This window comes from Microvirga solisilvae (assembly GCF_022808595.1).
Lineage (GTDB): Bacteria > Pseudomonadota > Alphaproteobacteria > Rhizobiales > Beijerinckiaceae > Microvirga > Microvirga solisilvae.
The window spans coordinates 452,612-510,282 of the sequence record NZ_JAKUCN010000003.1 but is presented as its reverse complement, the minus strand read 5'-3'; the positions used below and the strand labels follow the sequence as shown (position 1 = coordinate 510,282).

The following is a 57,671-nucleotide window of genomic DNA, read 5'->3' as shown; positions in this document are numbered from 1 at the left end:
ATTTCATTATCACGATCGATGTAGCCAGGCTTGTGAGCTGTCATCGACGATGGGGTTTTGACGTCCACGTCCAGAACGCCTTTGCGGATCTCCTCCTTGAAGTAGGGCTGGAGCTTCTCCCAGACAGCTTTCGTCCGCTCGCTGGGCGCCGCAAGAAACGCTTCATCGCCCTCGTAGGGGGTAACGCTCCGCTGAATGAAATCGCGGACGTCGACAGCGTGCTGCCAACGTCCTGGTGCGAAGCCAAGCCATTCGTTGACGGCGCCTGCAGCATGAGAGCCCGAGGTAGGGCCTGCTTGCTCGTGCTCTTGCTCCGACTTGAGGGATCCCCCAGATCTTTGAGCCGTTTTGACGTCGTCTGGCATGGTACGTCCTCCCATGATCCCTACGGTATTTCACTCGGCAGAAACTTCTATCCTCGTGCGAAGCCTACAGGCTCAGCAAAGAACCAGGTTCTGGGCGAGACCGGCCTCGCTCGTTTCCTTGTATTTCGGATTCATGTCGCGAGCGGTGTCCGCCAGCGTCTTGATGGTCGTGTCGAGATCCACACGATGCCGGCTTGCGATTTCGTTGGTGGCAATCATGGCGGCCGTCCAAGCCTTCACCGCTCCGAAGGCGCAGCGTTCGATGCAGGGAACCTGCACATAGCCCGCAACCGGATCGCAGGTCATGCCCAAATGATGCTCCAAAGCGGACTCAGCGGCATTTTCGATCACGTGCGGCGGGCTGTTCATAACCTGCGTGATCAGCGCCGCTGCCATCGCGGAGGCAACGCCAATTTCGGCTTGGCATCCACCTTCTGCCGCTGCAAGGGTCGCGTTGTGCTTGCACAGATAACCGACGGCAGCGCCGGCCAGCAGACCTTGCCGGATCTTATCCATCGGCACCGCCCGGCCGCTCTGCGTCAGAGCGTAAACGATGGCCGGCATCACTCCTGCCGATCCACCTGTCGGTGCGGTGATGACCAGATGCCCACGGGCATTCTCCTCGGAAGCGGCGAGTGCGCAGGCTGACACCATTCCGATCGCTCGGTCACTCATATAGGTGTCGTTCATCGCCCGCTCCCAGACCGTGGCAGCTTTGGAATGAAGCTTGATCGGTCCAGGCAGAACATCATCCTTGTAGGAAAGCCCGGTCTTCACGGTTGCGATCATCGCATTGGCGATCTTGTCCAGGAAGGCATTGATTTGTTCTTCGTTCTTACCGGACACGGCCATCTCGTTCGCCATGACCACATCGGCAATCGAGAGATTGTTGTTCTCCGCGTGCTGCCTCAATTCCTTCATGGTCGCATAGGGATATTTCGGAGCGCCCTTCTTCGGAGGCTCGTAGCCCTTCCACTCGATGAAGCCACCGCCTACGGAATAATATTCCTGCTCATAGAGAACGTTGTCGCCGGCCATGAGCTTGCAGGTCATCGTATTCGGGTGCGGGAAATCGCCTTTCGGCGCGTCGTAGACGATATCTGCAAGCGACAGGTTGAATGTCTTGCTGCCGAGTTTGACCGGATAGGTCTGCTGCGGCTTGGCAATCATCTCATCGAGGAACATTGGATCTACCGTTGCAGGCTCCTTGCCCACCAGACCTGCGAGCGATGCTCGCTCGGTCCCATGCCCCTTGCCGGTGGCGCTCAGGCTGCCGAACAGATGAACCTTGAGACCGGTAGCCTTGGCAAGCTGATCCGCAGGCAGCTTCGTACAACGCTGATAGAAGTCGTACGTGATGCGCATCGGCCCGATCGTGTGCGAGCTCGAGGGACCCGGACCGACCTTGTAGAACTCGTCTGCGACCGTCATGACCGGCCCCCTCGACGTCTTGACGACATCGAGATCGGGGGAAAGCGCGGAACTCATTTTCAAGCCGGCATCATCTCCCGCTGCGGCCTTCGCAGCCTTCTGCGCAGAAGCTTCTGTGGCAGCTTGCTGTGCGCGAGCTTCAGGGCTCCAGGTCGTACCAGTCATAACAGCTGCCGCGCCAATAGCAGCATGCCGGATGAGGAACGCGCGGCGATCAATACCTGTGGGGATGTCCACGGATTCTTCTGGCGTTGAGGGAAAGAGATTGTCGTCTTTGCTGGATTGAGTCATGAGCGCGTCCTCCTGATCGAAAAGCAACGACGCCATAGAGCGTAGCCTTGCTTCTGCTCTCATTACTGGCGGAAGGATTTGTCCTTCCTTTCCCTCAATCCTAAGCAGAGCAGAACGATGTGCTTGATCGAAACGGACAATCTCTTGACAGTTTGAGCTTTACCGATCCGGATGAACGGATCAGCTCGGTTCACGTCCGCTGTCAGTACCAAACGGACAATGGAGTTTACGCTCATGAAGTGAGGAGTGCTGACCTCCCAAGCAGCAAGCTGCAGTCGCTAGCTCCAGCCAGAGCAGCAAAAACGTTATTTAATTTTATTGATGTCGCCAGCTATGTCCCTCAAACAGCGGCCAAGCTACGAAGGTAGTACTACTTTTTATCATCTGCCAGGGCTGAGACGCTTCGTTTGTGTGAAGCTTGTCCATATTCTCCAAGGCAACGTCAGTATTTTTTACTGCAGCGATGACGTTGGAATATTGGACGTTTCGGGACGATTGCTTGACCGGAAAGGACAAATTGAGAGGAGATCGCGGGACAAGTCCGCAAAAAAGTCCTATATTCGTTTAACATATGTTTATGGAGCATAAGCCCCGGCTTTCGTGCTGATTGCGCCGAGTGTGAGTATGTAGCGCGGTCGCTTTCAAAATTTGACGGAAGGGCCATGGTTATGACTGACAGCATCGGACCTGCGTCCGAAATCATAAGCAACCGTCGCGAGAAGCCCATATTCTTCTCGCCGAAGGTTCTTGCAGGATCTAGCCGCACACTTCCACCTGGTTACATTCATCTCGGAGTAGCCAAAGAGATCGCGCCGATCTTAAGCGAGTTCAATGTCGACTCTGTCCCACTCATCCGCGAGGCAGGGCTCGACCCAGCTCTTTTCGACGATGGAACGAATGTCATCCCGCACGCCGCTCTAGGCCGCTTGTTGAGCTTGTGCGTTACACGCACCAACTGCAACCATTTCGGCCTCCTCGTCGGCATGAGCGCGTCGATCCTATCCCTGGGGATGGTTGGACGCTTGATGCAGCATTCGGAGACGTTGGGTGACGCCTTGCGGGCTCTCGTATCCAACCTCTGCATTCAGAACCGAGGCTCGGTGCCATCACTGACCGTCAGCGACGATGTGGCTATCTTCACCTTCTCCGTTTACCAATCCGAAGCAGAAAGTGCGGATCAGATTTCGGACGGCTCCCTTGCCGTTGCGGTCAACGCCATGCGCTCCTTGTGCGGCCCTGAATGGCATCCCCTTGAGGTCTTATTGCCTCGCATGTGTCCAAAGGATCAGGAGCCATATCGGCGACACTTCCGGGCTCCTGTGAGATTCAATCAGGAAAGCGCTTCCATCGTTTTTCCGGTTCGGGACCTAAAGCTTCGTATCCCCGGTGCGGATCCCATGATGCGCGCCATGCTGGAGGAGCGGATTCAGCAAATGAAGGGTGCTCAGGGCTCCGAATTTTCGGACGATATTCGGCGGCTACTGCGGATGCGGCTGACCAGCAACCATTGTTCCGCAGACGAGATAGCACACCTGCTGGCCATTCATCGTCGCACCCTCAGCCGCCGCCTGAAGGATAGTGGGATGGGCTATAGGGCCATTACCAATGAGATCCGGTTCGAGATAGCCCGGCAGTTGCTCACGGATACTCAAGTCCCGCTTGCCCAGATTGCAGCGGCCCTCGGCTATTCGGAGGCCAGCGCCTTCACGCGGGCATTCCGGCGCTGGTCGGGCCAGACGCCGAAGCATTGGCGCGACAATGGCCTCAGGAGTGATCTGGCAACGGCTTAAAGTGTCAAAAGATTGTCCTGGTCGGTCAAGCATGGCGGCCCTGCAAGCCTAGAGTGATCCCAAACGCTCTTGAACCAAGCGTCGAAATACGACTGCTTCATTCGCGAGAACATCGGGGAGGATCACTGAATGAGACAAGGGATCTTTTCATTCTCGGGCTCAGGGCCCAAGGCGTTCGCGCTGGGACTTCTGACAATCATAGGCATTGTTAGCGCTCCGGCACCTGCAGCATGGGCGCAGTATGGAGATGCTCAGGGCATTCTCAAGACCATGGCGGATTACGTCGGGCGCCAGGAAAACGTGTCTCTCAAATATGATGCCGATGTCGAAGCGGTCACTCCGGCTCTCGAGAAAATCCAGTTCAGCGCCTCGGGTGATATCACATTGAGCCGTCCGAACAAGTTCCGGGTCAGCCGCACCGGCGGATATGCTGATGTCGAGCTCATCTCAGACGGATCGAACGTGACCATCCATGACCGCGGCGGCAAGCGATTTGCTCAAGTTCCAGCCGCAGGGTCCTTCGAAGAGGTTGTCGACCGGCTTCGGGCGGAAGCGATGCTCGAGCTTCCTGGAGCCGATCTCCTTCTGTCGAAATCCTATGATGAACTTATGGCAGGAGTTCTTGAAGCCAAGCATGTGGGCCGAGGTGTTGTTGAAGGTGTCGAATGCGAGCATCTCGCGTTCCGCAACCTCGACACGGATTGGCAGATCTGGATCGAGATCGGCGAGCGCCCGGTCCCGCGCAAATATGTCATCACGAGCAAATCTGTCGGCGCTTCACCTCAATATACATTGCGGCTCAGAGACTGGAAGGCGGGCGTCAACCCAACGGCCGATGCGTTCGCGTTCAAGCCTCCGGAAGGATCAAACGGCATTGCCATTACGCTTCTCAAGGATATCAATGAAATCCCGGCCGGCATTATTCCCGGAGGTACAAAATGATTTCTCTCAAACGAATTCGTCTTGTAGCGCTCTCGGTTCTCGCCATTGGCGCAGGCTTGCTCTGGAACGATAGCCGCCAGGGATCCGGTGGCTCGTTCATCAGCACAGCGGAGGCGAGAGTTGGCCGGCCCGCAACGCCCATGAGTTACGCTGGCGTCGCACGCCGTACTACCCGCCGCGCGACAGCTTATGGAGCAGCTGCTGGCGCAGCAGCCGCGGCTGGAACCTATTATTATCATGCTGCGCCTGGCTGCGAGCAGGTCGTGAACTCTTATGGACAGATCGTCTACCGCTGTCCGTAAGTGAACAATATGGATAGGAGTAAATCGTGGGCTCAATCCGAGTGCGGACTTTGATCCTTTCCTTATGGGGATTAGCGCTCCTGATCCTTGCAGGTACCATTCCGTTTTCGGTCTACGCTCAAACTGCTCCGGCCAATCCTCCACCACAGATCCAAGAGCTTCTGCGGCTCCTGGACGATCCTGCGAGCCGAGCATGGATTGATCAACAAAGGCAAGTTGCGGCAGTCTCGAAGCAAGAGCCGCAGGGTTCAGGCGCCGAAATGCTGATGCTGCGGGTCGAGGCCATGCGGACGCATCTGTCGGCCCTGGCGGCGGCCACGCCCCGTCTGCCGGAAGAAGCTCGACAAGCAGGCAATCTGCTCTCGCAGGAGCTTCAAAGCAGATCTCTTCTGGATATTGTAATTCTTGTACTCGGCTTTCTCGGGCTTGGTGCCGGTATCGAATGGATCTTTCGAAGAGTCACCGCATCCACGCGCGAGCAAATGCTTTTCCACCCAGTGAATACGGTTGGTGATCGTGTGAAGATGACCGTCTGGCGCTTGGCGTTCGGCCTAGCCCATGTGGTGATCTTCGGCGCTGGGAGCATCGGCGCGTTTCTCATCTTCGACTGGCCGCCTCTTTTGAGACGGATAGTGCTCACTTATCTATTTGCGGCACTGTTGTTGCGGCTTGCCATCTTGAGCTGCCGGCTTCTGCTCTCCCCCTGGCTGGCTGGCCGACACGACCCTGCAGCTCTCCGTATCGTTCCCATGTCGAACGACGCTGCCAAATTCTGGTACACCCGCCTCGTGTTGTTTGTGGGTTGGTTCGCCTTCGGTTGGGCAACCGTTCAACTCCTCAACACTCTTGGCTTCTCGCCTGATGGACGCAGGCTTGTGGCTTATACTCTGGGAATTGGCCTCTTGGGCCTGGCGATCGAGGCAGCCTGGAGATGGCCGACGCCTTCCACGGCTTCGTTGGAATCAATAAGGCGTTCCCCTCGCCATCAATCCATCGGAACTTGGCTGCTGTCGCTCTATCTCGTTCTGCTGTGGGGCGTATGGGTCGCCGGGCTCACGGGCCTGTTCTGGCTCCTCGTAGTGGGCGCCTTGCTGCCTCAGGCGATAACGATCACCCGACAATCCGCCCGTCATCTGATGCGTCCTCCGATGAGCGCAGCGGCCAGCCAGGATCACGAACTTGGAGCCGTTTATTTGGACCGGGGCATCCGTACTCTCCTGATCGTTGGAGCCGTCCTGTTCCTGGCCTGGGTCTGGGACATTGATCTCGGCGAGCTGGCCAGCCGTGAAACGGTTGCGACCAGGCTGGTCCGCGGCGTGCTCAGCAGCGTTGTCATCCTGATGGTGGCCGACTTCATCTGGCAGGTGGTGAAGGTGCAAATCGATCGACGCCTTACGAACATGCAGGCCCTTGCGCTGCCGGGCAGCGAGATCGCCTTGAGACAGGCGCGGCTCAGAACACTTCTCCCGATTTTTCGGATGGTCATATTCATTGTCCTGGCTACGGTAGCCGTGCTCATGGCTCTCTCGGCGCTGGGAGTCGAGATCGGCCCTCTGATCGCAGGCGCAGGCATCTTCGGCGTCGCTGTAGGGTTTGGTTCCCAGACACTGGTCAAGGACATCATTAGCGGAATCTTTTATCTGCTCGATGATGCCTTCCGCGTGGGAGAATACATCCAAAGCGGGTCATACAAGGGCACGGTGGAATCGCTCGGTTTCCGCTCCGTGAAACTCCGGCATCATCGCGGCCCCATTTTTACGGTCCCATACGGTCAGCTTGGGGCAGTCGAGAACATGAGCCGGGATTGGGTCATCGACAAGATGACCATTAACGTTACCTATGACACCGACCTCGACAAGGCGAAGAAGGTCATCAAGCAGATAGGCAAGGATCTAGCTGCAGATTCCGAGATCGCGCCCAATATCATTGAACCGCTCAAGATGCAGGGAGTGGAGCAGTTCGGCGAGTTCGCCATTCAGCTGCGTATGAAAATGATGACGCGCCCGGGCGAGCAGTTCGTGATCCGGCGCAAAGCCTACGCCATGCTCAAGAAGGCTTTTGACGAGAACGGAATCAAGTTTGCCTTCCCGACGGTGCAGGTATCGGGCCGCGACGAGGCTGAGCCTGCTGCCGCTCGCCAGGTCCTTTCCCTCGTCAAAGGCAAGCCTTCGGAGGAAGGCGTTTAAGTTAAAAAATTGTTTGGGTTCCGAAGAACCTTGGGTTTCGAAGAGTCAGGAGTAAGACCAAAGCGGTCGAGCAAGCGAACTCAGATTGGCGAAGACGACATGGCTGTGCCCGCTGCCGCAACTCGCCAAGAACGGGAGAGAGCCATGGAAAAGCCACCGATGCGCAGAGTAGGACGCTCATACTCGACCTATAGTGCCGGCTCCCTTACGGATGATCTTCGCCGCGTTCTTCGGACTGAATTGCTTAAGGACAGTTGCTCCGCCACCACGGTCGCTCGCTTGTTTTTGATGCATCGCCGCACTCTCAATCGTCACCTTCGAAATGAAGGACTTGCGTTCCGCCAAGTCGCCAACGAGGTTCGCTTCGAGATTGCATGCGAACTGTTGAAGAATACAGACATGGCGTTGAGCCAAATTGCGGCGGTCCTGCGCTATTCTGAACTGAGCGCTTTCACGCGCGCTTTCCGACGTTGGGCCAAGCAAACCCCGTCGGCTTGGCGCGCCAATGTTCCTCGTTCCCGGAGGGTGAGGCGCCGTCACAAAGTGTATCGCTCTGGCTCGCCCGCTGATCCGGAAGCGGTTCTTGTCGATAAAGAAAGTGTCTCCGGTCTAACTGTCCCGCAGGAATATTTGGAGCGCGATGCTACACCGGAACAAGATCGCCCCCGATAGGCATCTAATCCCGCTTCGTTGAGCCTGATATTTCTCATGTTTCTGGAACGGCGGCCTAGTGTGGCTAAGACCTGTGATGCGTGATGCTTTTGCCGCTCGAGCACATAGCGTGAAGCAAGGCGCATTTCCTGAAGGGCAGTCCTAAACTGTCAAAACAATGGCTCAACAGGTCAAGCAGCAGAATTCAAACGGTTCATCCTCGGGGTAGAAAATAAGCTGGACGATCGCGAGATCTGGCATGGATTCCTCGTCTTCTCTCCTTGTGGATCGGCAGCGCTCTGGCGGTCCATTGCGATCATCCATCAGGAGCATAGCGCGGAGGCCCTCATGACGGTTGCGGTTCCAGCCCAGGGTGCATCCCAACAAAGGCATGACAAGTACGAGCGTTTATTGGCGACGGCCCGGTCCATCCCCAAACTGAAGGTGGCAGTTGTACACCCTTGCGATGCAGCCTCCATCGGCGCGGTTATCGAGGCCGTCGGGCTCGGTCTGATCGAGCCTATCCTCGTCGGCCCGAAATCGAAGATCGTGGCCGCAGCAGATTCGCTAGGAAAAGACATCTCTACGATGCGGATCGTCGATGCGCCGCACAGTCATGCGGCTGCGGAAGAAGCCGTCAACCTCGTAAAATCGGGTGACGCTGAAGCTCTGATGAAGGGCAGCCTGCATACTGATGAACTGATGGGTGCCGTGGTACGGCGCGAAGGAGGTCTGCGCACCGCCCGTAGGATCAGCCACTGCTTTGTCATGGATGTCCCCGATCACGAGAATGCGCTTATCATCACGGACGCTGCCGTCAACATTGCGCCGACCTTGGAAGACAAAATCCACATCGTTCAGAATGCTATCGATCTTGCTCACGCATTGCGCGTGGATACAGTGCGGGTTGCGATCCTGTCAGCCATGGAAACCGTCAATCCCAAGGTGCCTTCCACCATCGAAGCTGCAGCTCTGTGCAAGATGGCAGAGCGTGGCCAGATTACGGGAGGAATACTCGACGGCCCCCTTGCTCTCGACAATGCTATCGATCTGGGCGCCGCGAAGATCAAGAAGATCCAGTCGCCGGTCGCAGGGCAAGCGAATGTTCTTGTCGTTCCGGATCTCGAGGCAGGAAACATGCTCGCCAAGAGCCTGACCTTTTTAGCGGACGCCGATGCCGCAGGAATCGTGCTCGGCGCGCGCGTTCCAATCATCCTCACGAGCCGGGCCGATTCGACCATTACCCGGCTGGCCTCCTGCGCCGTAGCGTCGCTCGTTGCAGACGTGCAACGCAAGCAGCTCATGATGCCGGAGGTCTGAGCCATGATTCCCGTTCTCATCGTCCTCAATGCAGGATCATCGAGCCTGAAATTCCAGGTCTTCGACATGGTAGAGGGCACGGAACCGAGACTCGTTTGGAAGGGCCTGTACGAAGGCTTGGGCAACGATGCGCATTTCGTAGTACGGCACGCCAGCGGGGTTGATCTCGATGAGAAGTCATGGACCTCCAAAGATTCTTTCGGGCATGAAGAGGCGCTGATGCATCTCGTATCGTGGCTGCGGGAGCACCAGGAAGGACGCAAGCCCATGGCTTTGGGCCACCGAGTCGTCCATGGGGGCGAGACCTTCTCAGGTCCTGTCCTAGTTGACGATACAGTTATTCAAAAGCTCGAAGCCTTGGTGCCCCTTGCCCCCTTGCACCAACCGCACAACCTTGAGCCGATCCGCATTGTTCGTCGCCGTATGCCAGGCATGCCCCAGGTCGCCTGCTTTGATACCGCCTTCCATCACAGCCAGTCCGAGATCGCGAGCATGTTCGCTCTGCCGCGAGAGATGAGACAGCGTGGGGTGAGGCGCTATGGCTTCCACGGTCTGTCCTATGACTACATCGCGTCGGTTTTGAAGGACTATGACCCGCATCTCGCGAAAGGTCGAGTGATCGTTGCACATCTCGGGAATGGCGCGAGCCTGTGCGCTCTCAAGGAGGGCGCCAGTGTCGCGACGACGATGGGTTTTTCCGCCCTCGACGGACTGCCCATGGGAACGCGGTGCGGAGCCGTCGACGCTGGGGTGGTCTTCTACATGCTTCGCGAGATGAAGCTTACTCCTGAAGCAGCCGAGCGTATGCTTTACACCAAATCCGGACTTCTCGGGGTGTCCGGCATTTCGAACGATATGCGGATGTTGCGGGCGAAGGCAGCCACGGATGACAATGCCAAGCGCGCGATCGATCTGTTCGTCTATCGGATTACGCGTGAAATCGGCTCGCTCATCGCAGCACTCGGCGGGCTCGACGGGCTCATCTTCACAGCGGGCATTGGCGAGAACGATGTCGCCACTCGCGCTGAAGTCATTGCTGGTCTCTCATGGGCGGGTCTCAGTCTCGACGAGATCGCCAACCGCAGCAGCGGGCCTCGGATCTCGTCCGGGTCTGGGCCTGCGGCATGGGTCATTCCCACCAATGAGGAACTCGTCATCGCACGACAGACGCGCAGCATTTTGGGCGCGACACAGGCCAAACTTGCATCCTGAACTGGGAGATAGTTCTCATGGAGACGCTAAAAACGAAGCCGGACACGAAAGTCCACGATGAGCTTGCGGATGAGACATTCATGTCTGCGTCTGATCTCCGGACTTACATGACCGAGATGCAGATGGCAAAGGCCAGCAAGTCCATCGACAGTATGGACCGTGCCGAGAAAGCCCGTCAGGACCTCGTCAAGAGAATGTCCGATCCAATCGACCTGACGCCCGAGCGACTGAAAGAAATCATGCAGCCGCTGAAATCGAAGCTGCGTTCCGCAGCTGAACGGGGTCAGACCGAGTTGATGGTCATGCGATTTCCCAACGTGCTGTGCAAGGACCAGGGGCGCGCGATCAACAACGGTGATCCGGACTGGCCCGAGAGCCTCACCGGAAGGCCTCGCCAGGCCTATGAGCTCTGGCGTGATCAGCTCCGGGACGCAGGGTTCAAGCTGAGCGCAATGATTATCGAATGGCCGGGTGGCATGCCGGGCGATGTCGGCTTCTTCCTCAAATGGGGCGAAACCAAGCGATAATCCGGACACGTTCTGATGGCGGTGGATATGCAACGGATCGAACCCAATCCCGACAAGGATGAGCGAGACCTTCAGACGCGCTTGGTAGACCTTACCGGAATGCAAACGAAGGTCACGCAAGTCTATCAGGAACGGTGCGCGCAGGCATGGCAACGCTATCTGGAGACGTTGAAAGCAACAAGCGAGCCGTTCCGAGACAAACCTGCCTCGCCAGAGCATCCACTGGATCTCTGGCGAGATGCCAGCAACTACTGGCTCGATTTCACGCAGCGCTCAATCCTCTTCTGGGATACCTTGCGGCAGCGTGGGAATAACTGGCTCGAACACGAGAAGGCGGGGAAGCCACCACTGCTGGACTTCGAGTGGGAGATGATCGCCGATGCCCGCACCTTCGACCGACCAGCCAACTACGCGCTTGTGCGCATTACGCCACCGGATGGTGTCGAGACTGACCCGGATAGGCGCCCCTTCGTGATCATCGATCCGCGTGCAGGGCACGGGCCAGGCATCGGCGGATTCAAGCAAGATTCGCAGGTCGGCGTCGCGCTCAAGGCGGGGCACCCGGTCTATTTCGTGATCTTCTTCCCGGAGCCAATGCCAGGGCAAACGCTTGCGGATGTGTCACGCGCCGAAGCGGAGTTCCTCCGCATTGTTGGAAAGCGTCATCCAAAGACTCGCAAGCCGGTCGTGATCGGCAATTGTCAGGGCGGCTGGGCATCCATGCTCGTTGGCGCGCTCGAACCGGATCTCGCCGGCCCCATCGTCATCAATGGCGCGCCGATGTCATATTGGGCGGGGAACGACGGCGAGAACCCGATGCGCTACGCCGGCGGCATGCTTGGTGGCACTTGGCCCGCGCTTCTTGCGAGCGATCTCGGAGCCGGGACATTCGACGGGGCCCATCTAGTCGAAAATTTCGAGTACCTCAATCCTGCCAATACCTATTTCGATAAGTACTACACGCTGTTCTCCAAGATCGATACTGAACCGGAACGCTTCCTCGAGTTCGAGCGCTGGTGGGGTGGCTTCTTCCTGATGGATCGGCAGGAGATCCGTTGGATCGTCGAGAACCTTTTCGTGGGCAACAATCTCGCGGAAGGCGATGCTGAATGGTCCGAGGGACGCGCCTTCGACCTACGGGCAATTCAATCGCCGATCATTGTTTTCGCTTCTCTTGGCGACAACATCACGCCACCGCAACAAGCATTTAACTGGGTTACGGATATCTACCCGACTACGGAAGCGCTTAAGGCGAACGGGCAAGTTATCGTTGGCCTCATGCACAAAAGCGTTGGCCATCTCGGCATCTTCGTATCAGGCGCCGTCGCCAAGCGGGAGCATAGTCAGATCGTCGATCTGATCGAGTATATCGAGCATCTTCCTCCGGGCCTTTATGGCATGCAGATCGAAGAGCAAAAGTTGAACGGTAGCGTGCAATACGATGTGATGCTGACCGAACGCCGTGTGGAAGAACTGCAGATTTTACAGAAATATGGCCGCAAGGACGAGATGCCTTTCAGGGCGGTCGAAGCGACCTCGGAAGCGCTCGTTTCCGCTTATGAAACTTTTGTCCACCCCGCCGTCTCGGCCGTAGCAACGCCGACCGGCGCCGCTATGCGAAGAGCCATGCACCCGCAGCGGGCTCAACGTTGGGCGATATCGGATCTCAACCCGTTCCTATGGCCCCTCAAAGGAATGGCAGACATGGCGCGGGCAAACCGTGCTTCACGAGATGATGGCGGCCCCATGGCCATGATGGAGCGTTGGACCGCTTCTATGACTTCCGCTTCGTTGGATCTCTATCGTGACTTTCGCGATGCAACCGTCGAGAATGCATTCTTCCGAACTTACGGACCGGTCAGTATCGGCATGTCCACCGGCGAACAGCCAGCCGCAGCGGAGAAGCCCGCTGATATTCGCAGCGCTCCTTTGGTCAAGGAAGCACTGTCGCATATTGAGGAAGGGGACCGGACGAGAGCGATCGTTCGTGCAACCCTCTTGCTGATGAAGGAAGGCACTGGGCGGCGACGGCTTTCGGCCATGAAGCGGGCACGCGAGCTGATCGGCAAGGATATTGGCTTGATCGACATGCCTGCGGAGGCAGCACGGGCAATTATCCGAGAGCAATCCTACATCGTCGATTTCGAACCTGCGAAGGCACTTGCGGCGTTGCCAAAACTCTTGCCGACGGCTGGAGACAGACACAGCGTACTGGACCTACTCGATCGCCTGGAGAAGCGGATCGAAGCCAATGCCCAACAGCTTAGGCTTCTAGGCGAGATCCGGCGCCTTATTTCCGAACAGGACATTGAGAAAGAAGAAGGCGAGCCGATCACGGTCACGTTGATAGAAAGACAGACAGAAAGTCGTCCGGGTGAAGCGACGAGGCAGCAGAGTACCCGCCGCGCCCGTGACACTCGGCGAGCGAGGCCAGGCTCATGAACGATCATTCGATAGAATCCCAAACTGCCCTTCAATCCAAGATCCTGCATGGAAAGCGGGCTCTCGTCATCGGTGTCGCGAATGAGCACTCGATCGCCTATGGCTGTGCTCGAATTTTTCGCCAGCTCGGGGCCGACCTCGCGATCACCTATCTGAACGAGAAAGCCCGACCTTATGTCGAACCTCTTGCCAAAGAGCTTGGAGCGTCAATCTTTGCGCCTTGCGATGTAGGCCAGAATGGCAATCTTGAAGCTGTCTTCGGCCAGATCCGCGAAACATGGGGCAACCTTGACATCGCACTCCATTCCATCGCCTTTGCCCCGAAAGAGGATCTGCAGGGGCGGCTTCTCGACAGTTCCGACGAAGGGTTTAAGGTGGCAATGGACATCTCCTGTCACTCCTTCATCCGCATGGCTCGACTGGCAGAGCCGCTGATGAACAAGGGCGGCACCCTCCTCGCTATGAGCTATCACGGCGCTAACAAGGTCGTTCCCAACTACAATCTCATGGGACCTGTGAAGGCGGCGCTGGAGAGCACCGTGCGCTACCTTGCCTATGAGCTGGGCGACAAGCACATCAGAGTCCATGCCGTCTCGCCAGGCCCACTGAAGACTCGCGCAGCGTCAGGCTTGAAAGACTTCGATGTTCTGCTTTCTGAAGCGATCGAGCGGGCTCCTATCGGCGAGCTCGTTGATATCGATGACGTCGGACTGACGGCGGCCTATCTGACGACACCGTTCGCAAAGCGCCTGACAGGGACGACCACTTATGTCGACGGCGGGCTCAGCATCATGGCCTAAGTGAGCGAAGCGTAGCAGCAGGACAGCGGAAGATGCCGATGAGATCAAGTTCCTCGCCTCAAGAGCCATCAGGTGTTGAAACACGCACCTCCACGCCCAATGCCTGGGCATTCATGGGAGAGTTTGCATGACTGCGCCGCTCAATCCTGCTGCGCCTCATCACTTGCCGATCTTCATTACGGCTCCTGGAGAAACCGATGTCCTGATGGTTGTCATGGCGGCAGTTCTCCTGCTGGCTGTCCTCGCCGTCGGCCTTCTCTTTCTTCGTCTGCATACCCTTCCCGAACGAATTGCTCATAAATCTCACAAGCTCCAATTCGAAATCGTTGCTGTGCTGGGATTGCTCGCTCTCTTCACCCACATGCACATCTTCTGGGTAGCAGGGTTGTTGCTGGCATTGGTCGACATTCCTGATTTCAGCAATCCTCTACGCCGAATGGCCGGCTCTCTTGAGAAGATTGCCGGACTGAATCCTGGCGGAGGCGACACGGTAATCCAGGAGAACACCGACGGGCCTGTTATACCTGTCGACGAGAAAAATGAGAGCGCTGCCGAGATACCAGACGTTATCGAGCCTTCGCGGATCCCAAAGGAGCGGATTCATGCTTGAGCTTCTTCTCTGCTCCCTGCTGACGATTTTTCCTGATTATCTCTACCGCCGTTTCGCTCAGGGGAAGCGGATCGGAAAGGAAATCACTCTCTTCTCGGTTTGGTTCGAGCTGCGGTGGGGAATCATTACTTGCCTGATGCTCACGATCGGCTTGATAACAGTGATCTTCTATAATCATCCATCGACGACGAACGCTGCTGCCTTCTTTCGAACCATTCCGATTCTTCCCGAAACCAACGGGCGGGTCGCCGAAGTTTATATTGACGGCGTGAGTGGCACGATCAAGCAAGGATCCCCAATCTTCAAGCTCGACAGCTCGAGACAGGAAGCCGCGGTGGAATCTGCCCGCCGCAAGATTGCCGAGACCGATGCTGCAATGATGGTCGCACGAGCCGATATTGTCGGCGCCGAGGGCAAGATTGTCGAGGCGAAGAGCGCCTATCAGCAGGCGGTTGACGAGTTGGAGACAAAGCAGGAGATCTATCGCCGAAATCCGGGGGCCGTAGCCGTTCGTGATATCGAGAAGCTACAGGTTACCGTGCAGGGGCGTCAGGGCTCAATCGATGCCGCCATTGCCGCAAAGGCGCAGGCCGAGGCCCGATTGTCCAGTCTCCTCCCGGCCGAGAAGGCGAGCGCTGAAGCTGAACTGGCGCAGGCAGAAGTGGATCTCGGAAAGACCGTCATTCGTGCCGGTGTCGACGGGCGGGTCGAGCAGTTCACGCTGAGAGTTGGCGATATCGTCAATCCGTTGATGAGACCAGCGGGAGTCTTGATCCCCTTGGAAGCTGGACGGGGGCGCCTCCAGGCCGGATTTGCGCAAGTTGAAGCCCAGGTCATGAAAGTCGGCATGGCTGCGGAGGTCACTTGTGTTTCGAAGCCCTGGACGGTTATTCCAATGGTCGTGACCGGCGTGCAGGATTTTATCGCTGCCGGCCAGATCCGTGCTGGCGAGCAACTGATCGACCCGCAGCAAGTCGTACGCCCCGGAACGATTCTTGTCTTTCTTGAGCCACTATATGAAGGAGGGCTCGATGGCGTCACTCCAGGCAGCAGCTGCATCGCCAATGCCTATACCAGTAATCACGACCTGATAGCCTCAGGCGAGGTTGGTGCTGTTAAAGGCTTCGCTTTGCATGCGGTGGATGCCGTCGGGCTCGTCCATGCCATGATATTGCGGATCCAGGCATTGGTTCTTCCTATTCAAACTCTCGTTTTCAGCGGCGGGCACTGAGGTCAGGCAGCTCATAACACCACGTCCGCACGTTTCCAGCGCTTATCTTGTATGAGCACGTAAGGCGTCTTCTTTCTGGAACATCTTGGTTGAGGAGAATAATCCATGGCCACTATGCAGAAAACATCCGGCATAACCGACACGCGGCGCAGCACTCACGCATTGGTCACATCCGGCGACAGAAGCCAGGCTTTGATCAATGCCGCAGAGACATGGCTCTCAGCCGCTGCGGCATGCCAACGCGAGATGATCGGCTTCGTATCGATGCGCCTCGATAAGGATAGTGAGACTGCTCGCGAGATGATGAGCTGTAAAAGCCCAACGGACATGGCGGCTGTTCACACTCGTTGGATTGAGGAAACTCTTCGCGACTACAACTCTGAAATGTCCAAGCTGATGGAGCTCTGCACCAAAGCCGTGAACAGCAAGACCCAGTCTTAAAAATGATGCGTAGTATTCGGATGCCGCGACGGATCGTGCGAACAGGGAGGATTTAATGGCTTCACTTCGGAACTATCTCCAATGTGGTCTGATCGCCGGCGCTGCGGCACTCGCACCGCCATTGGCAACGCCCAGTTGGGCTGCGACGGGGACGGTTCATGTTGAAATTGCCAAGGCTGGGTTTATCGTCGGCGTTGGCGGAGGTCGCGGAATGCTAACGTTCCAGGGACGGCGTTATCCTCTGAGTGTTGGAGGTTTAAGTTTCGGCGCAACGATTGGCGCATCGAAAGCCGAATTGGTGGGACGAGCTTATAACTTACGCCGAGCTTCGGACATCGCCGGCACTTACACGGCAGTTAGCATGGGCGCCGCTGCTGGTGGCGGCGCTTCGACCATCCGCTTACAAAACGCGAAGGGCGTCGTTCTCGAGCTGACCGGACGAAGTGTCGGGTTAGAGCTTAACGCCAATGTAAGTGGAGTGGAAATCGGCCTACGATGAAAGGCAGCGGTATCCCAGCTTGTGGCCTGTCCCGGGTTCTTTCCCACTATGATGCAATCCATCAGCGCCGTCGCAAAATGCCAAGCGCCTGTCCAGAATAATCAAGCAATTTCCTCCAGGGCCACCATACTGGTTCTTTTCATACCAGCTTCCCCAGCGCTTCATGCGCCGGGCAGCGAAGGGAGGATGTCAATGAACAGAATTTTCCTGGTTCTGAGCGTTCTCGCAGCGAGCGCTCTTCTCATTCCGAATGTTGCTGAGGCCCAACGTGGAGGCCGGGGCGGTGGTGGCGGCGCCCGCATTGGTGGGGGTGGATTCGGGGGTGGAGGTTTCCGAGGTGGCGGTGGCGGCTTCCGGGGAGGCAACATTGGAGGAGGGCCTAGAATGTATATCCCTCCACGGGCCAGCATGGGCAGTGGCGGTTTCCGTGGTCAGGCTATCGCCAGTCGTCCTGCCGTATCCGGCAATGCTCTAGGCATCCGTCCTGTATCCGGCAACATTCGGCAAGCCGCAATTAACAATCCTGGGGGCCGTTTCGACAACCGTTGGGATAACCGCTGGAACAATCGTAGTGATTGGCGATATCGCGGGCGTTATCCTTATTATGGCGGACGCTATCCGTATTACGGCCGCTACTATGGAGGCTACCCCTATTACGGCAACTACTGGGGATGGGGTGCTGGCCTTGTTACAGGCAGCGTGATCGGAGCTGCGGCCACGTATCCGTATTATAATTACCCGTACTCGACGTATCAAACGCCTGTTACATCGACGAGCGGCGGATATTGTGCGACCACGGTGCGGACTTGCGCTCTTATCAATCCGGCACCGGTTGGTACTGGATGCTCGTGCCGCACGCAAGGCGGGCGGGCCCGCGGCTCAGTGATTTGACTTTGGCTTTCAGATCAGCATCCGCGATATACTGCATAGTATCGCGGATGCGATTGCTCGGGGGCTCCCTTATAGAGGGTGCGTAGAGCGGGCCTTGTCGGCTTCCGGGTCGATGAGGAAAAACCCCGCAAGGGCTCCCAGAATGGCGAGGATGCCGCATAACAGAAGAGCATGACGAACGCCATCCGACGATCCATTGCTGGCATCGATCATGTAGCCCATGGTCACGGGCGCGAGAGGACCCGCCAGTGTTGTGATCGCATTGACTATGCCGAGAGTTGCTCCACGCTGCGTGATCGGAGCGACCTCGGCAATCATCACAGGCCCGAGAATGAACATCACGTTGGAAAGCGAGAATGCAACCACTGTGCAAACGATAATGGGCAGAGATCCCGTCGATTGCGACATAAGGACGATGATAAGGCCAGCGGCGAATGTGCTGATGCAAGCAATCGTCCCGTACGCTATGCGGCTCGAAAAGCCACGCCGTTTCAAGCTATCGGAAAGCCCCGAGACAGCAGGAAGAAACGCTATTTGGCAAAGTGACACCATCATCATGATCCAGCCGGCCTGGATCGCGGTGTAGCCGAAGGCCTGAATCAGGAGGGCCGGCAGCCATACGATGGATACGGTCAACAACCAGTAAGCTCCAAAGCCGGCAATCTCGACTCCAATAACCGTTCGACACTTCAATAGACGACGATATGCCAGACGCATTTCAGGCTTACCGATGGCGCCTAGAACTCTACCTGTTTGCTCATAAGGTCCTTCCTGCGCAATCATCAGCCATGCAATGCACCAGAAAAGACCGATGGCGCCGAGGAGGCCGAATGCGACTTGCCATGACCAGCCGTTGATGACCGTGACGATCATAGGTGCGGCGAGCCCGCTCCCAGCCAAAGCGCCGATAGCGATGATGCTGGTAGGCACAGCCCTGTGGTCGTTCGGGAACCATTTATAAACGGCGTGCATCGCCACGGGGTAGGCAGGCCCCTCGCCAAAGCCGAGAGCGATCCGGTTGGCAATCAACGCAGCTACTGTAATAGGCAGCAGCATAGGTAGCTGGCACAAGGTCCAGATCAACGCTAGGACGAATAAAACCCACGTTGTGGCGATGCGATTGACCAGGAACCCGCCAAGGATGGCATTGAGCGAAAAGAATACAAAAAAGCTAGATCCGATCAGGCCGAACTCAGTGTAACTCAACCCCAGATCTCGCATGATCGGGACTGCTGCCAGACCGAATACTGATCTATCAGCAACATTAATGAGCATGAACAGACATAACATACCCACGACGATCCAGGCGCGGGAAGAGCCCGTCGCAGTATCTGTGAAATTGGGTTTTGGGCTTATATCAGTCAACGGCTTGTGCGCATTCCCAATCACAACTGACCTTAACAAGCACAATGAAAAGGTACGCTCATGATGATCCCGGTCTGATCTTGCCAGGTCAGCCTAACCTAGCTTCATGACAGCTGAGTTGCTACCGCCCAGTTACGCTCAAGCTATATGGTATGGGTATTCCTGCTTGATAAATTGGGACAACGCATTGACATTTTGAGACGCATCAATACCCGCATTCCTGCGGATGGGTAAAAAATTTCAGCTTAAATCGCTTGCATGGGGCTTACTTGGAGCAGTGCTTATACTCGGTTCCGATGCTGTCTTCTTCGTTGAAGTAGCGCCTTAGAGAGCCATCTGCTTCTCGCGCCATAAGAATTCTTACCTCACTGCCGGATACGGCATTGGAGCAGTTGAGAAGAAGAAGATGACGGCTTCCGCTTGGTTTGGCCGATTTGATCTGACATGTCGCCTGCGGCGTCCTCAGACGATTGCCAACAATGATAAAGGCAGGCGCAAAGATGTCGACCGGCTTCTTGAAAGAAACGCCTTTCCCATTGGATGAATAAACCTCTGCACAATCTGCTCCGCCTGACAACCAAGCACCTTGGATGTTGGAAAGCCCTCCCTGCGCCACTGCGCTCGGCACAAAAGCTGACGCGGCCAGCCCCAGACTGAGGCTGATGGTGACAACAAGACTCTCAACCCTCACTGTAATCTCCTACGATCGATAGAGCGCTTGCTGCTCAGAGTGCATCATGAGTTACAGCAACTCGCCACAGGATCAGGCTAGACCGACTCTTGGGCCGCGCTTGACAGATGAAGACAATCGCTATGCAGTTTGGGCTATTAGAGATCATTCATCTATCTGGCACTTTCTGCTGGCAGAATATGAGTCGTATCCATTTTTCCGGCAGTCGCTCGATCTCAATTGATTGTTTTTAGGTCCCCAAGAACGGTTGGAATCAGTTCTGAGACGGTGGGATGGATCGGCATTGCCCATTGTAACGTTTGATAATCTGCATCGGCATTCATCATGTCGAGGATGCCATGAATCGCCTCATCGCCTCCTGTTCCCAGTATAGCCGCGCCGATAATCCGCTTCGTGTGAGCATCGGCGACGATCTTGATGAAGCCTTTTGTCTCACTCTTCTCGATTGCACGGCCGACTCGCGTCATCGGTCGCTTTGAGACGAGGAGCTGTCGGCCCGTCTTACGAGCCTCCATCTCTGTCATTCCGGCACGACCGAGCGGTGGATCGATATATAAGGCATAGCCGAGGATCCGCTCACTGACCCTATGGGGCCTACCATCAAGTAGATTGGCCGCCACGATCTCATAGTCATTATATGCGGTATGCGTGAAGGCGCCGCGCCCATTGCAATCGCCCAAAGCCCAGATGCCCGGCACATTTGTCGATAGATTATCATCAACGGGGATGTAACCTCGTGCATCCACCGTGATACCAGTCTTGTCCAGGCCCAGGTCATCCGTATTGGGGCGTCGCCCGATTGCGAGAAGCACATGCGAACCAACGACAGAAGGCTCGCCGGAGGCACAATCTACATCGACCGAAACACCTTCCGGATGAGGCTTGAACCCGATGCAGGTGGCATCAGTTCGCACCGTGATCCCCTCCTCTATCAGGAGATCCTTGATGGCTTCCGAAGTATCCTCATCCTCGCGCGCTATAAGACGGGGCCCCTTCTCGACGATGGTGACTTCTGCACCGAAACGTCGATACATCTGCGCGAATTCGAGGCCAATGTAGCTGCCGCCGACCACGACCAGATGCCTAGGCAGAGTATCGAGCTGCAGAATGGTAGTATTGTTAAGGTAGCTGACCGTGCCGACACCTGGTATGTCAGGGATGTTTGCCCTGCCTCCTACATTGATAAAGATGCGAGGGGCTTTCAGGCGCTTCTCTCCAACCCGCACAACGTCTGGTCCTTCGAAAAGAGCGTGGCCTTCGATGATTGTCAGCCCGTCCATTCCACGCAGCCATTTTTCAAGGTTCATACGGGCATTTGTCGAGACTGTCTCCGCCCGCTCCTTCACCCGCTTCATATCGATCTTGATCGGGTTTTCAATTGCGATTCCAAACTCAGCGCTTCGCCTGGCGAGGTGGGCGGCATATGCGCTGGCGACGAGCGTCTTCGTCGGCATGCAACCGGTGTTGACGCAGGTACCGCCAAATAACTTGCGCTCGATGAGCGCAACTTTCATTCCAGCTGCGGTCAGGCGGCCCGCAAGAGGTGGACCTGCCTGTCCCGCGCCGATAATCACCGCGTCAAATATCTCAGTCATCGCACAGCTCCAATCACAAGCACGGAAACAAGGATTGAAACCGCATCCTCGATCAAGGCAGCGGGCCGATCGGCTCTGAACATCTTGGAGAGGCGTGCCCGAATGGCCGCGCCTCCGAGGGTCCCGACAACGGCTCCGCCCGCCCCTGCAAGGAGACCCGCGAGAAGGCTTCCGCCCGCAAACCCGATAGCTGCACCCGACAAGGCCCCCGAGATGATCCGCGCGCCGAACTGCATCGGCACTTTGCGGCTGGGTGTGGAAGGCAGCTTATCGACTAGCAGCTCACCCAATGCGAGTAGAGACAAGATCCAGGGCGTGAAGCGATAGCCTAGGAATGCGAGCCAGCTTCCCTCAAGATTGAGATAGCCGAGCGCCGCGCCCCAACTGACCGTCACCGGAGCCATCATGGTGCGCAGGCCCGCAACCATGCCGATCAATACGCTCAACAGGACAAATGCCACGCCTGCCTCCTCACCGAGTTCAAGTCTAGCGTTGCAAGATGTTCTACGGACGAGTGTAATCGCTCGATATTTATGGGGGCACTCTATACACGTCCGTCGGCTTACTGATCTTGAGATATCATTGCTTTCCTATCTTAGTCGGTGAGGATTCATACGAAAGCCCCTCATGCGGATAGTTCGTCCCAAGGCATCACATTGCGAATGCCTTATGTAAGCGCATTGAATTTCAGACAGTAACCCCACCTTTTCAGCATCCTCTCCAGCGGTCAAAGAGGTAACCCATCATAGCTTCACGCAGATGGATCCGGTGCCGGTCGGACGTCATTCGCAAAAGTCAGCGAGAGGACTCAAAGGCTTCGGCTCAAGTGTGAAGAGATCCTGCGGACGTTGGATACCCCTCAGCGCATACCGCCCGACCGATACGAAGCCTTCCTGATCCTTTTTCGATGCCGCCGCATAGAAAGCGGATGAGACCAGAACTTCTCTTTCAACCGAGCGGCAAAGGGCGGCGATCCGGCTCGCCTCATTCACTGCGGGTCCGACAACGGTGAAGTCAAGTCGATCCTGGCTGCCAATGTTGCCATAGAAGACATCGCCGATATGAAGAGCTAGGTAAGCGTCCGTAACCGGCAAATTTCTAGACGCTCGACCCTTATTGAGGGAACGGATACGCTCACGCATCAAATTCTCAGCTTTAAGAGCACGCTGACAGGCCAGCGCCGCGTCATCAGCTGTGAAGATCGCGAGGGTGCCGTCGCCGATCAGCTTCAGGACGTCGCCGCCAGCATCATGAATCGACGAGATGATCATCTCGGAATAATCGTTGAGAAAAGGAATGATCTGTTCTGGCTCTGCGGATTCTGTGACCGCTGTGAAGCCATGAAGGTCACTGAACCAGAGGACTGCCTGGATTCTGTCCGTAACTCCTCGCGCTATTCGGCCGCTTAAGACACGTCGTCCCGCATCTCGGCCAAGATAAGTTGTCACGAGAGTTTCCGTGATGTGCGCAAGCGATGCGCATTTCATAGCGAGAGCGAGAGGAGAGCAAAGATCCCGCAAAAGCGATACTTCCTCATCGGTGAACCCGGAGGTCGCATCAGTCGACCATGACGAGTAGAAGCAATCCACCGCACCGATCGTCCCCTCGTCCGAGAAGCGATGCGCGAAAGCCAGATAATCCGTCTGCCCCTCGTCACGTAGCTCATCAAGAACGATGAAATCGGCTTCATGCTCCGGGCCGATCCTGCGCCGGAGCATCTCCTCCCCCGTATGGAAAAGGTGGTAGTAGGTGCTGCGGCGCCAATTTGCGGCAGCCTCGCCCTCGTCGGAGCGGCCATACTCGATCACGGGCTCGATATCAGCTTGTCCCTTCCGCCAGCGAAAGGCTCGCCCCTCATAAATAGGATGGAGGGTGTCGATGATCATGTTTACACGATTAATCGGAAATCCGGCCTCGACCAGACCGCAACAGAAGCCATGAAGAATCTCGGCCTCCTTCATGCCGTCCAATCCGACTTCCGTAACCCACTTTCTTAAGTCTTCCAGGCGCTCGGCGTCCAATCAAGCCTCCGTTTCAAGTTCTCTTATCGATAAGATTGTTGACGGCGCATTCTCTTCAAGACTTGAGGATATGGTTTCCTTACTCGGCAGGAGGCTACTGAACCTCGCTAGGTCCCATTTCGCTCTAGCGTCGGATTGAAATAAGAAAGGCTGTCTTTCATTTCAGCTGGATGCAGTCGCATCGAGCTGCTGCCGAATCCTCTTTATGTAGAGGTCAAAATAGACATCGAGACCGAAATGATTTCCCTTCTCTCTGCAAAGAAGAATTGTCGCCAGCGCATGTGACCAATCGCGGCCCCGGTATGCGGCAAGCATGACGTCGTTATGTCTCTCTAGATCCAAGAAGTCGGAACTGGCTGCCATCTCGGCGCCCCCAAGAACCGCATAGACTCGTTCAAGATCAGTTTTTCCCCTGACCTGGAGATGATCGATCTCAAGAACGGCGAAATGGGAGCGCACAGCTTTTGCGGTTCTCTCGCCAACCATGATGGAAACGCCATAATCCTTTGTCAGCCCTTCCAGCCGTGATGCCAGATTGACCGTGTCGCCAAGGACCGAATAATTGAAATGCAGATCTGATCCGAAATTGCCGACGACACAGAGACCCGTATTGATGCCGATACCAATTTTGAGCGTCGGTGAAACTTGCTGTTTCTCAACGTCCCGTTGACGCTGTCCATTAAGAACTCTGAGGCTATCCAGCATTTCAAACGCTGCCTTGCAGGCATTGATCTCATGAGACGGGTCGAGAAGCGGCGCATTCCAGAAGGCCATGATCGCATCGCCCATATATTTATCGATGGTGCCGCGATGTTCCATGATATCGTGTGTGAGCGGGGTGAAGAGACGATTCATGAGAGTTGTGAGCCCCTGCGGATCGTCCTTGTAGAGTTCCGAGATAGTGGTGAACCCACGGACATCGGCGAAAAGTACCGTCAGTTCACGTTGCTCTCCGCCAAGCGCCAGCTTCTCCGGTGATTGAGCCAGCTGCTCCACGAGGTCGGGAGAGAGATACTGGCTAAAGGCGGATCTGATACGGAACCGATCCGCCGAGACAGTGACGTAGTTCGTGAAGACAAGGCTTGCATAGAGCAGAAAGCTCGCAATCAGCGGAAATGTATAATCGATCAGGATGTTAAGGACAGTAAAGCAGTACCATGACAGGCCCAGGATCACCGCAGCGGTAACGCCACCCAGCACCAGGAGAGATCCGGCATTCATCTTGGGCACCTGCGCGATCAGAAGAGCGCTCAGGAAAGCAATGAGCACGAGTTCGACGACAGCCGTGTAGCCGGGCCGGCTCAATGTCGTCCCCATAAGAGCACTTTCCAGAATCTGGGCATGCAGTTCCACGCCTGGGAGGGCCGGGTGAACAGGCGTTACCTTGAGATCGAGAAGCCCGGCGGCAGAAGAGCCGATCAGCACCATCTTGCCGGCGAGGCTCTCGCGAGGCACGCGCCCCTCCAGAAGATCGATAGCGGAGATATATCTTCTCAGCTCAGGTCTCGAATAGTGAACCCAGACCCGCCCTCTGCCATCTGTCGGCACCTCGAGATCACCAATCCCAATACGCCGCACGCCGCCTGTATCTGTCCTGACGAGGATGGAGCCGGCTCCCACAGCCACCCGCAGCATTTCGAGCGACAATGTGGGAACGATGGTTCCATTGGCGACGGCCACGACGGAAACGCGACGGGCAACGCCATCGCGATCGGACGCAATCGAGAACATGCCATGTCCCTGGGCAGCCTCATCCAGAATGGCAAGGTTTCGAAGAAGATGCGGAAAGTCCACGAGGAATGGACGCGGATCGCCCCCCAGTGTGGCGATTCCTGTCTGGATGGTCGGCAGGGCTTGCGGTTCAGCCCCTGAAACGCGATATCCCGACTGTCCCAGGACCACTTTGGATGCCTTGATGACATCGGCAAATATCGCATCATTGCTGGGCAATTTCCTCAGTCTCTCGCGCGTGACGTCATCCAGCCCCTGGATGGTTTGGACGAAGACCTCTGGGGAACTGCGATCCGGCTCGGGAAAGAGCACATCGAAACCAACGACATCCCCGCCCTGCTCGACGATCTTCGAGACCATCGTAGCCATGATTGTGCGTGGCCATGGCCATTGTCCCAGAACCCGTAGGCTTTTCTCGTCGATATCAACGATGGCGACGAGATCCTGGCGCTCCTCACGCGGATACAGAAGTTGATAGATGTCGAGGGACTTGAGGCGAAGACTTTCAATGGGCCCCGGATCCCAGACCCGCAGCGCCAGGAGGCTGAAGAGAAGCATCAAACCGACGACCCGCCCCGCTCCCAGGCGCTGTATCCGGGTCAGGTACGCTGCCATTACTGGCGCTCCCCTGATTTAAACATCCGCGCAGAGTTTGGAAGCATCTCTCCTCACAGGATCAGGTCGGTTGAACGGGGCAACGCGCCTGCGATGTTCAGATGCGCGGTCAGCACTTCTCCACTCTGGAATGTGATGGCGGCCGACACGTTATTGCTGTCTCCAGCGAGGCGCCTCAAATTATCAAGGGACATGTCGAGAGTAAGCTTGTTTCCACTCACGACGAGATCCTCAGGCCCTATACCAGCAATCTCGGTTCCGTTTACATAGATGTCGATGTCGGAAACCGTCCCACTCAGGATCGGTGATCCAACGATGGAAGCGTCGATTTGAGCAGGTGATGTCAGCCGTACGGCTCCGTCTGTATTATCGATTTGGTTCAACTGGCTGAGATTCGCATCCTCACCAACGCCGATTGCTTCGATCGTCGCATTGTAGCGTTCATTCAACGTTACAACCTCAGCGCCGATTGCCCCTTGGCCCCTTCCATCCGAGAGGAAATACAGAACATTCTTCTCGCCCCCCTGATCCAGATTTGCCAGCCTGTCGTTGGCGGCCCGCAGCGCATCGGCAAAATTTGTCTCGCCGCCCGTATCGAGATCCCTGAGATAGCTTTGGATCGCACCGTCGCCGATACGTCCAAGGCTGAAGGTCTCTGCATTCACGCCGGAAAGGTCATGACCCCTCTCGTCAGTTGGATCTGCACTCTCGTTGAAAGGAATGATCGTTACCGTAACATCGGCGGGAGAGAAGCCAAGCGCTCTCACTTTCTCGGTCAGAGCTTCCAGGCTCGCGATCTCCGCGTCGAGAATCGTATTGGCACGTCCGTCTTCATTGAGATCGCCAACCGAGGCTCCGTCGAAGTCTTCAGAAGTGCTCCCCGAAACATCGATCAAGTACAGGATATTGATCTGGGGCTGCAGAACCGGGCCAAGCGCAATGGTCAAATCCACATCGGCGCTTTCAGTCGTGGTCGCCGTCGGACTCTTGATCGTGAGCGAGACCGGCTGACCATTAAATTCAAGAGTTTCATTGTCCGAAGCGGATTGAACGGGTGATGAGAAAACGCCTTTTCCCTGAATGTGCAGAGTCACATTCGCAGTGTCTTCTCCCCCCTTTCCGTCGGTGATCGTATAACTGAATGAAACCGTCGCGGCTTGGCCGTGACTCAAGGCCCGAAAATCTTCCCCGGGATCGAAGACAAGGTTTCCCTTTGCGTCTAGTCTCACAGAGCCTTCGATTGGGGATGTCCAACTCACCGTTCGGAGAGAATCCCCGTCGATGTCACGATCATTGGAGAGAACGGGAAGAACCATCCACCCAGTCTCCTCAACGGCTGCGATGCGATCGTCACGCGCAATGGGCGCATCATTCCTGCCGTTTACAGTCCAGGTGACGAAGGTCGGCACGATAGAACCGTCGTCGAGGATCAACCTGTACTCAACCCTCACGATTTCGGCTTCTCCCTTACCCAGATGCTGATAGGCAGGGTGAGTGGGATCCAGGACAAAACTTTGTGTGCTCTCAAGGTATCTCACGCCTGGAGGCAGTGTTTCAGGTGCAAGCACCCGAGGCTGGGCCTCCGCGTCCGAGGCAATAAAAGGAGAGACCGCACCAAGGCGCGCGACCGGTCCATCCTCGACGGCAGTGCCGCGTATTGGTGGAGATGTGATAATGGGATCAGGAATAATCTGTTCACGAGGTGCGATACGCTCCTGGGTGAATGGCACAAAAATGAATTGTGATTGGTCCGGCGCGTCGATGGACAGAGTGAAGCTTGCTGGAATGATTTCGGCATCCTCAGTATCGCTACTCCCTCTTCTCTGACGCGGCTCGGAAGAAACAAACTGGAATAGATCACGCACAAAGTCGCTTTCCCCGCGGATATCGTCATTTGTCTTTGTGATCTGCGTGATCTGCGGATCGCCACCAGACACCGGCACCAGAAGAGTCGAGACACGGGCATCCGACATCGATGCAAGAACGCGGGAGGCATTGCTCTTATCCAGGAGAACTATCGACCCCACACGCCCATCAGGCTCGGTCAACAAAGAGAACTTTGTGGTTCCACTGATCGCGACGATTTCCGTTTGAACGGCTGTTCCTCTGATGGCCATGGTGGCCACAGGGGTGTCGACTTTGAGATCACCGGTCTTGGCTACCTGTCCTGCAACGAAGCCGATCAGCCCCTGGACGAGTGTGATGAAGGCCGAGTTTGCGTTTGAGCTCGCGGCATAGACCATATCGTTCAGCACCATTCTGGCACTGGCGGACATATTGAAAACCGTTCCGTCATTGAGCTTGATGGTCAGGGACGAGTCCGGGCCGGTTTGAACGACATCTCCTCTGGCAACCATATCACCGAGTCGAAGCTCTATCAGGGCACCATTCCTCAGGACGGTGACGGATCCTGTCACTTTCTCCACGCGGCCGATGGATGACTGGGCTGATGTCGTATCATTTGCCTGCACATAGCGTATCGGAGGATCCGGTCCTGCCAGGATCTCGACAGTTTCGCCTCTGAGGCCTGCTCCTTCAGGCGTTACAATGTTGAGGCGCCGATCATCTCGGAAGTATCCCAGAACGATAGCTTTGGTTTCGGTTCCTACGATGAGGAGATCGATGCCCGACCTTCTGAAGTCTGCCGTGAAGAGAGTATCCTTGTCGGGGAATAGGATCGAGGGCTCTGTTCCAGCATGATGGCTCGACGCATCGGTTGCATCGATGTGTATGTCGAAAACACGGGCGCCGTCACTGGATTGGTACACAGCGAGATCCCTTGAGCTTAAAGGATCATACGCCCTTCATCGTTTTATTCCCACGGGAATCTAATCCCAGTCGCTCAACAGATGATTGTTTTTATGAGGTGTCGAGAAAAGGGGACTTACTCGACGACGATCCGTACAGAAGCTGATCGCTCCATCCGAAACGGCAATCTCGCTTCGAAGTAGTGCTCGCCGGGCGTAAGCGGCCAAGGCGTCGGCTTGTCGGGATCTGCGACAGCGAAGGGTTGCCCATCCACATACCAAACAACCTGCGGAACAGGCGGCTCTGTGGTCACCTTGAGCTGGATTTGACCAGCTCCTTTCGGAGCTTCGGGATTACGCCAGATGCGACTGTTATTCTCCGGCGCAGTGATAGAGATTCGCACGTTCTCCGAAACCACGTCCTGTCGATCCGCAACAGGATAATGATTCTGGTTCTGCCATTCCCGGTATAGAGACGGCAACGGGATAATCAGCCGGGAGCGATCCGGCTGGATACGAAAGGTGGCATCTTTCAATGGCGGATCCACGTTCTCAGGGATCCATTCCGAGATCATCTGTCCGCATGATCCGGCGCTATCCTTCCCTTCATTCATGCATAGTTCGACACTGCGATAACCTCTCGGTGCCGGAAAGCTCGCATCCACCAAATCTCCGGGAAGGCTGCCATGCAGTTTGAGGAGAATGGGTCTCGCCAGAGCGGCGGCAGCGCGCGCGCCTGTCAATTCATGCATGGTTCCCGCATCGCCCCGCCCCACCCAGACGCCGACAAGGTAGCGCTGCGACCAGCCGATCAGCCAAGCGTCGCGGTAACCTTGGGACGTTCCGGTCTTGAGGGCCACAGGGAACGGATATTCGGTAGCTCCATAGCGTGGAAAACTCGGAAGGCGTGCCAAGGGATCTGCCAGGAAGTGCGTCACGAGCCGCGCTGTGTCAGATGACAAGACCTGCCTGGAGACGCGCTGACGTCCGTCCTTGAACCAGGCGAGTTCCAGAAGACGTCCGTCATTCGCGAGAGAGGTGTAGGCCCGCACCAGACGCTCTAGCCTCGTCGGCAAGGAGCCGATTGCCATTGAAAGGCCGAAGGTCTCAGGTAGAACCTCAAGATCGTGCAATTCCAGATCCTGGAAGAACCGGAACGCACGCTTGAGACCGAGCGTGCGGAGCAGATTGACCGCCGGCACATTGCGGGAATTGGCGAGCGCCTGACGCGGCAGCATCGGCCCGAGATAATGCCCGTCGGCATTGCTGATGCCGGAGGAGCCTTCGGGAAGATCGGCGAGGATGTCATCCGTCTTGAGCAGCCCGTCCTCGAGAGCCAGCGCATAGATGAAGGGCTTGAGCGTGCTGCCTGGAGAGCGTTGGATTCGGGTGAAGTCGATGGAGCCGGAATGGGAGGCATAGCCGACCGATCCCACCGTCACCAACACTTCGCCGGTTGCACGCTCGACGACCAGAACCGCCGCCTGCTCCGCGCCTTCCTTGCGCCAGGTTTCAACTCCGCGCCGCGCCAGTTCCGTCACCATGCGCTGAAGCCTCAAGTCGATCGTCGTGCGAAGGCGCGGTTCGGCATGTTCCGGCTGGCGCGCCAAGGCTGCTTTCGACAGGCGTAGCGCCGCATGAAGAGCAGCGGGATCGCGCCGCGACCGTTGGACAGGGCGCAGGGACGCGATCTGGTCGCGGGCAATCGCATGCTCAAGCGATGTGATGGTTCCCAATCGCAGGAGTTCATCGAGCGCCCGTCGGCCGCGAGCCACGGCTCTGGCATATCCGTCGGGACGATAGAGATTCATGCGCGCCGGTGATTGCGGAACGGCGGATAACAGTGCGATCTCGGCCCAGCTTAGGTCCTGAACGGGCTTGTCGAAATACCAGCGCGCAGCATGGGCGATGCCGTGGCTTTCGTTGCCGTAAGGGACCAGCCGCAAATAATGCGCCAGCATCGCCTCACGACCATACCGCATCGTGAGAACAACGGCGACGCCCGCTTCGACGGATTTAGCCCAAAGGGTGCGTGGCGCAGGGTTTTGCATGCGCGCAACCTGCATGGCGAGCGTCGAAGCGCCGGATGCGTGGCGTCCGCTCTTCCGGTTCTGCCAGAGCGCGCGCACAACGGCGATGGGGTCGACGCCCGGATGAGACCAGAAACGACGATCCTCCAAGGCAAGCGTTGCCTGAGCCACGCGCTGCGGCATGGGATCGACGCGCCAGAAGCCGTATTGCGTGCGCGCTCCCGCCGCATCTGTAACGGTTTGACCGACCTGCGTCAGGAATTCTCCATGTCGGTCATAGAGAATGGGCGTTGGGTCCAGTGCGTGAAGAGATGAGCGTTTGGCGACTTCCCAGCCGTAAAGCACGCCAATTGACGATATGGCGATTGCAAGACCAAGACAGATGAGCCGCCGTATCAACATTGTTCCCTTCATGTGCCGCCGCATCGCCGCAAAGCATGCAAGCTACCGCGCGATGACGACCCGCCGCCCCGCACTCGCGCCATAGACACCTGCTTTGTACATCATCTCCACCTCTCCCGGAGGCTGCGTGAAGGATCCGACGATCTGCGCACGAGTCCGGAAGACGAATCGGTATTTTCCCTTCGGCAAGGTGTCATAGGCGTAGAGCACGGAATCATCCTGGAAAGACGACGATGTCGGCGCAAGCGTCGGCCCTTCCGAAGGCGTTGCTTCGGCAGGCGCCGTGGCGAGAGCTGGATTGAGAGGCTCTAACCCTGCCGCCAGCGGCAGGCGGACTATCACATGCGTCCGGTCCTCCGGATTGACGAGTTCGACAATCTCCTCGATCACATCCCCGACATTCAGCTGCAGGTTTCGCTCGTGCAATCGCTCGGAAGCAGATGCCGATCCATTGCGGGCCACACGGTAGGCTTCGCGCGTCAGCACGAAGCCCGCAACCACGGGGGCTGCTTCGGAGCCGGGCTCGCTCGGCTGATAGCGTGTATCCACGAGAGCGATGACGGAGGCTTTTCCATCGTTCTTGAGCGTGACATGAGTCGGCACATCGATCTCTCGATTCAGCATGGGCGCATCGCTTTTGAGAACAAGAGGAGCCGTATCGCTGCTATAAGGTTCTGTAACTGCGACTGGAATAGGAGACTGAGGTCTCTGCCATGCCTCTGCTAATGTTTGAATCGCAGCCGTATTGGCATGAGTCGAACCCCAGCCATTCGCGTCGGAGAGGTTGATCAGTCCATCACGCAGGACAGGAAGCCTGCGATCCTCTGGCGCGGCCGCAGCGACAGCCCGAATGACCTCGGAAAGGTTGCGGACCTCAGACGGAAGGATCACAGGGTTTCCGCCGTCGCCAGCTTGTCCTGCATAGATCATCGATCCATTCCGCGACAGGAACTTCACTCTTCCCAACAGCTCTTCAAGAAGGTTCGCGCTCAACTGCCGATCCGGTGCGCCCGAAGAGCGCGCCGTCGCAGTGACCACCTGGGCCAGCGACGGCACAGGCAGGTTTGGCGCGCGGCGTGACAGTTCGGTGAGATAGGGCTGATCAAGCTGGTTGTTTGCGGCCAGAGCATTCAGGGCCTCCACTCGCTCACGCAACTCCTCGCCTGCGAGCAGACGGCCATAATCGGAGCGCATGGCCTGCTTGAGAACGCCTTCGAGCCGCGCGATCAAGGTCTTGTCCACCGGCTCTCCTGCACGCTCGGCGGCCTTGAGGAAGGTATAGGACCATGCCGTCAGAGAAACATTGCCCTTCGCGCGAGGCCAGAAGGCAACAAGTCCGTCATCATCGATGGACCGACCGATCGTGCGGGCTGCCTGCTGCACCTCTTCCGTGATGCGTCCTTCAAGTCCGGCCGCGGAGAGAAGCGGCGTAACAGGCTTGAGAGCGAGCGCCGCCGATGCCAACGCGATCTCCTGCTCGGTGCATCCATAGGGATAGGCGACGAGATAGTTGAGCCCGGCAAGAAGACGCACGAGAACAGGATCGCTGGCGAGCGTCACCGTGCGCGCATAGGAACCTTCGCGAGGCATTTGGGCAGGTGCAGCGACCGTCGCCCGCGCTCCGGGCGCGATCTCGACAATCTCCCGCTCACGCCTCGGCGAGCGATCGGGACGCACAGGCAGTACGATCTCAACGGCATCGCCAGCTTTGTCCACATCCCGCTGGAGCGCGAAGCGCAGGCGCATCGGCGCAGCGTCGGATCCGATCCCCGGCTTCGGCTCGGCAACAGTGACGGGGAAATCGAGGCGCGCGGGCCGGTTCACCTGCCATGCAAGAGCCTGCTCGGCAGCTCCGCTCAATAGGCCTCCGGTCATCGACAAGGCCGTGCGTCCGGTCCCGCCGGGCCCTTCGACCACGCGGGCGATGAGTCCAGCATCAAACTGGTCGCCCGGACGCACGAAACGAGGCAGGGCCGGTTGTGCGACAATCTCCTGCCTGATCATCATTTCACCAACGGCAAAGCCGAAACGGTCGGGGCCGCTCACCGCCTTCGCACGCAGCTTGTAGATAGTCAGCGTATCCGGCAGTTTCACCTTGATCCGCGCCACGCCATCCGGACCGACGATTACCTTCGGAAGGTAGACCGGGACCGGCGTGAAGTTCTTGCGGACGGAGATATTCTCCATGCCCCAATCATCGCTCAGCTCATCGCCGCCGGGCGTCTCGTCCAGCGGAATAACGCCGAAAGCCATGTTGCGCGTATCGCGGATCGCGGCTTGCGTCGGCCTCTCGACGATGAAGGCCTTGAGAGGATCGAGCGGTTGCTCGCGGGCCAGAGAGAGAACTGCCTGATCCACCATCCAGAATGTCGCCTCTCCGGCAACAGGTTTTCCTGTATCGTCGGATAGACGCAGCACGACTTCCACTTCCTGCCCTGGTCGCGCCTTCTGCGGCGCTTCCAGCGATGCCGTCACGATATGCTTGACGGGCTTCACCGTGACCCATTTGGTGGCGGCCAATGTCACAGGCTTGCCTTGGTCGAAAGGTGCGGTGGGATTAGGCGAAGATCCGTCGAGGCGTCCGCGCATGAGCAGGAAATGCACGGCGAGCTTCGGCATCTGCTCCTTGCGCAGTTTCACCTCATAGCGCCCGGTTCCATTCTGGATGGTCACCCAATCGTAACGGAACTGACCGCCCGGTTCCTCGACAACGGCCAGCGCACGGCCATTCTGAAAGGGACTTTGAACGATTAGGATTGCCGTCTCTCCCGGCGCGTAATCATCCTTATCGCTGGCAACACTAACGGTCTGCGTCGGCGGTCGGGACCATGTGACAGGCTCGGGCCCTCCGACGAAGAAATCGACACTGACGGCCTGCTTGCGTCCGAGACGGTCGCTGGCATCGACCTCGATGATATAGACGCCTGCGCCCTTCGGCTCGAAGTTCATGGCAAGAATGTCGCGAGCACTCGTGAGCTTCATCTCGCTCAGGGTCTCATCCATGACCTCGGTCACATATTTCGCGGAGCCCTGGCTGAAATCGCTGGCCTGCAGCACCGAGTTCCAATTGCGCTTGATGAAGCGCACATTCATGGCAAGTCCGGAAAGAGCATCGCCCTTGGCATCGACCGCCAATAGTTCCGCTGGAATGGTGGTGGGTGCCGGCAGATAGCGCGGCACTTTCAATCCCAAGGCAAAAGGCGGGAGCGCAACCACATTCTGCGTGTTGCGGATCTGCACATCATCGTCCCCTGTCACGGTCGCTTCGATCACGTAACGCCTCGGCTGCGCCGTCGGCTCGATGGTAGGGTCGAGCGTAAGGCGTGCCGATCCACCGTCATCGGTGCGGCCTTCCCGCTCCAGCACGGGAGTCGAACGGAACTTCCGTTCGCTGGAATAGCGCGCGTCGGAGGAAAACAGGAAACCTTCGCGTCCCTGAGGAATCCAGTTATGCGGAAACTGCGTCACACGCCACTTGATGGGACGGTCTGCCACAAGGCCACCCGCGAAGAAGCGGGCCGTAAGATCGACGGAGAATTCTCCATCGAGAGGAACGGATGATGGGCTGTCGAGCAGGACCTCGAAGGTGGGAAGCCGGTAGGCCTCCTTCTTGAAGCCGACGATGCCGCACCCTTCTTCGTTGGCATCCTTTGTCTCGAACCGGACCAAATAGTCGCCGGTTGCCGTCGTTGCGACATCGAACTTGTGATACAAGCCACCATTCGCATCGGGAGTGACAGGAATGCGCCATTCCTGATCGCTGGGACCCGAAATGACGAGATCGCCGCCCTTCGTGGCGTAAGACAAACCACCTGCGCGATAATTCCGCACGAAGCCTTTGATATGCACCGGCTCCTCGGGACGATAGATTGGGCGCTCCGTGAAGATGTGGCACAGGACGCGCGTCTCCTCGGCACGCGGCATTTCCGGATCTGTGGCCCATGACAGCCATGTTTCCTCAGGCCGCGTCCAGTTCTCCTGATGATATTCAGCCGGAGCGCGGGTGGGCTCGATCACCAGAGTGTCGAGGCCTTTCGTGACCATGACGCGTTTAATCTCGGCCGGAGCGCGGTTTGCAAGCGACCAGGTGAAAGCACCTTGTGCATCAGTCCGCCCCTGAGCGAGAACCACGAACTTGTCATCGCGCAATCCTTCAAGACGGATCTCGGCCCCGTCGACAGGCTGTGCAGAGGCAAGGGACGTGACGGCAAAGCGCACGCGCTGCGCCTCCTCGATCGCAGACAGACTGAGGTCTGTCACCTGCGCACGCAGCCAGCGGCGAGGTCCGCCATCGACTGGGCGAAGGCCGATGAGATAGGTTCCTGGCTGCTCTGGCCCGGCTATCTTGGAGAGAAGCGGCTTGATGTCGACTCCGAATTTCGCACTCGTTCCCCCGCGGCGGATCGGCAGCGGCACGATTTCCGATACAGCCGGCGAACCCAGGACCCTGATGCGCTCGACCATCGCGTCCGCCTCGATATCCTCTGCCGTATTCCAAGCATTCGGCTCGTTGCCTGACAGCGGTGGAACGGCAGCATCATCAGTCAGGAGGCCGTCTCCTGGGAAGGGCCAGAAATCGCGCGCGAGCGGATTGATCTTGTGAATGCGGATATCGGCGACATCGTAGCTGCGCCCACGCAGCGGCAGCATCTGTGGGCCAAATCGCTCGACGATGCCTTGATTTACGTCCCACACCAGCGCAGGCTTTTCAGGAACGAAAGAGAAGCGACGAGTCACGGCCTCGCCGGACAGCTCACGTCCCCGCTCGTCCTTGAGCGTGCCGGGCTCGATGCGGAGTTCATAAATCGTGTTGGCGAGGAACTTGCCCGAAACGTTCAGGTTCATCCGCTCTCGCGTGACGGTGAGATCGTCGACGGGCGGCGAGATGCGCAAAGCCTCGCGCATCTGCAGAACATCAAGTTCCTGGGGTCGGTGTGTGAAAGCAAGGATGATGCTGCGCTTGGCGCTGGACAGATCGCCGTCGCCCTCTCCATAGGGCGTGCATTGCAGCACGCCGTCGCGCTCGACGTCGTCGAGACGCGAGCCGCATACGACTTTGCGCGCCATGAAGGGCGAGGCACTGCGGAAGCGGCGTTCGTAGATCGGAATGTCGAGGCCCGGCTCGTCAGCTAAGCGCAGCTTGAGAAGCGCCATCCTGCCATCGGGCAGCGGATTGCGCAGGGTAACGAAATAAGCGTTGTTCTTGCTGTTCTGGCTCTTCTCGACAGCCTTGATGGTAAAATCCTGCGCCGTCAGCACCTGAGCATCACGATCGGACACGCCGGGCAGCGGCCGCACCTCGATCGTCAGAAGCCGCGTGAGTGCGGCCTGATCGATAGGATTCGGGAAAACGAGGGTGAAACGGTCGAGATCCGCCGTTCCATATTCCTCATCCTCTGGGTGAACGCTGACCGGCGCCGGAAGAACAGGCACAAGACGAGCGGAAAAATTCTGCATGGAGAAATTGACACGCCGCAGAGGATGCCAGGGCTCCGCCGGGCGGAACTGCAGCGTGCGCGCGTCGATCCATTGCCATGCACCAGGATGATCGGGCGTGAGTTGTACAACGCGCTCCGGATGATCTTCAGGACCGCCTTTCTGCGGACCCAGGTCGCGATCAAAGAAGAGGGTAACCGGATCCCAGGGTTGCAGGAAATGTTCCGGCACAATCTTGGCACCATCAGCACGACTAACGAGATCGCGCTCCATGGAAGAAGCAGGCGATGTCTGAGCCTGAGCCGATCCGGCAAGCCCGCAAACCGCGACGAGAACGAGGCCGAGGAAACGTGAAGAGCGGATCATGGCGTCTTTCCGGAATTCTGGGAGCGAAGGGGAGAGAGCCCCACCATTTCGAGATATCGAAGAGTGATGTCCTGTGGCGGACCGGAAGGCGGCGGCGCAATGCCGATGACGGCAGCGCGAACGCTTGCCGGTTCGGCATCCGCAGGAATGCGCGCCTCAAGCACGTAGGATCCTGCCGCCAGATCGTGGATCTGAGTCAGCCCATGACCGACCGCTTGCCCTCGCGCATCGAGCAACCGCAGCGCGGCGTTACCCGGATCGGATTGTAATCCGACACCGATCCTGCTCGGTTTCTTGACATCGAAGGCGAAAAGAGCCGCACCGCCCGGAGAAACAGTGACAGCCTCCGCAAGCCCTTCGGAAACCGTCCGAACAGGCTGAGCCGTGAGTTCGATGGCTCCGGTCAGCGGCCCGTCGTGAGGCGAGTAGATCTTCAACTCAGCGGAGCCGCCGGGCAGATAATGCTGGAACTCGGCCCCGGCAGGAAAGAACTCAGGCCGTAACTCCGCACCAGATGGAGATAGCGCCAAAATGACGGGAGCATTAGTGCGGGCCGTTACGAGAACAGGCGTGGGCAGTTGCAGGGCGAAAGCCATCACTTGCCCCTCAAGTGACGTGGCATACGGTAGCTCCACCTGCCGCGAAGCGGCCGAGCTCCAGGCCTTCATCTTCTCGCTGTCAATCCAGGCCGCCACAAGCCCGGCCTTATGACGCAGCACCAGTTCTCCCGGCCCCGGCAGCACAAGAGATCTGCCTTCCAAGTAGCGCCCGTCGCGGCTAACGAACATCGCCTCCGCGCCAGCAAGGGTCAGGCGCGCACCTGGCGCGACATCGACGGGAATCGATAAGGAGCCTGCCGCACCAATGAAGCGCTTGAGTACCTTGCCGTCGGACAAAATAAGGGGATCCTGATTCAAGGATGTTACGCTGAACGAAACAGGCGCTTTCTGATCACCGGCATTCACGAGAAGCAGCGTAGTAAATGTGCCTTCGATGGTGCGGCTGACCGCTTCACCACCGCTCCATACCGTCACGACCCTGTCCTTCTGATTATTCCATCCGGCAATGGCGGAAGTGCCCGGGCTGAGGACCAGTGACAGACGTTTGCGGCCCTCCGGCAGGACAACCGGTTGTGCCGTAAGCGCTTCGAGGGACAGTGATGAGACGCTTTGCGAGATATCCGCGGCGCGCTTCAGGGAAAGGCTCTTCAGCGAGACGCGCAACGGATCCTGCCCTTCAGCATTCCACAACCGCGCCGACCGACCAAGGGCAAGTGCAAAGGCGCTGCGCTTTGATGTTCCCGACCCCAACCCCGCATCGATGTTGGGCTGCCCAAATGTCGATTCAGCGATGAAGGCTGTGAGGATCCCTTGAGCTTGAGACGCGACAGGAATGGTTGCCTGCTCTCCTTCACCGAGCTGAAGGTCCAGACGGTCGCCCGACGTCGCTACAGGCTGCAGCGAGAGCTTCGTATTGCTCGCGCGCCGCACAAGCCAAAGCCTTTCACTCTGCGGAATGAGAGCGTCGCCGATCACAGGTGTCAAAGCGCGACCCGTGGAGGCCCCCGCCAGCAATGGACTTTCATTGCCGTGCAGTTTGAGAACGCCTGCTCCTGGTGCAGCGATGGATGCTACATCGAAAGTCATTGTCTGGCTTTGCTCGATCAAAGTTTCCGGCTCGAAACGCAAATCTCCTGCAGTCTGCATGGGGCGGGTGACGGAGCGAGTCGCGAGCTTGATGTCCGCATCGCTCTCATCGATGGTCCACACCAAAACTCGCCACGGACGCGCATCGTCCTGATCGATCATTGCGGCTATAAGTGGCGCTTGGCCCTTGTCGTATCCGACCTGCCGCCACCGTCCCTGACCATCGCGACGTTCCAGAACCAGCGCGATTTCCGTGCTGGATTGAGCGCCGAGCAATGTCAGGCGGTCCGGCGCCGTTGCCTGCAAGGGGAAGATGCGCACGACGTTGCGCGCCTTGAATGACGCGGAACCATCAGAGAGCAAGGCGGCGCTTTCTTCTTGTGGGAGCGTCAGACGAACTTCAACCGTGTTTTTGCGAGGCGCGACATCATCCGCTTCACTTGCGTCAGAGAATTCTTCGCCGCCTTCATTCGACCCGCTATCCTCCTCGGCCGCACTCTCACTGCCTGGAGCAGGATCAGCCTTGAACAACTTGAGAGTGTAGGAGCCGGCCGCAAGACGTCGCGACAGAGCAAGATTCCAATCGTTCGTCCTGTCATCTAGTCGCTCGACTACGCGCTCATTCTCATCCAGAAGCACCCCGCGCACATCGGGCTGTCCGAAGGTGGTGAGATTGACCACGCGATCCTGCGCGATCGAGAAGGGAATGCTCGCAGGAAGCTCCACCTGCCAGGGCGCAGCGGGCTGAATCTCCTTCGTCTCGAGTTTCAGATCGTAATCGAGACGGTCGTTGCGGCCGAGGCCCCGCACATCGACCGCATAACGTCCCGGCGAGAGCTTTCCTTTGTAATCGCTTCCCTTTGTCAGCTTGCCGATGGGCTGCGGAGAAGCTCCATCGATCTTGATCAGTTCGCCCACCATGCCGTCGCTGAGCGACAGAACCGTATTCGCCGGCCCCTCCAGCGAGAAGGTCCAGCGATCCGGTGTTCGCGGCTCGTCGCGACCTTGCGGCTCGCGCCATTGGTGCCTGACTCCGTTGAGCAGGGGCAGTTCGTGAGGACCATGACCAACTCTTTCCACTGCTGGCGGAGAAGACTGGATGCGCGCGATCACGCGCCCCTCCTTGGCCTGCGGAAGAATCACCAGACGCAGCTTTTCCTCATCCATCGTCCAGTCGCCAGCAGCCGATTGATTGGTCGGCGACAATGGCCAACCTTCGGCATCCTCGACCCGCGACTGGAACTCGGCGCCCTGACTCAATATCTGAAGATTGTACGCTCCGGCACGATCGATCGTGACTGGAAACACAACGCCTTTTCCTGGGCTAAGCGTCGCACGGACTGTTTCTCCGGACAGCATCATCTGACCTTCTTCCATCACCCCCTTGCGGGCGACGATGCCGACGCGGCCGCTTGAATCGACCGCCTTGACGATGATGCGATATCGACCTGCTCTCAAATAGGATTGGATGAGCGCGTTCTGACCCGCACCCATGACGCTTCTTCCGAGCGCAGGTAGGAAGGCTGTCGAGAGAGACGCCTCCGTCTTCAAGCGTCCCAATGTCTCGATCCGATAAAGCCCGCCTTCCGCGACCTCAAGATCGAAACTGCGTTGCTCATCCTGCTTGAGATCGAAGAACATCGGCGCCCCGGCCTTGAGCATGGGACGCGCTTCGGGGCGCTCCACCTCGAGCCGCCGTTGCGGCGGAGGTTTTCTAGAGGCCAATGTGACGACTCTGTCGGCTTTCGGCGGTGAGAGGCTCACCTTCGCCTCACGTTCACGCCCATCGGGGGCAACTTGTGCGCTGGGGTCCTCGACCGGAAGCAAATTCACGGCGACGGCCTGTCCGGCAGCATCGATGGCAAAGACCTCCTGATCGGAGGAATAGCGAATTGGAATTTCCAGACTTTCCCCTGCGCGCTGCAAAACGGTCAGGGGAGATGGGCTCACCGATGTTGACAGGGGCCGTATGATCGGTTCGGTGAGAAGCCCGGGAGCGCTATTGGCGATCACTGAATGATTGGCGTTCTGTCCGAAATCCTGAACGCCGAGCGGAATGATGGATCGCTGCGGCATCCGGGCGACATCCGCCGTTAAGCCCGGTGGTCCAAGAGTCAGATCAATCGGCCCGACCGCGCCGGGAGCGGGATCGAGCTTCAGACGATACCACCCGGCATCGAGATCGTAGCGGGAAGGCATACGGCCGTCTGCGCGCAGAGGATTGGCATTCTCCAGCACCGGCGTGATCGATGCTTTCGCGGCGATACCCTCGATCGTGACCGCTACCGTGGAGGCTTGAGTCACCTGGAACAGGATGGTGCTCGATCCTCTGAGATTGAAGCGCCACCGAAGGGCCTTTGTCGGGCCGACGCTCGGCGCCTGGGAGGCCAGCACCGTGCCGCGCCCCTTCTCGAACCGGACAAGAATTGCTGTCGCAGGAAGCTCGTCGCCACCCTCCCCTGCAACGGCGAGGCCGACCCAGTGCGGCCCGCCACTCTGCACACCATTCGCGGAGATGTGGTTGAGAGCCTGCAGCCGGAAGGTCTGACCTTGCTGGCCTGATATCTCGGCGAAGGGCGCACTGCCGGCTTGTGTGCGAACCTGCATGACCGGTTCGCGGTGCTTCCGCGTCAAAGAGGCCGAGGCCAATGTCGTTGCGCCATTCGTCAGCCTCAGCTGGACAGGTACGGGCTCCGGCACGTCCACGCGCACTGTGGTTGCGTTTCTAGGCAATGGAATCCGCACCATGCCGAGCGGGCCGATGGTGCCTTCGACAAAGCTCCGTGCTGTCTGCTCCTGAGGAGCGACTTGGATATGAAGCGGCTGGCTTGCATTGCCATCGGTCCAAGCCACCGCCTCTCCCCCATAAACAGTGAGACGATAAAGGCCGGGCTCAAGGCGCCCCTTCAAGCGCGCGCTGCGCAGGGGACGTCCGGCAACCGGCTCGACCGATGTCCATTCAGGCATGAGAGCGGACAGATCAGTTCCGTTCCGCCACAAGCGCATGTCCTGCAACGAACGTCCCGCCGCATCGATGGAGATGGGCTCTTCTCCCCTCACCTCAATCCAGAACGAACGTTGCTGCAGATCTGCGAGATCGGCGGACATGAAGCCGCCGCGACGCAGGGCGTCGCTGATCGGCGCAGCGTCACGGAAGGGCCTGGCGCTCAGCTTTGCGTCGCCGCTCCCGTTGTGCGCTCCCTCGGTGACGAGCTTGTAGACGCCCACATCGAGAAGCTGATCCAGGCGGCCATCCCGTGCCCCCATGCCTCCCACAACATCGCTAGGGCCTTGAATCATGTCCAGGAGCTTGAATTCAACGCCCGTGGCGCTTTCCGTCTGGATCGAGAAGCGACCCGGCTGCCGGATGGTCAGCATGACCTCGCTTTTCTTCGTAGCCGGGACCGTTGTCAGGCTCAGAATGGCGGCCTGCTCACCATTCTGAGCCTCAAGCGGCTGCGCAAAAGCAGGCTGAGGGGCGGCTGTTAAGGATAAAGCCGTGGCGAGGAAAAGGCCGATGCACCGAGGCAAAGCCGGTCGTGTTGAGCGCTTGAGAACCTGTAGTTCCATGTATTTGGCCATGATCCGCCCTCTCTTGAGGTCAGCTTTTTATAAAGAGCGTAAGCGACGCGGACAATGTTTCAATGGAGTTGGTGCTTTCTACCCCATCCGTTCTTGCCATCCAGGATAGTTGACCCTGCCGCAAATCGGAGAAAGGTAAGAAGTATAGGGCCTTATGAAGGAGCGATGATGGGCTCGGGGCTCATTTCAGAGCCTTTGCAGGCCAATCCAGCGAATGCCCAGCTCTTAAGCCTTATAGGGGCCCTCTGAGCCTATCTTCAAAACAGCCTTGTCGCTCCTCCCCACGCTCGATAGGGTTGAAGCGATGTACATCGCCATACCTTCATGAACCTTTTTGTCTTCGGCCCAGGTTATACCGCACTGCAATTCATCCGGACTTATCGGAATCGGTTTGCGTGTGTCAGCGGCACTTTCCGATCCGCTATGAAGGCAGCATCGCTTCAGAATGAAGGCATCGTTCCTTATTTCTTTGACGCAGAAGAATACGATCCCGACCTTCTTGATGAGATTACCACTGCCGATGCACTGCTGATCTCCATACCTCCCGCAACAGGATTAGATCCCGTCCTGAGAACGCTGTCGGATGCAATCGCTTCGGCCTCGCGCTTGCGCTGGATCGGCTATCTCTCAACGATCGGTGTTTACGGCGATGCAGACGGGGGGTGGGTCGATGAGACGACACCGCCCAATCCCGCCAATGAGCGCTCTCGCGAGCGCCTAACTGCGGAAGAACAATGGCTCGCTATCGGGGATAAGACGTCTATTGCCATTCAGATCTTTCGCCTCGCCGGCATCTATGGGCCGGGACGCAATGCTCTTGCGCAGGTCGCGAATGGAACGGCGCGGCGCATCATCAAGCCTGGACAGGTGTTCAATCGAATCCATAGTGCCGATATTGCGCAGGTGCTGATGGCCTCTCTCGAACGTCCAAGCCCCGGCGCGATCTACAATATTACTGATGACGAGCCCGCTCCTCCGCAGGATGTCATCACATATGCAGCGCACCTGCTCGGTTTTGATCCGCCGCCAGGAATACCGTTTGCAGACGCCGATCTTAGTCCTATGGCTCGCTCCTTTTATCAGGATAACAAGCGTGTGCGGAATGATCGGATGAAGAATGACCTAGGCGTGCGGCTTCGCTTTCCGACTTACAGGGAGGGCCTTGAAGCGCTTCATGCTTCCGGGGAGGGCCGGCATTCATAAGGTGCGTTCATTGATCTCCCGCGCCCGCTGATCGATCCAGGCTCGATCCGTGATCCCGGCCGGATTGGTGCGGGTCGCCATGGCGTCCATAAAGGCGAGGAAGCGTTCGTGCGCGACGCCGTAGAGTCGCCGCAGCTCCGCCAGCGGTTCCGGATGGTCGTCCACGCGTAGATCCAGCACAGGATAGAGTTCCGTGCGCCAAATCTTAAGCGCTGCGGATTGCTTGCCTCGCTTGTCGCCGCCTTCCGCCTGACCCGCATCGAGCGCGCTCATCAGGCGCTCGGCGAAGGGGAGATCGGTGCGGCGCTTGAAGGTTTCGAGACTCGTCTCGATCACGGCTGGGCCTGCCAGCATGTTGCCGGCGACAGAAACGCCATCTTCCGACAGATGTCCGCACCAATCTACACATTCGCACCCTGTATGAGCAGCCGCGCGGCCCTCCCGGTCGATCACGTGAAGCTGCCGCACCTCTCGTCCGGGATCGGCAGCCGTGAGGATCGACACGATCTCATCGGCGCTCCTGCCTTCCGACAGAAGGCGCATGCCATCATAGCCATAGAGCGGATTGACGAAGGCCTGCGTCGCAAGCGCACCCACTCGCGCTGAGCCGTACGGGCAGAGAGCGCCGACGGCAAAGAACTTGGTGGTGACGGCAACGCCGAAGGATCCCGTTTCTGGATCCTTCGCGATGATCGACCAAGTCATCCCAATGCTCCCTTAACGGCCTACCGCGTAGGCCTGCATGAGACGCGGCGTAGCGGCGCCATGCAGGAGGCCATCCTTGTCGCGGCTTGCCGCCACGAGACGTCCCACCGTCCAGGCTGGCGCCACTTCCACATCGTGACCGCGCGCGCGTAGATCATCGAGGACTTCCGCTCCGTAGCTTTCCTCAGCCATCAGATGACCGGGCTTCTGCTCACGCGGGTAGAACGAGGACGGGAAATGCGCCGTATGCGACATGGGCAGGTCGATGGCCTCCTGCAGGTTCAGTTCATGATGGGCATGACGCAGGAAGAGCAGAAGCTGCCACTGCTCCTGCTGGTCGCCACCAGGAGAGCCGAAGACCATGTAGGGCTCGCCATCCTTCTCCGCGAGCGTCGGCGTGAGCGTGGTGCGCGGACGCTTACCCGGCTCCAGGCTTGCAGGCAAGCCCTCTTCCAGCCAGAACATCTGGGCGCGTGAGTTGAGCATGAAGCCGAGCTCCGGAATGACGGGCGAGGATTGCAGCCAGCCACCGGAAGGCATCGCCGCGATCATGTTACCTAAACGGTCGACTACGTCGATATGTACCGTATCGCCGCGCTTTGCCGAACGCATGGAAGCAAGCGTCGGCTCGCCACCGGAAACCTTACGATCCGTTGTGGAGAGATCGCGCAAGGCAGCGAGCGTGCGCTCGACCTGCGACTCGTAGCCAGGCACAATGCCAGGGCGCAGTTCGCGGGAGGCCTTCTCGGTGATGAGCTTGTGGCGCTCGCTGTTGTAAGCATCAGACAGCAGCGTCTCGATCGGCACATCCACGAAATTCGGATCGCCGTAATAGGCCTCGCGATCCGCGAAGGCGAGCTTCATGGACTCGGTCAGCGTATGAATGAATTCGGCGCTGGTTGGTCCCATCTTGGACAGATCGAATCCTTTGAGAAGCGCGAGCGTCTGCAGGAACACAGGCCCCTGACCCCACGGCCTGATCTTGTTGACCCTGAAGTTGTGATACTCATAGGTCTGCGGCGCATCGTAGCTGGCCTGCCACGAGGCCATGTCATCGGCGCTCAGCACGCCGCGATGGCGGGATCCGCTTTGGTCCATCACTTCAGTCTTGCGCACGAAAGCGTCGATGGCTTCAGCAACGAAGCCCTTGTAGAAGGCGTTGCGGGCGGCCTCGATCTGCGCCTCGCGATTAGAGCCCTTGGCTTCACCCTCGCGAATGATGCGCTTCCAGGTTTCGGCAAGCTGCGGATTGCGGAAGAGCGCGCGCGGCTTCGGTTCCTCCCCGCCCGGAAGGAAAACGGCGGCGGACGTGGGCCATTCGGTTTTGAAGAATTCCTTCAAGTCGTTGATAGTGTTGGAAACCCGCGGCAGAAGCGGATGTCCTTGCTCGGCATAATAGATGGCGGGTTCGAGCACATCGCGTAAGCTGAGCATGCCGTGATCGCGCAGCAGGATCATCCAGGCATCGAACGCGCCGGGAATGACGGTGGCGAGCAAGCCGTTGCCAGGAATGAGCTTGAGCCCTTCGCTTTTGTAATGCGCAATGGTTGCGCCTTTCGGCGCAGTGCCTTGACCGCAGAGCACTTCGACCTTCTTCGTTTTCGCCGAGTAGAACACTGCGGGAACTTCGCCCGAAGGACCGACAAGATGCGGCTCAACCACCTGCAGCACGAAGCCGGAGGCCACGCAGGCGTCGAATGCGTTTCCACCCTTTTCCAGCATTGCCATTCCGGCGGCAGAGGCCAGCCAATGGGTCGAAGTCACGATACCGAAGGTGCCGAGAATCTCAGGCCGTGTCGTAAACATATGTCTTTATCCGTTTGATGATTTACTGTTCGCGAGGATCGAGCGCGTCGCGCAAGCCGTCGCCAAGGAGGTTGAAGCCGAGAACGATCAGGAAAATCGCGGTCCCGGGAAAGATCGACATCCAGGGCGCCTGGTCCATGAAGTTCTTGGCGGTGTTGAGCATCGAACCCCAGGACGGATTCGGAGGCTGCTGGCCAAGACCGAGGAATGACAGGCTCGCTTCTGCGATAATGGCGGTCGCGATGGTGAGCGTGCCCTGCACCAGGATTGGCGGCAGCACATTCGGCAGCACATAGCGCACGATGATCCAGAAATCGGGGAGTCCGATGGCGCGCGCGCCTTCCACGTAATCCTCCGCCTTCACGGTCAGCACCTGACCGCGTGTGAGGCGAATGAAGATCGGCATGGCGGAAAGACCGATGGCGATCATCGCATTCGTGAGGCTCGGACCTAAGAAAGCCGCGAGGGCAATGGCGAAGATCAGGAATGGAATTGCCAGCATGGCGTCTGTCGCACGCGAGATCGCGGCATCCACCCAGCCACCGAAATAGCCGGAGATGAGGCCGAAGGGCACGCCAAGCACGATGGCGATGAACACCGAAACCACGCCCGCCATGATGGAGGCGCGCGCGCCCCAGAGCATGCGCGAAAGCGTATCGCGGCCGAGTTCGTCGGTGCCGAACCAGAACATGGCTGAGGGCGCCTTGCGGATGCTCGTGAAGCTCGGCTTAATCGGGTCGAAGGGTGCGAAGTAGGGCCCGACGATGGCGGCCAGTACGAAGAACAGGACGATGAGGCCACCGACGACGGCGCTCTTGTTCTTCAGAAACTTGGCAAGGACGCGACTGCGCTTCTTCGGCAGGGCAAGATCGTCGGCGACAACAGCGGTGGCGGTCATGCGGCGTGCCTCAGGCGGGGATTGACGAGAACATAGAGAACATCGGCGAGCAGATTCATGAATATGAAGCCGACAGCCGTGCAAAGGACAACGCCCTGCACTACGGCATAGTCGCGGTTGAAGACCGCATCCACGATCAGCTTGCCAAAGCCTGGGATCGTGAAGATCTGCTCGGTCAACACCGCTCCAGCGAGCAATTCGCCAAAGAGCAGCGTGGACAAGGTCACGATAGGAATGAGCGCGTTGCGCAGCGCATGCTTGAGAATGATCTTGCGCGACAGAAGGCCTTTAGCACGAGCAGTGCGAATATAGTCTGAGCGCATGACGCCGAGCATGGCGCTGCGGGTGTGACGCATGAGGCTCGCTGCAAGGCCAGTGCCCAGCACGAAGGCCGGCATGAGCATGGTTTTGATGTTGAGCCATAGATCTTCGGTCGGCGGCACATAACCTGATGCCGGCAGCAGGCCCCAACGGACGGAGACCAGCATGATGAGCATGATGCCGAGCCAGAAATTCGGAATGGAGAGGCCTGACAGCGCGACGACGTTGGCGGCGTAGTCGACGGCCGTTCCCTTCCTGACTGCCGAGACGATGCCCGCGGGAATGCCGATGGCGAGCGCCACGATCATCGCCATGATGGCGAGTTCGATCGTCACAGGGAGCTTGCTGAGAATGAGCGTGAGAACCGGGATATCCGTGCGCAGCGAGATACCGAGATTGCCGGTCAGGGCCGATCCGATCCAGGCGAAGTATTGAACCGGAATCGGATCGTCCAGCCGATACTTCTCGCGCAGATAGGCGAGCACCTGCGGATCGCGCTCCTCGCCCGCCATGGTGAGAACGGGATCGCCTGGCAGGAGCTTCTGCAAGGCAAAGACCAGAACCGACACGATGATGAGTGTCGGGATGGCAATCAGAATACGTCGTCCGATGTAACGGAGCATCAGCGCAAGTCACCTGCGAGAAAAACTGGGAGCGTGCCCGGCTCAAGACTGCCGGGCACGCGATTCGTCAGCCGTTCAGGAGCCGAGCTTCACGCCCTTCAGACGGATCATGCCGTCCGGATAGGGTTTGAAGCCCTGCATCTTCTTCGAGAGAACGAAGGGCCAGGGCTGGTAGTAAGTGTAGATGATCGGCAGGTCTTCCTTCAGGATGGCCTGCGCGGAATCATAGAGCTGCTTGCGCTTGCCTTCATCGTTGATGGAGCGGGCCTCGTTGAGCAGCTTGTCCACATCCGCGTTGCAGTAGCGTCCATCATTGAGGGCGCCTTTGCAGGTTGCGAAGGCATGGATGTTGCCATCGGGGTCGACGCGGCCTGACCAGCCGATGATATTGGCATCGAAATTACCGGCCTGCGCCTCCTTCTGCATGGCGGCGAACTCGGTCGGGCGCAGCGAGATCTCGAAGCCTGCCTCGGCCGCCATGGCCTGGATGATCTCGGCAATCTGCTGGGTCGTGGTGCTGGTGCCGAAGGTCAGCTCGAACTTCACCTTCTCGACACCCGCTTCCTTAAGCAGCTTCTTCGCCTTCTCAACATCACGCTTGCCGGCAGCAAACTTCGGATTGTTGTAAGGGCTTGCTTCAGGGAAAGGCTGACCGGCTGGCGGATAAATGCCGGCACCCACCACCTCGTTGATCACGTTACGGTCGATGGACAATTCGAGTGCCTGACGCACACGCTTGTCCTGGCCGAGCGGCATCTTTGCGCGGTCGCCGTTATTAGTGTTGATCGTGATGCCCTGATAGCCAATGCCCGTGACAGGTGCGAAAACCAGGTTGGCATCGCTCTTGGCGGCGGGCACATCGCTCGGTGCAAGACGCTCGAGCATATCGAGATTGCCCGACTTCAGGTTCGCGAGACGCACGGTCGTGTCCGGAATCGGCTGGAACACGATGCGCTCGAAATTATAGTTCTTCGCGTCCCAGTGCTCCTTGAAGCGCTCCAGCACGATGCGGTCGTTCTGCACACGCTCGACGAACTTATAGGGACCGGAACAGATCGGCTTCTGGCCGAAATCTGCGGAGGCGAAGGCCTTCGGCGACAGGATCATGCCGGCGCGATCAGAGAGCTGCGACAAAAGGGTCGCATCCGGACGGGAGAGATTGACCTTCACCGTCAGGTCGTCGACCACATCGACGCTCTCGACAGAGGTCAGCTCGCTCTTGCGGAGCGAATCCGGCAGGGTGCGGGCGCGGTCGATATTCGCCTTCACGGCAGCCGCATCCATCTTCTCGCCATCATGAAAGGTGACGCCGGGGCGCAGCTTGAAGGTCAGTGCCTTGCCGTCGTCGCTCCAACTCCACTCGGTTGCGAGTTCGGGCGTAAACTTCAAATCAGGCGTAATATCCACGAGCTTGTTGCACAGCGACGTGAACACGATGCGGCCGACGAACGTGCGGGCGCGATGCGGATCGAGCACGTCCGGATCTTCATTGAGGCCGATGCGTAGGTTCTGCGCGGATGCGGCGGTACTCGCAAGGAGCCCGGCCGCCAGCGCTAGGAGCAATCTTTTCTTCATTCGGTAGTCCTCCAAGTCTTCCTCTGGATTTGTTTCACTTGGTTCAAGGGCTCGCCGTGACGGCCTTATCCTGCCGTTCACGCCAAGTTCGGTAGAGAGCCAGGCGCTTAGCCAGGGCCGGGCTCTGAGACGGTGCGCTGATGGAGCCTGCGCCGGCCCCCTGAATCTCGCGCCAGAAATGGCATGCCACCTTCCGCCCATCAGGCGCTGTTTCGAGAGCCGGATGCTGCTCCTTGCAGAGCGGGCGCGCATGGGGGCAACGGGTATGGAAGCGGCAGCCGGACGGAGGTGCGGCGGGGCTTGGCACATCGCCTTGCAGCAGAGCCTTGGGCTGACGGTTCGTGGGGCTCGGAATGGGAATCGCTGCGAGAAGCGCCTGCGTATAGGGATGGAGCGGATTGTCGAAGAGCGCATCCGTCTCGGACAGTTCCACGATTTCACCCAGATACATTACGGCGACGCGATCGCTCATGTGCCGGATCACGGCGAGATCGTGCGCGACGATCACGAGGGTGAGACCGAAGCGCTCCTTCAGGTCTTCGAGCAGATTGATGATCTGCGCCTGGATCGATACGTCGAGGGCCGAAACCGGCTCGTCGCCGATGATCAGCTTGGGGTCGCCCGCGAGCGCCCGGGCGATGCCGATGCGTTGGCGCTGGCCGCCGGAGAATTCATGCGGATAGCGGTCCGTGTGCGTCGGCAGAAGACCTACGGTACGCATGAGATCAGCCACCCGCTCGCGCTTGTCCTTACCGCTTGCGAGGCTATGCAGCCAAATCGGCTCCGCGATAATGTCACCCACATTCATGCGCGGGTTGAGGGAAGCGAAGGGATCCTGGAAGATGATCTGCAGCTCGCGGCGCAGGCGGCGCATCTCGCTTTTACTAAGTTTGAGGATCGATTGACCTTCATAGCGCACATCGCCGCCGGTCGGCTCGATGAGACGTAGCATTAGACGTCCGAGGGTGGACTTGCCGCAGCCGGATTCCCCCACGATGGCGAAGGTTTCTCCGCGCTGGACGCCAAGCGAAACACCGTCGACCGCACGCACGACCGTGGGAGACGATAACAGCCCTCCGCCGCCGAAATGCTTTTTCAGGTCGATGCCTTCGAGAATGAAGTCGTTGGTCACAGGCGCCACGCTCATGAGGCTGCTCCAAGGTGCTGTTCGAGCGGCGCGTACCAGCAGCGCGCGCGGTGACCGGGTTTGATTTCGGTCAGCGGGGGCGGGTCATTGGCGCAGCGACTGTCAGAGAACGGGCAGCGCGGGGTGAAGCGGCAGCCTTTCGGCATCAGCTCCGCCGGCGGCACTGTGCCGCGAATCGTAGCGAGTCTCCCCTGGCGGCGACCGAGCGAGGGTACGGATCCCATGAGACCGATGGTGTAGGGATGCTGCGGGTCGTCAAAGATCGCTTCCACGGGGCCACTTTCGACCACGCGGCCCGCATACATGACCGCCACCTCATCGGCGACCTCGGCCACCACGCCAAGATCGTGGGTAATGAGGATCATCGCCGTACCTGTCTCTTCCTGAAGGCGACGGATAAGGGTGAGAATTTGCGCCTGGATCGTCACATCAAGTGCGGTTGTCGGCTCATCCGCGATGAGAAGCTGCGGGTCGTTTGCGAGCGCCATGGCGATCATCACGCGCTGACGCATGCCGCCTGACACCTCGTGCGGATAGGCGCGAAGCCGCTTCTCGGGCGCGGGAATGCGTACCTTCCTCAGCATGTCGAGCGCCCGTTCCATGGCCTCGGCCTTGGAGACCTTCTTGTGCCGGACAATGCCCTCCGCGATCTGATCGCCGATGGTGAAGGCGGGGTTCAGCGAGGTCATCGGCTCCTGGAAGATCATCGCCATGCGGTCGCCGCGCAGGTCCGCCCGCTCGCGCTCGGAGAGTGTCAGGAGATCCTGTCCGTCGAACATCGCCGATCCTGCAATGATGCGCGCCGGCGGCGTGGGCAGAAGCCCCATGAGAGCGAGCGACGTCACGCTCTTGCCGCACCCGGATTCACCAACAATACAGAGCGTCTTGCCCTTGCTGACGGAGAAGGACACATCGTCGACGACATTTACCTCCTTGGGTGCGCCGTCGAAGCGAACAGACAAGCCCCGCACGCTGAGCAACGGTTGCTCGGCGGCAAGTGCAGCCGCGTTATTCATCTCGGCCATTGTCTGCTGCGCGGCCTCACGTGCCATGTTGAAGTTCTTTCTTATCGTTGAAGGGCATCGTTGTTTCTACGGAATGCGGATCGTCACCCCCGACCTGAGAATGAGTCATGATCCTCAGGAGGCCGTCGCGTACGAAAGAGAGATGCTCGCGCATAGCGCCTTCCGCCGCCGCGGCCTCACGCTGGGCAACGGCTGCAACCACGCGACGATGCTGCTCGACATAAATTCTCTGCCGTTCCTCGGAGCGGGCCCGTTCGCGCAGTTGCTGCCAAGTCCTGTCTTGGCGAACCCTATTGATCAGGTCGAAGACCGCGAGAAGGAGGCTGTTGCCAGCAACTTCCGCAATGGCACGATGCAGGGCGCTGTCCCAAAGCTCACGCCCATCCGCATCAAAGCTCTCGGCGGTCTTGTTCGCAAGGCGCACCAAGCGCTCCACATCGCCATTGGAGGCGCGCAGAGCCGCGAGCCGGGCGAGCATGGGTTCGATCTCCATGCGCGCGTCCATCACCTCAAGCGGGTGCGTGCGCTTGGAGACCTCTTCCATATCGATGTGAGGCTCACTGGGGCGCGGACCGATGAAGGTTCCCTTGCCCTGGTGCCGCCAGATCCGCCCCTCGGCCTCCAGCACCTCGAGCGCCCGGCGAAGGGCAGGTCTGCCGATCCCGATCTGCGCCGCAAGGACGCGCTCGGGAGGAAGCCTCTGCTCCTTCTGGGATGAAGCCGCTTCCAACAGCGCCCGCAGCCGCTCAAGGGCGGCATTCGAGCTATCCGGCAGGGTATCGAGTGGTGCCATGCAATGCGGTCCAACGCGAGCCAATCCTCTGCTGGCCCACTTCACGAAATTTTATTTCGTATTGCGGAGCCGCAGCGCAACCAAGCTAAACCAACCTCGAACCAATTGGCAATTGGTTCCGTGCTGGTCGCGTGGGCAGGGCTGCGCCTTTAAGCGGCACAGCGCTGAATAGGATGGCAGAAGGCGCATGACGCGATGACCCAGGACACCCCTGCCCTGTCATCAGAAAGGATCCGTAGGAAGTCCTTACATGTCTAATTCGAGCAGCACAGGCTGGTGGTCTGAGGCTTGCGTTTCCTGCTTGTACTCGATCCGCGACACGCGACCCGCGAGATCCTCCGTGACGAAGACGAAGTCGCAACAATGCGGCGCGCCATAGGTCTGGTCGTAGATGCAGAAAGAGTATGGGTGCGCTTCCGTCCCATGAACAGATTGCCATGCGTCAAGAAGGGCTGGAGCGCCATTTTCGAATGCATCCGAGATCCGCCATTTGATCGGGTCACTCGGCTTCATGTTGAAATCACCCGTCAAAACAGCCGATGCCGAGTTCGGGAGCAGCACATAAGTACCAGGCCCGTCCTCATGGGGCGTCAGCACCCGTTCATAGGCGGCGCGATGAGCCTCGCGGATTCCCTCGACCTGCGCACGTCGCAAAGTGTTGGACGAATATTCCAGATGCGTTGTCATAACACGCAGGGGCCCGGACTTTGTCTCGACAACGGCCTCGATAAGAAGGCGCGGCATGTTGCGGGTCGCAGCAGCTTCCCATGGCAAAGTGTATCGCAACACCTGCGCAACAGGCAGGCGGGACAGGATCATGTTGCCGAAGCGGCGGCGGCCTCCTGCTCCATCCGGAATGTCGAGCGCCACGCCTTCGATGGCAGTATAGCCCGGAAGCAAGGCCGCCAGTTCAGCGAATTGGTTCGAACCGTTGTTGTCCTTCAGGTCCGAAAAGTTGTCCGAAACTTCTTGTAGGCAGAGGATATCGAAGTCCGCAATGGCGCGCGCATGATCGACGATGCGCTTGAGATCGACCGTTCCGTCGATGCCCAAACCCCACTGAATGTTCCAGGTAATCAATCTGATCATACCAACCTTCAAACTTTATTGGCCAACCCTGCTCAGGCACCCGGCTTCAGATCCTCGCGGGTCAGAAAATCATAACTGCTTGTCAGAGGGTAGTCTTCCGCCCACGCTCCTGTGCATATATCGAACGCGGCAATGTCTCTAGCAGATTGCGGCCGAAAATCGTCCGATGGGTCATTCCACCCTTTGCGCCACGAAGAAGAACCGGGGGAACCGCAAGAGAACCTTTCCATCGAACTGACCCGGATAGGCCCTTGCGATTTCTTCGGTATAGAGGCGGAGATACTCGGTCCGTTCCTCCGATGAGAGAGGGTCAAGATACGGCCTCAGCCCAGTGCTCTTGAACCACTCGACAATAGCGCCAGCACCTTCAAGAGGGTGAACATAGGTCGTCTGCCAGAGATCCACCTTGCAGCCGGCCGCCATCAGACACGCATAGTAATCCTCGAATGAACCGATCTTCTCCCTTACCGCCGCAGCTGAACCCAGCTTGGCCGCCCAAGGTCCGACCTTGGCCACCTCCGCCATGAGCCGGTGGGACGGCTCATCCAGATTATTGGGCATCTGTACTGCCAGGTAGCCGCCACGCTTCAGGAATGAAACAAGGCGGGCAAGGAGACCGGCATGATCGGGAATCCATTGCAGGACGGCATTGGCGAAGATCAGATCGAACCGCTTCTCGGGCTCCCATGTGGCGATGTCTTCTTCTTCGAACATCACCGTGGGCAACCGTTCGCGAGCTTTGGTGAGCATGGCAGCAGAACTGTCGATGCCGCTCACCTGTGCGTCCGGGAAACGATTGACCAGCAATTCAGTGCTGTTTCCCGGCCCACAGCCAATATCAACGCAGCTCTGCGGATCCGACAGCGGCACGCGTCGAAGCAGATCCATCGATGGTCGCGTGCGCTCGTCTTCGAATTTGAGATATTGGCCTGCATTCCAATCAGTCACCGGGAATCCTCCTCGGCGAATTTTATAGGTCACAGCCCTTGGCTGTACATCACGTTTCTGTAGTCATATCGGCGACAGTCTGCCGGGCGCCCTTCGCATAGAGCTGTTTAAGTGCGTTCGTTACAGCAACAGTGAACCGCTCGTCATGAGGAAGGTCTTCTCCGAATATTTCGCGAAGAGAGAATAACTCTTCGGCCAGTCGCTCGGGGCTTCCTCCGGCTCTGTCTGCCCGTTCACGCAAGACACCGGCCATGGGGTCCCGCACGTCGATTGCATTTCCCTTTTCGTCGATGCCCGTCACATAGCGCATCCAGGCCGCGACGCCGAGGGCGAGCCGATTGATCGGCGCCCCGCTTTGAAGCCGGTCACGGACAGTGCCGAGCAGGCGCTGCGGCAGTTTCTGCGAGCCGTCCATCGCGATCTGCCAAGTGCGGTGCCTGAGAGCCGGGTTCTTGAAGCGTTCGATGAGCGCGCGCTTGTATGACGTGAGATCCGCTCCCGGCGGCATGTGAAGGGTTGGTGTCACCTCCTCCTTCATCAGCCCCTCGATCAGACGAACGAAGGCCGGATCGGCCATGGTATCAGCAACCGTTTCATAGCCCGAGAGATAGCCGAGATAAGCAAGCGTCGAATGGCTGCCATTAAGAAGCCTGAGCTTCATGTGCTCGTAGGGCTCCACATCGGCGACGAATTCAGCACCGGCTTCCTCCCAAGCCGGTCGCCCCTGAGGAAAGCGATCCTCGATGACCCATTGCGTGAAAGGCTCGGTCACGACAGGCCATGCATCAGTGGCGCCGAGGCTTTTTGCGATTCGTGCCCGATCCTCATTGCTGGTGGCCGGCACGATCCGATCCACCATCGTGGAGGGACATGAGACTTTATCGGCCACGAAGCGGCCGAAGGAAGGATCGACCAGTTCGGCGAAGCGGCTGAGAACGCGCTTCACGGTGCGTCCATTTGATGGAAGATTGTCGCAGGTGAGAACCGTGAAAGGCGGCACATCGGCCTCCCTGCGGCGGCGAAGCGCCTCGATGATGAAACCAGGGGCCGAGCGCGGCGTCCGCGGGTTTGCCAAATCATGAACGATGTCAGGATGCGTCTCGTTCAGCTGCCCCGTTGCCGGATCGTGGCAATAGCCCTTTTCCGTGACCGTCAACGTGACGATACGCGTCCGGGGATCCGCCATGACTGCCAAAAGGTCATCTGTGGCGTGGGGAGCGACAATGACACGGCTGATTGCGCCGATCACGCGGAGAGCCTCACCCTCCTTCGATCGGACCGAGAGCGTATAGAGTCTATCCTGCGGCTCAAGAGCATCGTATGTATCAGCGCTCCGCAAGCTCGCAGCAACGATGCCCCAGCGTGGATCCCGCGCCAGGACGTCATCGGTGTAAACGGCTTGGTGAGCGCGATGAAAAGCACCGACCCCGAGATGCACGATGCCGGTTGTCATGGCGCTCCGGTCATAACGGGGATGCGCCACCCCTTCCGGCAACCGGCCGAGCAGGGCCTCGTTCAAGCGATCTTCCATTGTGTCCTCAATGCGCCGGCTGCTGCTTCGCGCGAGTGACGATCTGCGTCGGGTTGACGAAGCGTAGAGCAATAATGAGCCATACCAATGTCGTGGCCATATAAACCACCGCCATGGCATCGATGGACTGCACCGCGCGCACACCTGCCGCGAAGACCGCATAATAGAGCGCCACTACGAGTGTCTGGCTCGTGGGTCCCGCCACAAGGAAGGTCAGCTCGAACATGGCAATGGTGCGGACCAGAACCAGCAGCAGCGCCGCCAGGATTCCAGGCAGGAGAAGCGGAAGCAGCACATGGATGAAGAGCTTGAAGGTGTTGGCGCCGAATACGCGCGCTGCGGCCTCGATCTTCGGATCGATTTGCTCGATGAACGGAATCATCACCAGGATCACGAAGGGAACCGTCGGCACGAGATTGGCAGCGACGACGCCCCAGAATGTTCCTGCAAGCCCTGTCCTGTAGAGAACTGTCGCCAGGGGAATACCGAAGGTGATCGATGGGATGAGAAGCGGCAGCAGGAAGAGCAGGACGAGGAGGCGCTTGCCGGCAAAGTCCCGCCGCGCCAGCGCGTAGGCTGCGGTGACGCCGAGTGCTCCTGAAATCAGCACCACGGCACCGACCACCTGGAAGGTCACCATAAGCACGTCCCAAAGCTGGAACTCGCTCCAGGCGGAGGAGTACCAACGCGTTGTCCAGCCAACTGGCAGCCATGTGCCGAGCCAACGTGTCGCAAACGAGCTCGTGATCACGGTCGCAATCATGGCCAGCAGGTTGAGGACGAAGAAGCCTACAATCGTCCAGATGGCGGCCGCCCAGAGCTTTGCGCCGATCGTCGTATCACGGATCATCGGTTTACCCTTTCGCGCCGGATGCCGGGCCACGGTAGAACAGGCCGCGAGCTGCCAGGACAGCCACCACGATAGCGAGCTGGACAAAGCCCATGATCATCGCAACGGCGGATGCCATGGAATAATCGTACTCTTCGAAAGCAGCTTGATAGGCCGCAATCGAAATCACGCGTGTGATGCCAGCAGGCTCACCTAGCAACACAGCCGAGGGGAATACCGAGAAGGCCTGCACGAACGAGAGACAGAAGGTGATCGCAAAGCCCGGCATGAGAAGCGGCAGATAGATATGCCGGAACCGCTGCCAAGCATTCGCGCCCAGAGTCGCGCCAGCCTGCTCCAGGGCAGGATCGATGCCCGTCACATAGGAAAGCGTCAGCAGGAAGGTGAACGGGAAACCCGTAATGACGAGGGATGCGAACACGCCCCAATAATTATGGACGAGCTTCAAGGGTTGAGAGATAAGACCGAATGTCATCAGAGTACGGTTGAACCATCCCTGAGGGCCAAGATAGTTCAGCAACCCCTCTGCCACGAGCACTGTTCCGAGCGTGATCGGGAGAACGAGGATCGTCGTGAGAAGGCGCTGATGACGCATGAGGCGAACACGGAACGCAATCGGAACGGCCAGAAGCAGGTTCACGAGCGTCGTCGGAACGGAGAGCCAAAGGGTATTGGCAATCGTGTCGTAGAGATACGAATCCGAGAAGAAGCGTTGATAATTGGCAAGCCACCCGCCCGCTTTCGGCTCGAAGGAAAGAATGAAGCCGAAGGCGAAGGGATAAACGAAAAGCAGCAAACTGAAAATGGCTGCTGGGATGACAAGAAGCGTCACCGCATCAAAGCCGCGTGCTGCCAGACGCTGGCGCAGGCTCGGCCCATGCTCGATGGCCGTTGCTGGTGCAAGAGCATCCATCAGCTTCTCCCCTGGATCGGCTCCGCGAAGACGAGAACGCGCTGATCGTCCGCACGCAGATAGACGGAGGCACCCGGCTCCACAGC

Annotated in this window: 41 protein-coding genes (2 of these 41 running past the window's edge); 15 read left to right on the top strand and 26 right to left on the bottom strand. The window is 58.4% G+C overall.

Going from position 1 to position 57,671, the window contains the following annotated elements; genetic code table 11:
- Positions 1 to 365 carry the beginning of a formate C-acetyltransferase gene (gene pflB, locus MJ639_RS09595; protein ID WP_243370804.1) on the bottom strand. 1,966 nt of this gene lie to the left of the window's left edge, so only the first 365 of its 2,331 coding nucleotides appear in the window; it begins with the start codon at positions 363 to 365; its stop codon lies beyond the left edge, outside the window.
- A 72-nt stretch (positions 366 to 437) separates the two neighbouring features.
- Entirely contained in the window at positions 438 to 1,796 is a 1,359-nt protein-coding gene (locus MJ639_RS09590; RefSeq protein WP_243370801.1) for an L-serine ammonia-lyase, read from the bottom strand.
- A gap of 959 nt (positions 1,797 to 2,755) precedes the next feature.
- Between MJ639_RS09590 and MJ639_RS09585 the strand changes: the two genes are divergently transcribed.
- The 14 genes from MJ639_RS09585 to MJ639_RS09520 all read left to right on the top strand — a co-directional run bounded on the left by MJ639_RS09585 (position 2,756) and on the right by MJ639_RS09520 (position 17,040).
- Positions 2,756 to 3,877: an AraC family transcriptional regulator gene (locus tag MJ639_RS09585; RefSeq protein WP_243370796.1), complete on the top strand. Its 1,122-nt coding sequence runs from the start codon at positions 2,756 to 2,758 to the stop codon at positions 3,875 to 3,877.
- A gap of 129 nt (positions 3,878 to 4,006) precedes the next feature.
- The gene (locus MJ639_RS09580) at positions 4,007 to 4,819 is read left to right on the top strand and encodes a DUF2092 domain-containing protein (RefSeq protein ID WP_243370793.1); all 813 of its coding nucleotides are present in this window, start codon (positions 4,007 to 4,009) and stop codon (positions 4,817 to 4,819) included.
- The gene (locus MJ639_RS09575; RefSeq protein ID WP_243370790.1) at positions 4,816 to 5,121 is read left to right on the top strand and encodes a hypothetical protein; all 306 of its coding nucleotides are present in this window, start codon (positions 4,816 to 4,818) and stop codon (positions 5,119 to 5,121) included. Before MJ639_RS09580 ends, MJ639_RS09575 begins: the two co-directional genes overlap by 4 nt.
- 26 nt (positions 5,122 to 5,147) lie before the next feature.
- On the top strand, positions 5,148 to 7,307 hold the full coding sequence (locus MJ639_RS09570) for a mechanosensitive ion channel family protein (RefSeq protein WP_243370788.1): 2,160 nt from the start codon (positions 5,148 to 5,150) through the stop codon (positions 7,305 to 7,307).
- Between the two features lie 144 nt (positions 7,308 to 7,451).
- Entirely contained in the window at positions 7,452 to 7,979 is a 528-nt protein-coding gene (locus MJ639_RS09565; protein ID WP_243370785.1) for a helix-turn-helix domain-containing protein, read from the top strand.
- Positions 7,980 to 8,306: 327 nt separating this feature from the next.
- Positions 8,307 to 9,278, top strand: a complete 972-nt coding sequence (locus MJ639_RS09560) for a phosphate acetyltransferase (RefSeq protein WP_243370784.1) — start codon at positions 8,307 to 8,309, stop codon at positions 9,276 to 9,278.
- 3 nt (positions 9,279 to 9,281) lie between these two features.
- Positions 9,282 to 10,490, top strand: coding sequence for an acetate/propionate family kinase (locus tag MJ639_RS09555; RefSeq protein WP_243370780.1), 1,209 nt, complete (start codon positions 9,282 to 9,284; stop codon positions 10,488 to 10,490).
- 17 nt (positions 10,491 to 10,507) lie between these two features.
- Positions 10,508 to 11,017, top strand: a complete 510-nt coding sequence (locus MJ639_RS09550) for a hypothetical protein (RefSeq protein WP_243370776.1) — start codon at positions 10,508 to 10,510, stop codon at positions 11,015 to 11,017.
- Between the two features lie 99 nt (positions 11,018 to 11,116).
- A complete protein-coding gene (locus MJ639_RS09545) occupies positions 11,117 to 13,459 on the top strand; it encodes a DUF3141 domain-containing protein (protein WP_243370967.1) in 2,343 nt (780 codons plus the stop codon).
- The gene (gene fabI, locus MJ639_RS09540; protein WP_243370773.1) at positions 13,456 to 14,259 is read left to right on the top strand and encodes an enoyl-ACP reductase FabI; all 804 of its coding nucleotides are present in this window, start codon (positions 13,456 to 13,458) and stop codon (positions 14,257 to 14,259) included. The genes MJ639_RS09545 and fabI overlap by 4 nt, the downstream gene beginning before the upstream one ends.
- 127 nt (positions 14,260 to 14,386) lie before the next feature.
- Positions 14,387 to 14,869, top strand: coding sequence for a hypothetical protein (locus MJ639_RS09535; protein WP_243370763.1), 483 nt, complete (start codon positions 14,387 to 14,389; stop codon positions 14,867 to 14,869).
- Entirely contained in the window at positions 14,862 to 16,100 is a 1,239-nt protein-coding gene (locus MJ639_RS09530; protein ID WP_243370760.1) for an HlyD family secretion protein, read from the top strand. Before MJ639_RS09535 ends, MJ639_RS09530 begins: the two co-directional genes overlap by 8 nt.
- 105 nt (positions 16,101 to 16,205) lie before the next feature.
- On the top strand, positions 16,206 to 16,541 hold the full coding sequence (locus tag MJ639_RS09525; RefSeq protein ID WP_243370757.1) for a phasin family protein: 336 nt from the start codon (positions 16,206 to 16,208) through the stop codon (positions 16,539 to 16,541).
- Between the two features lie 55 nt (positions 16,542 to 16,596).
- Positions 16,597 to 17,040, top strand: coding sequence for a lipid-binding SYLF domain-containing protein (locus MJ639_RS09520; RefSeq protein WP_243370746.1), 444 nt, complete (start codon positions 16,597 to 16,599; stop codon positions 17,038 to 17,040).
- Between the two features lie 960 nt (positions 17,041 to 18,000).
- Here MJ639_RS09520 and MJ639_RS09515 read toward each other — a convergent pair.
- The 10 genes from MJ639_RS09515 to MJ639_RS09470 form a co-directional block, all read right to left on the bottom strand.
- Positions 18,001 to 19,206, bottom strand: a complete 1,206-nt coding sequence (locus MJ639_RS09515; protein ID WP_243370742.1) for an MFS transporter — start codon at positions 19,204 to 19,206, stop codon at positions 18,001 to 18,003.
- A 355-nt stretch (positions 19,207 to 19,561) separates the two neighbouring features.
- The gene (locus tag MJ639_RS09510) at positions 19,562 to 19,987 is read right to left on the bottom strand and encodes a hypothetical protein (protein WP_243370739.1); all 426 of its coding nucleotides are present in this window, start codon (positions 19,985 to 19,987) and stop codon (positions 19,562 to 19,564) included.
- Positions 19,988 to 20,202: 215 nt separating this feature from the next.
- On the bottom strand, positions 20,203 to 21,582 hold the full coding sequence (locus MJ639_RS09505; protein WP_243370736.1) for an FAD-containing oxidoreductase: 1,380 nt from the start codon (positions 21,580 to 21,582) through the stop codon (positions 20,203 to 20,205).
- Positions 21,579 to 22,010, bottom strand: coding sequence for a DUF4126 domain-containing protein (locus MJ639_RS09500; RefSeq protein WP_243370965.1), 432 nt, complete (start codon positions 22,008 to 22,010; stop codon positions 21,579 to 21,581). The genes MJ639_RS09505 and MJ639_RS09500 overlap by 4 nt, the downstream gene beginning before the upstream one ends.
- A gap of 354 nt (positions 22,011 to 22,364) precedes the next feature.
- On the bottom strand, positions 22,365 to 23,603 hold the full coding sequence (locus MJ639_RS09495) for an adenylate/guanylate cyclase domain-containing protein (RefSeq protein WP_423790773.1): 1,239 nt from the start codon (positions 23,601 to 23,603) through the stop codon (positions 22,365 to 22,367).
- A 162-nt stretch (positions 23,604 to 23,765) separates the two neighbouring features.
- A complete protein-coding gene (locus MJ639_RS09490; RefSeq protein ID WP_243370733.1) occupies positions 23,766 to 25,949 on the bottom strand; it encodes a CHASE2 domain-containing protein in 2,184 nt (727 codons plus the stop codon).
- A gap of 53 nt (positions 25,950 to 26,002) precedes the next feature.
- A complete protein-coding gene (locus MJ639_RS09485) occupies positions 26,003 to 28,717 on the bottom strand; it encodes an Ig-like domain-containing protein (RefSeq protein ID WP_243370730.1) in 2,715 nt (904 codons plus the stop codon).
- Positions 28,718 to 28,833: 116 nt separating this feature from the next.
- Positions 28,834 to 31,128, bottom strand: a complete 2,295-nt coding sequence (locus tag MJ639_RS09480) for a transglycosylase domain-containing protein (RefSeq protein ID WP_243370726.1) — start codon at positions 31,126 to 31,128, stop codon at positions 28,834 to 28,836.
- A gap of 42 nt (positions 31,129 to 31,170) precedes the next feature.
- Positions 31,171 to 36,930 (bottom strand): alpha-2-macroglobulin, encoded by a 5,760-nt coding sequence (locus MJ639_RS09475; protein ID WP_243370723.1) that lies wholly within the window; start codon positions 36,928 to 36,930, stop codon positions 31,171 to 31,173.
- Positions 36,927 to 42,158: a hypothetical protein gene (locus MJ639_RS09470; RefSeq protein WP_243370720.1), complete on the bottom strand. Its 5,232-nt coding sequence runs from the start codon at positions 42,156 to 42,158 to the stop codon at positions 36,927 to 36,929. Before MJ639_RS09470 ends, MJ639_RS09475 begins: the two co-directional genes overlap by 4 nt.
- Positions 42,159 to 42,482: 324 nt before the next feature.
- On the opposite strand from MJ639_RS09470, the gene MJ639_RS09465 reads away from it, so the two are divergent.
- Complete coding sequence (locus MJ639_RS09465) at positions 42,483 to 43,361, top strand: SDR family oxidoreductase (protein WP_243370717.1); 879 nt, start codon at positions 42,483 to 42,485, stop codon at positions 43,359 to 43,361.
- On the opposite strand, the gene MJ639_RS09460 is transcribed toward MJ639_RS09465, so the two are convergent.
- From MJ639_RS09460 to MJ639_RS09395, 14 genes are all read right to left on the bottom strand, one after another.
- Positions 43,356 to 44,066, bottom strand: a complete 711-nt coding sequence (locus MJ639_RS09460) for a DUF1028 domain-containing protein (RefSeq protein ID WP_243370714.1) — start codon at positions 44,064 to 44,066, stop codon at positions 43,356 to 43,358. The two genes, MJ639_RS09465 and MJ639_RS09460, sit on opposite strands and share 6 nt — an antisense overlap.
- A gap of 12 nt (positions 44,067 to 44,078) precedes the next feature.
- Positions 44,079 to 45,872: a gamma-glutamyltransferase family protein gene (locus MJ639_RS09455; RefSeq protein ID WP_243370711.1), complete on the bottom strand. Its 1,794-nt coding sequence runs from the start codon at positions 45,870 to 45,872 to the stop codon at positions 44,079 to 44,081.
- A 22-nt stretch (positions 45,873 to 45,894) separates the two neighbouring features.
- Complete coding sequence (locus MJ639_RS09450) at positions 45,895 to 46,770, bottom strand: ABC transporter permease (protein ID WP_243370708.1); 876 nt, start codon at positions 46,768 to 46,770, stop codon at positions 45,895 to 45,897.
- Positions 46,767 to 47,714, bottom strand: coding sequence for an ABC transporter permease (locus tag MJ639_RS09445; RefSeq protein WP_243370703.1), 948 nt, complete (start codon positions 47,712 to 47,714; stop codon positions 46,767 to 46,769). The genes MJ639_RS09450 and MJ639_RS09445 overlap by 4 nt, the downstream gene beginning before the upstream one ends.
- Positions 47,715 to 47,789: 75 nt before the next feature.
- On the bottom strand, positions 47,790 to 49,289 hold the full coding sequence (locus MJ639_RS09440) for an ABC transporter substrate-binding protein (RefSeq protein ID WP_243370700.1): 1,500 nt from the start codon (positions 49,287 to 49,289) through the stop codon (positions 47,790 to 47,792).
- Between the two features lie 43 nt (positions 49,290 to 49,332).
- Complete coding sequence (locus MJ639_RS09435) at positions 49,333 to 50,436, bottom strand: ABC transporter ATP-binding protein (protein WP_243370692.1); 1,104 nt, start codon at positions 50,434 to 50,436, stop codon at positions 49,333 to 49,335.
- The gene (locus tag MJ639_RS09430; RefSeq protein WP_423790779.1) at positions 50,433 to 51,452 is read right to left on the bottom strand and encodes an ABC transporter ATP-binding protein; all 1,020 of its coding nucleotides are present in this window, start codon (positions 51,450 to 51,452) and stop codon (positions 50,433 to 50,435) included. The genes MJ639_RS09435 and MJ639_RS09430 overlap by 4 nt, the downstream gene beginning before the upstream one ends.
- A gap of 25 nt (positions 51,453 to 51,477) precedes the next feature.
- Positions 51,478 to 52,254 carry a FadR/GntR family transcriptional regulator gene (locus MJ639_RS09425; RefSeq protein ID WP_243370689.1) on the bottom strand — a complete coding sequence of 259 codons (777 nt, stop codon included), beginning with the start codon at positions 52,252 to 52,254 and terminating at the stop codon, positions 51,478 to 51,480.
- A gap of 246 nt (positions 52,255 to 52,500) precedes the next feature.
- Positions 52,501 to 53,343, bottom strand: a complete 843-nt coding sequence (locus MJ639_RS09420; RefSeq protein WP_243370686.1) for an endonuclease/exonuclease/phosphatase family protein — start codon at positions 53,341 to 53,343, stop codon at positions 52,501 to 52,503.
- A gap of 171 nt (positions 53,344 to 53,514) precedes the next feature.
- Entirely contained in the window at positions 53,515 to 54,291 is a 777-nt protein-coding gene (tam, locus tag MJ639_RS09415) for a trans-aconitate 2-methyltransferase (protein WP_243370683.1), read from the bottom strand.
- Positions 54,292 to 54,340: 49 nt separating this feature from the next.
- Complete coding sequence (locus tag MJ639_RS09410) at positions 54,341 to 55,822, bottom strand: mannitol dehydrogenase family protein (protein WP_243370681.1); 1,482 nt, start codon at positions 55,820 to 55,822, stop codon at positions 54,341 to 54,343.
- 7 nt (positions 55,823 to 55,829) lie between these two features.
- The gene (locus MJ639_RS09405) at positions 55,830 to 56,672 is read right to left on the bottom strand and encodes an ABC transporter permease (protein WP_243370678.1); all 843 of its coding nucleotides are present in this window, start codon (positions 56,670 to 56,672) and stop codon (positions 55,830 to 55,832) included.
- A 4-nt stretch (positions 56,673 to 56,676) separates the two neighbouring features.
- On the bottom strand, positions 56,677 to 57,585 hold the full coding sequence (locus MJ639_RS09400; protein WP_243370675.1) for an ABC transporter permease: 909 nt from the start codon (positions 57,583 to 57,585) through the stop codon (positions 56,677 to 56,679).
- Positions 57,585 to 57,671: the 3' portion of an ABC transporter ATP-binding protein gene (locus tag MJ639_RS09395; RefSeq protein ID WP_243370671.1), read on the bottom strand. 999 nt of this gene lie beyond the right edge of the window; only the last 87 of its 1,086 coding nucleotides appear in the window; the start codon falls outside the window, past its right edge — the gene reads right to left on this strand; it ends in the stop codon at positions 57,585 to 57,587. Before MJ639_RS09395 ends, MJ639_RS09400 begins: the two co-directional genes overlap by 1 nt.

Bases quoted from the DNA above. Each gene is read 5' to 3' on its own strand.
- MJ639_RS09500 (WP_243370965.1), bottom strand. From the start codon at position 22,010: ATGGTTGCGGGCCTGCGCACCATGATGGCTCCGGTGACGGTCAGTTGG.
- MJ639_RS09505 (WP_243370736.1), bottom strand. From the start codon at position 21,582: ATGACTGAGATATTTGACGCGGTGATTATCGGCGCGGGACAGGCAGGT.
- MJ639_RS09425 (WP_243370689.1), bottom strand. From the start codon at position 52,254: ATGGCACCACTCGATACCCTGCCGGATAGCTCGAATGCCGCCCTTGAG.
- MJ639_RS09590 (WP_243370801.1), bottom strand. From the start codon at position 1,796: ATGACGGTCGCAGACGAGTTCTACAAGGTCGGTCCGGGTCCCTCGAGC.
- fabI (WP_243370773.1), top strand. From the start codon at position 13,456: ATGAACGATCATTCGATAGAATCCCAAACTGCCCTTCAATCCAAGATC.
- MJ639_RS09520 (WP_243370746.1), top strand. From the start codon at position 16,597: ATGGCTTCACTTCGGAACTATCTCCAATGTGGTCTGATCGCCGGCGCT.
- MJ639_RS09550 (WP_243370776.1), top strand. From the start codon at position 10,508: ATGGAGACGCTAAAAACGAAGCCGGACACGAAAGTCCACGATGAGCTT.
- MJ639_RS09465 (WP_243370717.1), top strand. From the start codon at position 42,483: ATGAACCTTTTTGTCTTCGGCCCAGGTTATACCGCACTGCAATTCATC.
- MJ639_RS09545 (WP_243370967.1), top strand. From the start codon at position 11,117: ATGCAAACGAAGGTCACGCAAGTCTATCAGGAACGGTGCGCGCAGGCA.
- MJ639_RS09575 (WP_243370790.1), top strand. From the start codon at position 4,816: ATGATTTCTCTCAAACGAATTCGTCTTGTAGCGCTCTCGGTTCTCGCC.
- MJ639_RS09400 (WP_243370675.1), bottom strand. From the start codon at position 57,585: ATGGATGCTCTTGCACCAGCAACGGCCATCGAGCATGGGCCGAGCCTG.
- MJ639_RS09430 (WP_423790779.1), bottom strand. From the start codon at position 51,452: ATGAATAACGCGGCTGCACTTGCCGCCGAGCAACCGTTGCTCAGCGTG.
- MJ639_RS09525 (WP_243370757.1), top strand. From the start codon at position 16,206: ATGGCCACTATGCAGAAAACATCCGGCATAACCGACACGCGGCGCAGC.
- MJ639_RS09440 (WP_243370700.1), bottom strand. From the start codon at position 49,289: ATGAAGAAAAGATTGCTCCTAGCGCTGGCGGCCGGGCTCCTTGCGAGT.
- MJ639_RS09435 (WP_243370692.1), bottom strand. From the start codon at position 50,436: ATGAGCGTGGCGCCTGTGACCAACGACTTCATTCTCGAAGGCATCGAC.
- MJ639_RS09530 (WP_243370760.1), top strand. From the start codon at position 14,862: ATGCTTGAGCTTCTTCTCTGCTCCCTGCTGACGATTTTTCCTGATTAT.
- MJ639_RS09560 (WP_243370784.1), top strand. From the start codon at position 8,307: ATGACGGTTGCGGTTCCAGCCCAGGGTGCATCCCAACAAAGGCATGAC.
- MJ639_RS09580 (WP_243370793.1), top strand. From the start codon at position 4,007: ATGAGACAAGGGATCTTTTCATTCTCGGGCTCAGGGCCCAAGGCGTTC.
- MJ639_RS09480 (WP_243370726.1), bottom strand. From the start codon at position 31,128: ATGTTGATACGGCGGCTCATCTGTCTTGGTCTTGCAATCGCCATATCG.
- MJ639_RS09535 (WP_243370763.1), top strand. From the start codon at position 14,387: ATGACTGCGCCGCTCAATCCTGCTGCGCCTCATCACTTGCCGATCTTC.
- MJ639_RS09470 (WP_243370720.1), bottom strand. From the start codon at position 42,158: ATGGCCAAATACATGGAACTACAGGTTCTCAAGCGCTCAACACGACCG.
- MJ639_RS09460 (WP_243370714.1), bottom strand. From the start codon at position 44,066: ATGACTTGGTCGATCATCGCGAAGGATCCAGAAACGGGATCCTTCGGC.
- MJ639_RS09515 (WP_243370742.1), bottom strand. From the start codon at position 19,206: ATGCTCATTAATGTTGCTGATAGATCAGTATTCGGTCTGGCAGCAGTC.
- MJ639_RS09565 (WP_243370785.1), top strand. From the start codon at position 7,452: ATGGAAAAGCCACCGATGCGCAGAGTAGGACGCTCATACTCGACCTAT.
- MJ639_RS09450 (WP_243370708.1), bottom strand. From the start codon at position 46,770: ATGACCGCCACCGCTGTTGTCGCCGACGATCTTGCCCTGCCGAAGAAG.
- MJ639_RS09555 (WP_243370780.1), top strand. From the start codon at position 9,282: ATGATTCCCGTTCTCATCGTCCTCAATGCAGGATCATCGAGCCTGAAA.
- MJ639_RS09410 (WP_243370681.1), bottom strand. From the start codon at position 55,822: ATGGAAGATCGCTTGAACGAGGCCCTGCTCGGCCGGTTGCCGGAAGGG.
- MJ639_RS09475 (WP_243370723.1), bottom strand. From the start codon at position 36,930: ATGATCCGCTCTTCACGTTTCCTCGGCCTCGTTCTCGTCGCGGTTTGC.
- MJ639_RS09585 (WP_243370796.1), top strand. From the start codon at position 2,756: ATGACTGACAGCATCGGACCTGCGTCCGAAATCATAAGCAACCGTCGC.
- MJ639_RS09405 (WP_243370678.1), bottom strand. From the start codon at position 56,672: ATGATCCGTGATACGACGATCGGCGCAAAGCTCTGGGCGGCCGCCATC.
- MJ639_RS09490 (WP_243370733.1), bottom strand. From the start codon at position 25,949: ATGGCAGCGTACCTGACCCGGATACAGCGCCTGGGAGCGGGGCGGGTC.
- MJ639_RS09445 (WP_243370703.1), bottom strand. From the start codon at position 47,714: ATGCTCCGTTACATCGGACGACGTATTCTGATTGCCATCCCGACACTC.
- MJ639_RS09455 (WP_243370711.1), bottom strand. From the start codon at position 45,872: ATGTTTACGACACGGCCTGAGATTCTCGGCACCTTCGGTATCGTGACT.
- MJ639_RS09420 (WP_243370686.1), bottom strand. From the start codon at position 53,343: ATGATCAGATTGATTACCTGGAACATTCAGTGGGGTTTGGGCATCGAC.